Raw genomic sequence first — 54,144 nt, 5'->3', positions numbered from 1 at the left:
ACGGCCAGCAGGGCGACCAGCACGAACAGCTGCACCGCGCCCGCCTGCACCGGGCCGGCCCCGCCGAGCAGCATCCCGACGAACGCCCCGGGCAGCGTCACCAGGCCCACCGTGCGGGTCTGGTCGAGCGGCGGCACGAGCGCGGTGGCGGCAGCCGTCCGGCAGATCTCCAGCCGCGCGTCGCGGTCCTCGAAGCCGAGCGCGAGGGCCGCCTCGACCTCCCCGCGCCGCGTGGTCAGCTCGTCGAGGGCCCGCCGCCCGGCCAGCGAGGTCGCGGTCATCGCCCCGCCGATGAGGATCCCCGCGACGGGGATCAGCACGATCCCCCGGTGCGGCAGCAGCCCGGTGGCGAGTAGCAGCGCGAGCACCGGCAGCACCCCGGCGCCGATGGGCAGCGCCGCCCACGGCCAGCCCGGCCCGGCCGTGGCCCGCCGCCCGGCGGTACGCACCGCGACCCCGAACATGACCAGCACGAAGAGCGCCGACGTCCAGAGCGAGCCGGCCAGCCAGGCGATCACCAGCGCCACCCCGGCGAGCTGCGCCGCGGCCCGCAGCCCGGCCCGCAGCACCGCGCGGCCGTGCCCGAGCCGGCCCCGGCCGGCGACCAGGACCGCCGCGGCGAGCAGGGCCGCCGTGACGGCGCCGAGCATCCAGCCGACCGGCAGCAGCTGGGCGGGGGCCGCCCCCAGCGGCCCGGCGGCGCCGGCCACCGGTCAGATCCAGCTGGTGAACCACATCCGGTCCTGCCAGTCCGACATCGGGATCACCTCCGCCGTGTAGAGCGGGAGGAAGAACGCGAAGCAGCCGACGACGGCGAAGACGATCAGCCCGGCCGTGCCCGCGCCCCAGGCGCGGCGCTTCGCCGTGCAGCCCGGCGGGCCGACGAGCGCCCCGAGCATCTGGGCCAGCGCCAGGCAGAGGAACGGCACGAGCACGACCATGTAGAAGGAGAAGATCGTGCGCTCCTGGTAGCCGAACCACGGCAGGTACACCCCGGCGACCCCGGCCAGCAGCGCCCCGGAGCGCCAGTCGCGGCGGAAGAACCAGCGCCACAGCGCGTACGCGAGCGCGAAGCAGGCCGCCCACCAGAGCAGCGGTGTGCCGAGCGCGAGGATCTGCGAGGCGCAGCCGCCGGAGGCCGTGCAGCCGCCCTGGCCCTGCGGGAGCTGCTGCCAGTACATGGAGACCGGGCGGCCCTGGACGAGCCAGCTCCACGGGTTGGACTGGTAGGTGTGGCCGGAGGTCAGCCCGGTGTTGAAGTCGTACATCTGCGCGTGGAAGTGCCACCAGCTGCGGAGCGCGGAGGGCACCCAGGTCATCGGCACCTGCGGCAGCGGGACGTCGACGACGGGGGTGCGCGGCAGGGAGATGCCGGACCGGTGGTCGGCCCAGTGGCGGCCGTAGCCGCCGTCGGTGGCGAACCAGCCCGCCCAGGAGGCGGTGTACACGAGCACGGCGGCACCGACGGTGGAGAGCAGGCCGGGCAGCAGGTCGCGGCGGAGCAGTGCGCGGGTCGGCCGGAGGGCGCCGGCGCCGCGGCGGCCGGCGCGGTCCCAGAGCAGGGTGAGCGCGGTGAGCACGAGCAGGATCTGCAGGCCGTTCCACTTCACGGCGGCGGCGCAGCCGAGCAGGGCGCCCGCGGCGATCCGCCAGGGGCGCAGGCCGAGCCGCACCTCGTCCGCGGCCCGGCCGCCCTCGGCGCGGGCGGCCGCCAGGAGGCGCCGGGTGCGGTCGCGGTCGACGAGCAGGCAGCCGAAGGCGCCGAGCACGAAGAACATGATGACGCCGTCGAGCAGGCCGACCCGGCTCATCACGAAGTGCAGGCCGTCGACGGACATCAGCAGGGCGGCCGTGCAGCCGAGGAGGGTCGAGGAGAAGAGGCGGCGGCCGATCCGCGCGAGCATCAGCACCGAGAGCGTGCCGAGCAGGGCGACCATGATCCGCCAGCCGAACGGGTGCAGGCCGAACGCCCACTCGCCGAGGGCGATCACCCACTTGCCGAGCGGCGGGTGCGCGATGAACGCCGGCTCGTCGCCGAGCGGGATGCGCTGCGGCGAGGAGAGGATCTGGTTGTTGGAGATCTCCGGCCAGACGCCTTCGTAGCCCTGGTGAAGCAGCGACCAGGCGTCCTTGGGGTAGTACGTCTCGTCGAAGACGAAGGCGTTCGGCCGGTCGAGGTCCCAGAAGCGCAGCAGCCCGGCGAAGAGGGCGACGGCGATCGGGCCGAGCCAGCCCGCGTGGCGGGCGATCAGGGGCAGCGGGCCGCGCGGGGCGGCCGCCCGGTGCGCGGCCGGCCGGCCGCCGTCCGGTGCCGCGGTGCCGGTGGCCGCCGGGTGCACGACCGGGTGCGCCATCCTCCGCCCCTCCTCGCTCCGTCTGCGGCGGGCCGCCGCGGCCGCGGGCCGACGGGCGCCGGCCCGGCTGACGCTTTGTCGCGTTTGTCGGGGAGATCCTAGCCCGGGCTTCCGGCGGGCCGGTCTATCGTGGCGGCGGTTTGACCCTCGACCTGGTCGAGGGCGCAGAGTCCTCGGCGTGGAGAGCGGCGGTATGCACAGCATCGGAGAGACGGCCCGGGCCAGCGGGCTCAGCGTCAGTGCGCTGCGGTTCTACGACGGCGCGGGCGTGTTCGGCCCGGCCCGGGTCGACCCGCAGACGGGCTACCGCTGGTACGCGCCGGAGCAGTTGGCCGACGCCCGGCTGATCGCCCGGTTGCGCCGGGTGGGCCTGCCCCTCGCGGACATCGCGCGGGTGCTGGACGGCGGTCCCGAGCAGGCGCGGACGGCGCTCGACGCCCATCTGCGCCGACTGGAGGACGGCCTGGCGGATGCGCGCCGCGAGCTCTCCACGGTCCGTACGCTGCTGGAGCTGAGGGAGCACCCGATGAGCACGACCCGACTGACCCTGCCCGCCGCCGCGCTGGCGGCCGCCCTGGACGCCGTGCGGTTCGCCGTCTGCCCGGACGACGCGCTGCCCGAGGTGGCGGGCGTCCTGTTCGAGACCCTGGACGGCGGCGCGCTGCGGCTGGTCGCCACCGACCGGTACCGGCTGGCCGTCTCGGAGGCGGCGGGCGCGGTGGAGGGGCCCGCGGTGGGTGCGGTCGCGCCGACCGCGTTCGTGGACGCGGTGCGCGCCCTGCTCGCCGGGGCCGGTGACACGGAGGCGGTGCTCACGGTGGAGGACACCCGGCTGACCGTCGAGGCGGGGGGCCGGAGTGCGGCGGCGGAGCGCGGCGACCGGGACTTCCCCGACTACCGGCCGATGCTGCGCGCCGATCCGGTGCACCGGATCGGGCTGGCGGCCGGGGAGCTGCGGGCCGGGCTCGCGGCGGTGCCGGCGCGGACGGTGCGGCGCGGGCAGGACGGCGCGGACTACCCGGTGTCGGTGCTGTCGGTCGCCGGGGACGGCGCGTTCGCCGTGGTGGACGCCGGGGACGAGGGCCCGGCGGGTGCGCTGCGGGTCCAGGTGAACCGTGACTTCCTGCTGGAGGCGGTCGAGGCGGGGGCGTCGGGGCAGCTGGTGCTGGAGCTCGGCGGGCCGATCGCGCCGCTGGCGATCCGCTTCCCCGGACGGGAGGGCACGTTCTCGCTGCTGATGCCGACCGCGCCCTGACCCCGGGCCGCGCACGGCGGCGCCCGGTGCGCACGGCGCTCCGGGCGCACCGGGCCGGGCGTCAGGCCGCCGGCCGGATGTTGTGGTTGCGGCGGAAGACGTTGCCGGGGTCGTACTCGGCCTTGACGGCGGCGAGCCGGGCGAGGTTCCCGGCCCCGACCCCGGCGAGGTCGCGCTCGGCGCCCTCGTCGCCGATGAAGTTGAGGTAGACCGCGCCGATCGACCAGGGCTTCATGTCCGCGCAGACGGCGTGCGTCCAGGCCCGGCCGCGTGCGTCGTCGGCCGGGTCCTCCCAGACGCCGAAGGGGTGCACGGCCCACGGGGCGTCCCGCCAGGGCACGGGGTAGGCGTGGTCGCCGGCGGCGATCGCGCCGCCGAGCGCGAAGACCACGTGCTGGGTGCCGGAGGGCACGATCATGTCGTCGGCGCGGGCGCAGAAGCGGCCGACGGCCTCGTCCGGGAAACCGGAGAGGTACTCCGCGGACCAGTAGTTCCGGTAGCCGGGCGGGTCGTCGAGCATGCACTGCAGGTCGGCGTACGGGATCTCGGTGATCACCTCGGCGGCGTGGCCGAGCCCGAGGAGGGGTTCGAAGAAGCGCCGGGCGTCCGCCATCGGGCCCGTCCAGGTGACCAGGACGCCGGCGGCGCGCCGCCCGACCAGGGTGGCGGGCACGAACTCCTCCGGCGGGGCGGTGAGGTAGATGAAGGCGCCGCCGGCGGCGTCGGGTGCGTCGCCCATGAGGTCGCGGTAGCGGGTCAGCACCTCGGGGCCCTTGTCGGCGTCCCAGAGCAGCAGGGCCATGGAGAAGTCCGGCAGCGGGTGCAGGCCGAAGGTGAACCGGGTGGCGATGCCGAAGTTGCTGCCGCCGCCGTGCAGGGCCCAGAAGAGCTCGGGGTTCTCCTGGGCGTCGGCGTGCACGCTCCGCCCGTCCGCGGTGACGAGGTCGACGGCGAGCAGGTTGTCGCACATCAGGCCGAAGCGGCGCTCCAGCCAGCCGGAGCCGCCGCCGAGGGTGATGCCGCCGATGCCGGTGGTGGAGACCCTGCCGCCGGTGGTGGCCAGGCCGTGGGCCTGGGTGGCGCGGTCCAGGTCTCCCATGAGGGCGCCGCCGCCGACCCGGGCGACCCGGGCGGCGGCGTCGACCTCGACGGTGTTCATCCGCCGGAGGTCGATCACGAGGCCGCCGTCGACGAGGGACTGTCCGCTGACGGAGTGCCCGCCGCCGCGGACCGCGGTCTCCAGCTCCCGGCTGCGGCCGAAGGCGAGCGCCGCGGCGATGTCGGCGGGCCCGTCGCACTGGGCGACGACGGCCGGCCGGCGGTCGATCATCGCGTTGTGGACGGTGCGCGCCTCGTCGTACCCGGGGTCGTCCGGCAGCACGAGCCGGCCGGCGAATCCGTCGGCGAGTTCCTCGGGCCGGAGCCTGTCGAGCGGGACGGAAGCCATGACGGACCCTCCTTGCAGGCCGGGGTGAGGGATCCCCTTCTTCCGAGGCTAGGCCGTACGGGTGAGGCCCGCACCCGGCGGTCCGGCCGTCAGGCCGCGGTGCCCAGGGCGGGCACCGCGGTGCGGACCGGCTCCGCGGCGCGCGGGGCGTTGTCCTGTGCGGGCGTCAGGTGGCCGCGCAGCCGGACGGCGAGCAGCACGATCAGCAGCGTGCAGGCGGCCATCGCCAGCAGGTAGAGCGGCCAGGTGCCGGCGCCGACGAGCAGCACGCCGACGGCCGGGCCGACCGCGACGGCGACCTGCTTCACCAGGGCGTGCGCGGCGTTGTAGGTGCCGAGCAGCCGGGCCGGGGCGAGGTCGGCGACGATCGGGCCGAGGGTCGGGGCGAGCAGCGACTCGCCGACGCCGAAGAGCGCGTAGACGGCGACGATCGCGACGGTCGCGGCGAGCGCGTCGGAGCGCACCAGGCCCGCCACCAGGGCGGCGGTCCAGGCACCGAGCCAGACCACGCCGGCGGCGGCCATCGCGGTGGTGCGGCGGCGGCGCTCGGTGAGCCGGACGACGACCATCTGCAGCAGCACGATGGTCAGCGCGTTGGCGCCGATCGCGAGGCCGAGCACGGACGGGTCGGTGCCGACCGTGTCGGTGGCGAACGCGGCGACGCCGGACTCGAACTGGCCGTAGCAGGTGAAGAAGATCAGTCCGACGAGCAGGCAGAGCCGCACCATGGCCTTGTCCGCGGCGACCGCGCGCAGGCCGCTCGGTCCGCCCGGGTCGGCCACCAGGGTCGGCGCGGCCTGCGGGATGCGGGCCGTGCCGGTGACGAGGGCCAGGCCGAGCAGGGTGAGCGCCTCGATGGTGAAGAGCCGGGTGAGGCTGGCCGGGTCGGCGGGGTCGACGATCTGGCCGCCGACCAGGGCGCCGATGCCCATGCCCAGGTTGACCAGGGTGAACTGCAGGGCGAAGGCCCGCGAGCGGCCGGCCCGGCCGGTGCTGCGGACGATCATGGTGGCGAGCGCGGGCTGGCAGGTGGTGACGCCCGCGCCGAAGAGGAACGACGCGAGCAGCAGGGTCGGCGTGGTGGCGGCCTGCCCGAAGGCGTACGCGCCGGCGGCGGCCAGTGCGGCCCCGGCGAGGAGCAGCGGCCGCGGGCCGTGGCGGTCGATGGCGCGGCCGCCGAAGGGCAGCACGACGAGCGCGGCGAGCGCGAAGACGGTGAACACCATCCCGGCCGCGAGCGGTCCCAGCCCCCGCACCTGGTCCACGTACACGAACATGTACGGCATCGTGAAACCGCTGCCGAACGCGCTCAGCGCGTTGCCCGCCTGGACGCGGCGCAGCGGCCCGCCCGCCCTGTCCGTCCGCCGCGTCCGCTGCTTCACCGTGCCGGTCACCGTGCACACCCCTCTGCCGCCGAGGAAGGTTGAAGCCCTCCTGCTTTAACTCCGTAAGATTTCAGAGCTAAACTCTATGAGTCCGAAGACTCAGGCGTCAAAGGCTTAACACCTGCAGGCTGCGTGGGAGAATGGCCCGCATGACCACACGCAAGGCCGGGCAGCCGGCCGCCACCGAGCTCGACATCGCCGAGCAGGTGGCCCTCTACCAGCGGGAATTCCCCACCGTGGACCCCCAGGTGGAGACGATCGTGTCCACGCTGTCCCGGCTGGTCCGGCGCATGAACGTGGCCTACAGCCGGCAGCTGGCTGTGCTGGGAATCACCTCCGCCGAGTGGGAGGTGCTCAAGGCGCTGGTCTTCGCGGGCAGCCCCTACCGGCTCGGCCCCGGCGAACTCGCCAAGCGGCTCGGCCTCACCCCGGCGGCGATGACGCACCGCATCGACCGGATGGTCGCCGACGGCCTGGTCACCCGCGACCGCGACGAGGCGAACCGGGTCCGCGTGATCATCGAACTCACCGGGACCGGCCGCAGCAAGTGGCTCGAACTCATGCGGATGGCCGCCGTCTTCGAGGCCGACCTCCTGCAGGACGTGACCGGCACCGACCGCGCCCTGCTCTCCGGCATGCTCGGCCGCATGCTGCGCCGCATCGAGGAGAGCCAGCCCGACGCCCTCGGGCGCACCGAGGACCTGGACTGACCGCACCGCGCGGCACCGCCACGGAACGGGGACTGCCCCGGACGGAGGATCCGTCCGGGGCAGTCCCGTGCAGCAGTGGTGCGGTGGTGCGGTGCGGGTGTCAGCAGGCGCCGTTGTCGGTCCAGACGCCCCACTGGCCGCTGAGCGACGGGTCCTCGTTCTGGGTCCACCACTTGTTGGTGTACTTGTGGCCCTTCCAGGAGACGACGCTGCCGGCGGTCGCGTAGACCGTGGCGGCGTTCCAGCTCGGGGCGGTGCAGGTGCCGCCGGTCGGGCTGGCCGAGGTCGACGGGGAGGAGGACGGGGAGCTCGACGGCGAGGAGGACGGCGACGCCGAGGGGCTCGGCGAGGAGGAGGCGGTCGCGCTCGGCGAGGAGGTCGGGGCCGGGCAGGCCGAGGCCGAGCCGTTGGTGGCCGTCACCATCTTGTCGAAGAGCGAGGTCTGGGTGCCCAGGTCGTAGAGCGAGAAGGCGAAGGAGCCGCCGAGGCCGTTGCAGTGCGCGTAGTCCAGCTTGGCCTGGATCGACTGGGCGTTCTCACCGCTCCAGAAGGTGGTGCCGTCGTAGAAGTACGCGGCCTTCGCGGCGTCGTCCCAGTAGGTGTTGGACGCGTTGGTGACGAAGGAGCTGAGCTCCTTGTACATCTGGATGCCCGCCACGTTGCCGGACATCGCGGCGCCCGGGGCCGGCGCCGTGGCCGACTGGAAGAGGCCGTGGGTGCTGCCGGGGGTCACGCCGGTCCAGCCGCGGTAGTAGAACGGCACACCCATGTTGATCTTCTTCGCGGGGAAGCCGCCCGGGATCCCGTACTGCGGGTCGCCGACCGTCCAGGCCTTGATCGCGTTGTCGATCGAGTACTTGCCGGTGCCGCCCGGGACGGGGGTCATCGGGTCGCTCGGGTTGGTGTAGATCGGGGCCTGGTGGTTGGTCGGGCCCTGGGCGTCCCAGCCGCCGTGCATGTCGTACGTCATGACGTCGAGGAACGTCAGGTACTGGCCGAGCTTGTCGGTCTCCAGGTTCTTGATCTTGTCCTGGCCGGCGCCGACCGCCGCGGAGAGCGCGTAGGACTTGCCGTCGGCCGCACCCTGGGCGTTCAGCTGGGAGCGGAGCTCCGCGAACAGCGCGGTGTTGTTCTGCTTGTCGGCGGCGGAGGAGTGGTTGCCGGTGTGGCCGCCGCCGCCCGGGTACTCCCAGTCGATGTCGAAGCCGTCGAAGACGCCCGCGCCGCTGCCGGTGCCGCCGAAGCCGCCCTGCACGGGCAGGTTGCCCTTGATGAACATGTCGACGCAGGAGGAGACGAACTTCTTGCGGGAGGCGTCGGTGGCCGCCACGTCGGAGAAGTACTTCGAGTAGGTCCAGCCGCCGATCGACAGCAGCACCTTGAGGTTCGGGTTCTTGGCCTTGAGCTTCTTGATCTGGTTGAAGTTGCCGACCAGCGGCTGGTTCCAGGTGTCGGCCACGCCGTCCACGCTGGTCGCCGCGTCGAAGGTCTTCTGGTAGTCGGCGTACGCGTCGCCCGCGCCGTCGCCGGCGCTGCCGTTGTTCTCGTCCTGCGAGGCCGCCTTGGTGGCCTGGAAACAGGTGAGGTTGGTCGGGTCGATGTTGGCGAAGTCGTAGATCAGGTAGTCCAGCTTGGAGGCCACGCCGGTGTCCTGGACGGTCTTCAGGTAGTACGCGTTGCTGTAGATCGACCACTGGTCGAAGTACGCGACCTTGATGCCGCCCGACGTGGCGGGCGCGCCGGTCGAGTTGGTCGCGGCGGCCTGGGCGGAGCCGCCCGAGGTCAGCGCGAGCGCGCCGCCGAGCAGCAGGGAGGCGGCGGTGCCGGCCGCGAGGGCGCTGAGCCCCCGGGAGCGGCGGCGGTGGGGCCGGGGCGATTGCGGGAGGGAACGAAGCATGGCTGCGTGACTCCTGGTCGTGGGGGAGGTCCCGCCGCGCCCCGGGGGCGACCGTGCAGGTGGGACCGCACGGTCAGGGGCATGACAGGGGAATCGAACGTTGGCCTGCACAAAGGTCAGCTGCCGGGGCGCGCCGAACCGGCGCCGACGGCCCGAACCGTCGGCACCGGCCCAGGGGCTCCCTGCACCTGGCCACAAAAATGGACTAGACCAAACTCCCCGTCAAGAGCCGCCCCCTGCACTTGAGGTGCCCTTAAGGTTGCGATCGGCTGCCGCTCAGTAGCGCAACGCCCGTGCGACGGACACCTTCACGTCACCGGAGAGCGTCCGGTTGCTGCGCGCCGTGGCCTGCGCCGACGCCCCCGCCGCCACCTCCGGCACGTTCACCACGACCGTGTCGAGGCGGTTGCCGCTCGCGTCCTCGAAATCGATCTGCAGGGTGTAGCGGTAGCCCTGCGAGGCGTGGTTGGTGACCGTGATCGGCACGTCCGTACGGCCGTCGGACCCGGTCACCGGGTCACCCAGCTCGACGTCCTCGTCGGCGTCCAGACCACCCTTCACGGCGGCCACCGCCGAGGAGGCCGCCGCCTCCGCCGAGGCCACCGCGGACGCCGCGGAGGAGGCCAGACCGCTCGCGGCGGAGGCCAGTTCGGACGCCTTCGACTGCACCGCCGCGGCGGCCGACGACGCCACCGACGACGGGCTGCTGTCCGAGGAGCACCCCGCGAGCACGGCACCCCCCAGCACCACGGCGGTTCCCAGCAGGGCGGTGGAACGGATCCGGCGGTTCATGGCTGCTCCCGGTGGACGACGGCACTCGCGCACCACCCTCCGCACGACTCCCCGCCGCAGCCAGCAGAGCCGGGCGAACGGGTGACCCCGCCGCCCCGGCCCCGCCGGCATCGCCGCAGGTCGCGCCACCGGCAGCCGGTCCGGCACCGCGGCGGGCCCCTGGCACCCCCGGGGAGCCGGGGAGCGCCGGGAACCTCGCGGCGGACGGCCGGCCGGGCCGCCCCCGGCGGCGGCGCGGCAGCCCCCTCGCGAGGCGGAGGAGCCCGTCAGGACAGCCCGGAGCCCTCCTGCATGGCCGCCTGCTCGACCGCCCTGATCTCCCGCCGCCGGACGGTCTCCTGACGCCGCGCCACCACGACGGCCGCACCGGCCGCGCTCGCGCCGAACGCCACCAGGCCCACCCACGGCCGGTCCAGGGTGTGCCCGAGCGCGTGGTCGAGGGAGTAGCGGCCGGCGCCCGCCAGGCCCAGCGCGAGGCCGCAGGTGCCCAGCAGCGCCGGGTACTCGAACCCGCCGCCCTGCGCGAAGAAGCCCGCCGGGGCGTGCACCGCGATCGCGCCGGCCATCGTGCCGGCCACGACCGACCCGGCGGCGGGCGTCGCCAGGCCCAGGGCCAGCAGCGCACCGCCGCCGGCCTCCCCCAGGCCGGACGCGACGGCACTGGCCCGGGCGGGCTCGTACCCCATGTGGTCCATGGCCTGGGCGGTGCCCTCCAGCCCGCCACCACCGAACCATCCGAAGAGCTTCTGGGCGCCGTGCGCGAAGAGCACACCGCCCACGGCGGCGCGCAGGACGAACAGGCCGAGGTCCTTGCGGTGCAGACTGGTCATGATGAGCCCCTGGGTCGGTGGCGACAGGTCCCCTCCATCGCAGCCCACGGGCCGGACCCGCTCGACCCGGGAGCGCCATCCGGGCGAACCGCAGAGGAGCTCCATGGCCCTGCCCGCACCCCCCGTCTTCCACCTCGACGGCACGGAGGTCACCGGCGAGGCGGCCTTCTACGCCGCCCTCGGCGCGGCCCTGCACGCCCCGGACGGCTACTACGGCAGCAACCTGGACGCACTCGCCGACTGCCTGCGGGGCGGGTTCGGTCCGGAGCCGCCGTTCGTCCTCGTCTGGCACGCCTCCGCGCTGGCCTCCGGACGGCTGGACCGCCGGCTGCTCGTCGCCGGGCGGGAGGGCAGCTACTTCGAGGCCGTGCTGGACGTGCTGCGCGAGGGCGGCGTGACGGTACGGCTGCGCTGAACGCCCTTCCGCGGCACCGCCGGTACGGCTCCGGCGCGCCGGGGCCGACGGTCCGTTACCCAGCCGGGACACTCGGCCGGAACCGTCGCACCCGCGCCGCACGTGATCACGCCTGACAGTCCGGACCGGCCGATCAGCAGGAGCCCGCCATGAAGCAGCACCCGACCACCGCAGCCCGGGCTGCGGCGGCCGCCGCAGCCGTCCTCGCCCTCGCCCTGGGCGCCGTCGGCTGCAACGGCGACGGGACCGACGCCGCCGCGGGCACCGCGCCCGCGCAGGCCACCACGGCCGGCACCGCCGCCGCGAGCCCGGCGGGCGCCGGCCGGAGCACCGCCGGGAGCAGCACCCCGCAGGGCACCGCGAAGACGCCGGCCGCGGCCCCCACGCGGTGCCGCACCGCCGACCTGAAGGCCGACGTGCAGGTGCAGGAGGGCGGCGGCCGGGCCATGGTGATGCTGACCAACGCGAGCGGCCGCACCTGCACCGTCAAGGGCTACCTCGGCTACGGCGGGCTGGCCGCCGACAACTCCCGGGTGGACGTGGCCACCAGCCGGGTCGCGAAGCCCGGCCCTCCGGTCACCGTCACCCTCAAGCCCGGCACCACCGCCTTCTCCGGCCTCTCCTGGAGCACCTGCGACAAGGCCGACCCGACGTGCGCCGTGCTGGCGGGCGTCGTGGTCACCCCGCCGGACGAGACCACCCAGCTCACCGCCGTCCTGCTGGGCACGGACGGCAAGCCGGCCGTCCAGCTGCCGGTCTCCGCGGCGGGCTTCACCGTGGGCACGCTCCAGCCGTCCAACCAGGGCGTGCTGCTCGACTGAGCCGGCCGGCCCCGGCGGGCGGGCAGGTGGCCGGGCAGGCGGGCGGGCGGGCTCAGAAGAACGTCCGCACCAGGTCGACCACGCGCGGGTGTTCGGCGTCCGCGTCGTCCAGCACCGGGACGAGGTTCCAGCGGTCGAAGGCCGTGCACGGGTGCGAGACGCCGAGCCGGACGACGTCGCCGACCTGCACGTCGGCGCCGCGCAGGAAGCCGTGCTGGTCGTTGAGCGCCGTGACCTCCGCACCGGCCAGCGGCTTGCCGCCGCGGACCTGCTGCGGGATCGGCAGCCCGAGGTCGGCCGGCAGGTCGCGCTTGCCCGCGTCCAGCAGCGCCAGGCCCGGCTCCGGCGTGGAGAGCACCCGGGACCAGCCGTGCAGCGCCGGGCGCAGCTCCTGCCCGGCCCCCCGGCCGAACGGCGAGATGCCGCGGTAGAAGCCGTCGTCGTGCGCGAGGTAGGCGCCGGCCCGCACGACCACCCGGGTGCGGGCGTCGGCCAGCGGGGCGAGCTCCTCCGCGACCGTGTCGAAGAACGCGCTGCCGCCGGCGGTCACCCACACCTCGTCCGCGTCGTCGAGCAGGCCGTCGCCCGCCAGCTGCCGGTGGAGGTCGGCCAGACGGCGCAGGTAGGCGGTGACGGCCGCGAGCGAGGCCGGTGAGGCGTCGGGGCCGAGCGGCCCCTCGTAGCCGCTGACCCCGGCGAGGCGCAGGCCCGGGGCCGCGTGCACCGCGCGTGCCACCTCCACCGCCTCCGGCAGCGTGCGGCAGCCCGTACGGCCGCCGGGGGCGCCGAGCTCGACGCAGACGTCGACCGGGGCCGGGGCGCCGCGCAGGGCCTCGGACATCAGGGCGACGGTGCGGGGGGAGTCGGCCCAGCAGGCGAAGCGGAACGCCGGGTCGGCGGCGAGCTCGGCGGAGATCCAGCGCAGGCCGGCCGGGTCGAGGAGGGTGTTCGCGAGGTGGATGCGGCGCACGCCGAAGGCCCGGCCGACCCGCAGCTGCGGCAGGTTCGCGAGGGTGACGGCGACCGCTCCGGCGTCCAGGTGGCGCTGCCACAGGGCGGGGGCCATCGAGGTCTTGCCGTGCGGCGCGAGGCCGACCCCGGCCTGGGCGCACCAGGCGGCCATGGTGCGGAGGTTGTGGTCGAGCGCGGTGTCGTCCAGGGTGAGCAGCGGGGTGCCGAGGGAGTCCAGGGCGGGGCGGTCGGCGAGGAACTCGGCGACGGTGCTGCCCCATGCCTCGGCCGGGACGGCCTTGAACCGGAAGTCGAGCCGCTCCCCGGCGAGTTCGGCCACCCTGGCCCGGTCGATCAGCTCCATCGGTCCCTGCCGCCCTTCGTGCGCGTGCCGCGCGCGGCCGCGCGGGCTCCCGGGAAGCCTATGCCTCTCAGGGGGCGACCACGGCCCGCCACGGGACGGGACTGGAGAGGATCATCGAACTGGCGGGCTGCCCGTACGCGGCGAGGCGGTCGATGAGCTGCTCGAAGGCGACCATGCCGGACACCCCGACGAGCAGGGTGCAGCAGGCGCCGCCGGTGATCCGGTGCAGCTGGAAGACCTCCGGCCAGCGGGCCACCCCGGGGTCGCGGAGCACGCAGTGCGGGCCGTAGCACTGCATGGTGACGAGGGCCGTCACGGCGAGGCCGGCCCGGGCCGGGTCGACGTGGGCGTGGTAGCCGGTGATCACCCCGTCCGCCTCCAGCCGGCGGACGCGTTCGGCGACGGCCGGGGCGGAGAGGCGCACCCGGCGCGACAGCTCGTTGTACGACAGCCGGGCGTCGGCCTGGAGCTCGGCGAGCAGCATCCGGTCGACGGCATCCATGGTGACTCCCCGGTTTCGGGTTTGCGATCGTGAAGCGATCCTGGGTGAAGACCTTGCGTTCGCAAGGCCGGGCCACGTGATTGCAGTCCGTCGCCCCTTCAGGATCGTACGGGCGGCGCCGCACAATGGTGGCCCCCCGCGAGGAAGGGGGAGACAACAGGGCAGACCAGGAGGAAACGCCATGGGCGGCGACGCCGCGGATCGGCCGAATCTCGCGTTCGGCGCGCACGACGAGCCGGGGACGGGCACCCCGTACTCGCGCTACGTGCAGCTCGACGTGCTGCACGGCCTGCAGCAGCCGCGCAGCAAGGTGCACGCGGAGTACTCCTTCATCGTCACCACCCAGGTCATGGAACTGCTGTTCGACCTGCTGCACCGCGACTGGCAGCTCGCCCAGGGCGCCCTGCGCGAGAACGACCTGCCGGGCGCGCTCGCCGCCCTGCGCCGCGCCACGCACACCCAGGACGTGCTGATCTCCTCCTGGGACCTGCTCGCCACCATGACCCCCGGCGAGTTCACCGCCTTCCGGGAGGTGCTCGGCGAGGCGTCCGGCTTCCAGTCCGCGGCCTTCCTCAAGCTGGAGTTCCTGCTCGGCAACAAGGCCGCCACGCTGCTGCGCATGTACGAGGACAGCCCCGCCCTGCACGGCGAGCTCACCGCCGCCCTGCACGGCCCCAGCCTGTACGACGACGCGCTCGCCCTGCTCGACCGGCGCGGCGTGGCCGTGCCGCACGCCTCCGGCCCCGAGCGGCACCGGCCCAGCCCGGAGGTCGAGGAGGCCTGGCGGCGCGTCTACACCGACCCGGAGCTCGCCGGGCTCACCCCGCTCGGCGAGGCCCTGCTCGACACCGCCGAGCGCGTCACCCGATGGCGCCAGCGGCACTACTCCTCCGTCAAGCGCACCATGGGCGCCAAGCCCGGCACCGGCGGCTCCAGCGGCCTCGACTGGCTGAGGCGCTCCGCCGACCAGGACGTCTTCCCCGAGCTGTGGACCGTGAGGAACGGCCTGTGACCCCCACCCGCGCCGCGTGCGCCGCCCTCGACGCCGCCGACCCGGTCGCCGCCCTCCGCGACGAGTTCACCCTGCCCGAGGGCGTGCTCTACCTCGACGGCAACTCGCTGGGCGCGCTCCCCCGGCACACCGCCGCCCGGATCGCCGCCGTGGTCGAGCAGGAGTGGGGCCAGGGCCTCATCCGCAGCTGGAACGACGCCGGCTGGTACGCGATGCCCCGCGGCCTCGGCAACCGGATCGCCCCGCTGATCGGCGCCGCCGACGGCCAGGTCGTCGTCTGCGACTCCACCTCGGTCAACCTCTTCAAGGTGCTCGGCGCCGCCCTGCGCCTGCGCCCCGGACGCCGCACCGTGCTCGCCGAGCACGCGTCGTTCCCGACCGACCTGTACATCACCGAGGGCGTCACCGGCCTCTTCGACGGCGCCCGCACCGTGCTCCTGCCCACCGCCGCCGACCTCGACCGGCACCTCGGCGACGACACCGCCGTGGTGGTGCTCTCGCACGCCGACTACCGCACCGGCGAACTCCTCGACATGGCGGCCGTCACCGAGCGGGTGCACGCCGCGGGCGCGCTCGTCGTCTGGGACCTCTGCCACACCGCCGGTGCGCTGCCCGTCGAACTCGACCGGTGCGCGGTGGACTTCGCCGTGGGCTGCGGCTACAAGTACCTCAACGGCGGCCCGGGCGCGCCCGCCTTCCTCTACGTCGCCGAACGCCACCAGGCCGACGCCCGGCAGCCGCTCAGCGGCTGGTTCGGCCACACCCGGCCGTTCGCGTTCGAGCCCGGCTTCGAGCCCGCCGAGGGCATCGGCCGCTTCCTCACCGGCACCCCGCCGCTGCTCGGCCTGGCCGCCCTCGACGCCAGCCTCGACGTCTGGGAGAAGGCCGACCTCACCGCCCTGCGCGCCACGTCGCTGGAGCTCACCGACCTCTTCCTCGCCCTCGTCGAACCGCTCGGCCTGGAGAGCGTCACCCCGCGCGAGCACGCCCGGCGCGGCAGCCACGTCTCGCTGCGGCACCCCGACGGGTACGCGGTGATGCAGGCCCTCATCGCCCGCGGCGTGATCGGCGACTTCCGCGCACCTGACCTCATGCGCTTCGGCTTCACCCCGCTCTACCTCCGCCGCACCGACGTGTTCGACGCGGCCGCGCACCTCGCCGGGGTGCTGGCGAGCGGCGAGTGGCAGGAGGAGCGCTTCGCCCGCAAGGGCGCGGTGACCTGACGGCGCGGCGGACCCGGCCGGGCGGGCCGACGCGGCGGACGGCGCGGCTCAGCCGCCCGGCCGCGGCGGCGCGGTGAAGGCGTTCTCCAGGGAGTCCCAGGAGAGCGGCCGGCCCGGCGGGATCCGCGTCTCGTGCGCCACCTGCACGATCCTGGTCGCCAGCCGGTGCACGGCCATCTCGTACTCCGCCCGGTGCCGCGGGGTGCGCGCCAGCGCGAGCAGCCCCTCCGCCTGGTACTCCGGGCCGAGGCTGCGGTGGTTGAACCGGAGCCGGCGGGCCGCCGCCGGCTGGTCGGCGGCGGGCACCGGCATCCAGATCACCGGCACGACGCCGCTCGCCTGCACCGCCGACCGGTCCGCCGCCCGGGCGGCGCGCCGCCCGAAGCCGTACCACTCGCGGCCGCAGCGCTCGCTGGCGAAGTAGCGGGCCGAGTACAGCGGGACGAAGACCCGGCAGGTGGCGAGCGCCTCGGTGATCTGCCACCGGGACCAGCTGTCGAGCTCCGGACTGCGGTCGAGGAACCCGGGCGGCACGGCGGCCGGCAGGTCGGTCAGCTGCAGCACCTCCTCGCAGAGGTCCTGGTAGAGGCGGTCGACGGCGCGGTCGCCGGGGCCGCCGGGGTGGCTCAGGAAGAAGTAGGGTCTGGGCGGCTCCTGGCCGGACGGCTCCTTGCGGCCCGCACCGGAGTGCGAGGGCGCTGCGGACTCCACCGCGCCGCCCTGCCGCTGGGCGTTGCGGGCGAGCACCATCGGACGGCCGTCCCGGGGCGGCCAGATCCGGGTGTGCGGCGGCGTGGGCGGGGCGCCGTCCAGGGCGAGGTCGAGCAGCTGGTGCACCGTCAGCTGCGGGCTGCCCTCGGGATCGCCCGCCCGGATCGCGGCCGCCAGCCGTCCGGCCACCGAACGGTCCACCGGGTGGCGGAGGTTGACCACCTGGAAGCTCTCCGGGTCGACCGCCACCGGCCCGCCGTCGACCTGCTCCGGCGGGCCCGCGGGGTGCGCGCCGTCGAGGATCAGCAGCCGGCGCGCGGCCCGGCCCGCCGCGACGGTCTCGACCACCGCCCGCCAGTCCAGGCCCGGCCGGTGCACCCCGCCCCAGCGGCCCGCCCCGACCGCCACCCCGAGCGCGTCGCCCGACCCGAGCGGGCCGCCCACGTGCACCACCAGGGTGTCCTCCGCCTCCAGCACCGCCCGCTGCAGCGCCCGCCGGAAACCGTCCGGATCGTCCTCGCCCAGCCAGATGTGACGGCGGTCCAGGCCCACCAGGGCCGGGTCGACGAGCGCCTCGGCGAGCGCGGCCAGGTCGCGCAGCGCGGTGTACTCCTGCTCCTCCAGCACCTCGCCGGGCGCCCCGCGCGAGGTGGTGAGCAGCAGCACCGCGCGGGAGCGCTCCGGGTCGGGCAGGGCCGCGGGACGAGCCGCGGACACCGGCCCGGGGCCGCCGGGGTGCGCGGCGGGGTGCACGGTGCCGGCCCCGTCGGGGCGCGCGGCGTCCGGCCCGGGCTCCGCCTCGTCGGGGACGTCCGGGCCGGCCGGGCCGTCGGGGGCGGCGGCGGGACCGGCGGGGGTGAGCACCGGGATGCCGGTGACCCCCAGCAGCCGGGCGGCCTCCGGGCTGACCAGCGCGAACGGATGCGGCTCCAGCATCGTCACCGAGCCGTCCCCGGCGGTCTCCACCCACGCCGGGAAGGTTCCGGCCCCGGCCCGCGCCGGGTCGCCGAGCCGGCCCCCGACCCGGACGAGCACCTCCAGCGCGTGGTGCGCCGTCGACCGCGGCAGGGTCTGCAGCAGCAGCTCCCGCACGCCGGGCCGGAACGCGAAGTAGCCCGACCGGCCCGGCTGTTCGCGCAGGAGTCCGCTCACCACGACCTCCGCCAGGTACTGCGGCTGCGGGCGGGCCAGCCCGACCTGCTGCAGCAGCCGCATCACCGGCAGGGCGGGCGTCGTCAGCGCCGTCATCCCGGCCAGGGTGAACGCCTCCCGGGAGGCCGTGGCACGGAACCGCACGACCAGTTCCTCCGCGGTCAGCTCCTCCGGCACCGGCCCGGCACCGGCCGTCCCTCCGGCACCGGCCGGCGGACCGCCCAGCAGCAGCGCCGCACCCACCACCTGCCCCCGGGTCGGGGTCGCCACCAGGCGTGCCCAGTTGGCCAGCCAGTCGGCGCCCGGTTCGAGCACGGGCACGGCGGGCCCACCCCGGCCGTCCGGGACGTCGGTGAACGGCGTGAAGCCGTACGCGGCGTCCGGGGCGCCCGCCTCGGTGGCGGTGAACACGCCCGGCACGGCCGGCACCGCGGCCAGCGGCCACAGCCGTTCGGGCAGCGGCTGCACGATCGCCACCGGCAGCCGGCGGGCCAGCCGGTGGAGGGTCCGGTGCCAGCGGTCGCCGGCCGGGCCCGGCCGCCACTGCGGCCCCATGCAGTCGCTGAGCACCAGCACCGCCGAGCGGCCCTCGGTGCCGCGGCGGTGGGTGAGCCGGCCGTCGGCGAGCAGCCGGGCCGAGGTGATCTGGCGGAACGCCCCGGTCTGCTGGAAGAGCGTGCGCGCCTCACGGGCGAGCGGCCGCCACAGGCCCATCGTGGGGCCGCAGTCGAGCACCAGGTGCAGGTCGAGCCAGCGCTCGGTGCTCGGGCGCAGCACGGGCAGCCAGCGCACCGCGCCGGGGTGCCGGAGGGCCTCGGCGAGCCGGTCGGCGGTGGCCTGTTCGTCGAGCAGGCGGCGGCGGTCGTCGGGCACCTGCCGTTTCAGCGGCCGCAGGGCGCGCTGCAGCGGCAGCGGGCGGGCGAGCATCGGCGCGGCCGGGGTCGCGGCGGCGGCGGCGCGCACGGGGCGGCCGCGGTCGGCCGCGGGCAGGTGGAGGGCGGTGCGCTGCCCGCCGGTGCCGGGGCCTGGGCCGCGGTCGGGGCGGTGGCGCGGCCGCTGCCCGCCGGGCGGGCCGGCGGCCGGTCCGGCGGTGAGGGGGGTGGTGCGGGCGGCGCCGTCCGTCCCTGCTCCGCCCTCGGTCCCGCGGGCGGCCAGCCAGAGGAGTTCGGCGAGTTCGACGGGGGCGCGCCCGGCGAGGCCGAGGTCGGCGAGCAGGTCGGTGAGGCGGTCGAGGGCCGCCGGGTCAGAAGACATCGTCCTCCTGGCCGCGGCTCAGGTAGGGCATCACCTGCGCGGCGAGTGCGGCGCGGTCCGCGGCGTCGCCGAGCTCGGGGCGGGAGGTGAGGTAGATGGCGTTCAGCAGCTGGTCGGTGGCGAGTTCGCCCTCCGCGCGGCGGGCGAGGAAGACGTCGAGGATCTCGGTGACGAGCTGCCGGTCGGACTCGGGCAGGTGGGAGTGGACGATCGACTCCAGCTCGGCGCCCTCGGGCCGGCGCAGCTCCAGCACCACGCAGCGGCGCAGGAAGGCCGCGGGGAACTCGCGTTCGGCGTTGGAGGTGAGCACGGTGAACGGGAACGCCCGGCAGCGCACCCGTCCGCCGCGCACGGCGGCGCGGGTGGTGCCGTCGGCGGTGAGCACGTTCGCCTCCGGCTGCCGGGGTGCGGCCCGGACGAGTTCGTCGATCTCGTACTGCCCCTCCTCCAGGACGTGCAGCAGGTCGTTGGGCAGGTCGAGGTCGCCCTTGTCGATCTCGTCGATGAGGAGCACCCGGGGGCTGCCGTACGGCAGCAGGGCGGTGCCGAGCGGGCCGAGCCGCAGGTGCTCGTCGAGCGCGGCGTCCGGGGCGTGCGGGCCGGACCGGTCGGCGGCGTACAGGCGGGAGAGCGGGTCGTACTGGTAGAGGCCGTCGCGCAGGGTGGTGCGGCTGGTGATGTTCCAGCGCAGCACCGGGCCGAGGCCGAGTTCGCGGGCGACCGCGTAGGGGAGGCTGGACTTGCCGCCGCCGGGCGGCCCGGTGACCAGGAGGGGCCGTCTGAGGTAGAGCGCGGCGTTGACCAGCTCGACGGTCTCCGGGGTGGGCCGGAACGTCGCGGCGCGGTGCCGCGCCGGGTCGGGCACCGGGTCGGCGGGGCCGTCCGGCGGGGCCAGCAGCGGGCCGCCGTCGAAGTCGCGCCAGGGCGGCGGGGCGGGCAGCTCGGCGATGCCGTCGTGCGGCTCGGTGACGCCCCGGTAGATGCGCTTCAGCGGCATTGCTCTCCCTGCTCCTGCTCACTCGTCGGGGCCGGCGGATGTCCGGGGCCCGTCGGGGCCCGCGGCACCGGGCGGTGGTGCGGTCGGGACGCCTCGGTACGGTCGGTGGGGCCCGGGGAGGACCGCCGGGTCCTCCCAGAGCAGCACCAGGCCGGCTGCCCAGTGCCCTGCGGGGTCGGCCGCCTCTTCCGCCTCGTGCCGCAACTCCTTGATCCGGCGCGGGAGATCGGCGGGTGCGACAACGGCCAGCTCCTCCGCCAGTCTGGCAAGGAATCGCTCGTTGCGGCAGGTCCGGCCGTGCTGATGGTCGGCGGTGCAGGGCTGTTGCCGCCAGAGCACGGCGGGCGCGCCCGCGGGGAGGGCCGCGGCCAGCAGCGGTTCGTAGGGGGCGCCCCGGGGCGGGCCGGGGAAGGCGGGCACCTCGGTCCGTTCGGCGGGCCGCAGGCGGTGGTAGAGCCTTTTGGGGTCGGGCAGTTCGGTGCAGCGCAGCAGGTGCAGGCGGGTGCCGTCGAGGTTGCGCAGGGCGTCCCACTTGTGTTCGAGCTGGCGCCGGGCGGCCGGGTCGGCGCGGCGCTGGGCGTCGACGACGACGACGGCGTGGTCGGCGCCCAGCGGGCCGAAGTCGGTGCGCCGCCGGGCCCAGGTGTGCACCGGCTCGGTGAGCCAGCGGCGGGGCAGCGAGAAGACGACGAGTTCGGCGCCGTCCGGTTCCAGCAGGCCGAGTTCGTGGTCGATGCGGTCGCGGACGACCCGCTGGAGCCGGATCCGGGGCACGGTGCGGTTGTCGGCCGGGCCGATCCGGCCGTCGCGGACGGCGGAGACGGAGACGTGGAACATCGCCGGTCCGGCGCCGCTCGGCGCGATCTCGACCAGGATCGGCCGCCATCGCTCGCGCCTGCGGCGGGCGGGCACGGCGGCGGACCCGGTGTCGGCCCGGTGCTCGTCGAGCCACGCGTGGAGACCGCGGCGCAGCGCGGGGTCGGAGCTGGCGTCGGCGACGTGGTGCGCGAAGTGCACGACGGGGTGCGGGCCCTGGGGCGGTCCGCCGACCTCGGCGAGCAGGTACCAGCCGGCGTCCCAGAGGGTGACCGGGCGGCTCGGCGGGTCGGGGCAGCCGAGCGGGCCGACGGCCGTCCGGTAGAGGTCGAGCGGGTCGGCGGGCGGCGGCGCGGCGGCGAGCAGGAGGCGCAGCGCCCGGACGGCGGGAGCGGGCAGGGCGGCGCCGGTGAGCCGGTCGGAGAGCTGCGGCACGTACCGGGCGGCGGCCTCGGCGGGCAGCATCTGGCCGAGCCGGACGGCCGGGCGGGTGCGGTCGTCGGTGCCGCGCGGCATGCCGACGGTGTCGAGGGCGGCCGTCACCAGGCCGGCCACCTCGCCGGTCTCGGCGATCACGACCGGGCCGCCGCTGAATCCCGGGGAGAGCGGCATGCCGGAGCCCTCGTGCTCCAGTTGCACGAGTTCGCCGGCGATCCGGAACCCGCCGCGGGTCAGGCGGATCTCGCTGCTGAGCCCGGTGTCGTGCCCGGCCGGGAAGCCGTACGCGACGAGGGCGGGTGCGGGCGGTCCGGCCCAGCGGTGCAGCGGCGCGAACGGGGCGGGTGCGGCGACCTGCGCGGGCACCGGGTCGTGGAGCTCGAGGACGGCGACGTCGCCCGCCCCGCCGGGGAGCCGGGGCCACGGCCCGCGGAGCGTGACGGCGGCGGCGATCGGCGGCAGGTCGGGGTGGGCGACGAGCCTGACCTCGGCGCGGTCGGCGCCGTGCACGACGTGGGCGCAGGTGAGCACCTCGCGGTCGGAGATGAGGATGCCGGCGCCGGTCAGCGGCCCGGCGGGCCCGGCGGTGTCGATCCGGGCGAGCCAGCGGACGTCCTGCATCGGCACGTCCGGTCAGTGCCCCGCCTGCTCCACGGGCCGGCCGGGTGACCAGGAGAGTTTCACGGTGAGATGGGCGTCGGCCGTGGTGCGGGCGATGAGCGCGCCCGCCTCGGCGGAGAGTTTGACGCCGAACTCGATCTCCACGGCGTCGGGCCGGAGGCTGCCGTCGCGGAGGACGGCGAGCGCCGCCTCGGCGGCGCTGCGGACCCCGGCCAGCGCGTGCTCGAACGTCCCGGACGCGCGGACGACGGCGTCGCCGCCCCGCCCGACCGGTTGCATGCCGTACGCCGCCGGTGCCTGGGCCGTGCTCTCGACCCGGACCACCGCGCCGTCGGCCGTCAGGAACTCCACGTACTCCGACATGGGCACTCCCCACCGTGTCAAGCCGTACTGTCAGCCGAATTCCCTGGCGATCGTCGCACAGCGCGGGCTCCTGCGCAGCGGTTCCGACGGGGTTGGCACCGGGAATCCTGAAGGAACATGACAATATGTCAGGCGGTGCGGCCTCCCGGCCCCGGCCGGAATCCGACGGTCCGCCCGGCCCGCGTCACGGGTGCCCCGCGCGTGGCGGCCGCCCGGCGCGCACGGGCCGCGCAGCCGGCCGGAACCGGCGCCCCGGGCCCCGGGCAGGCCGCCCGCGTAAGGGGTGTTAGCGTCGGCGGGGCCGCGCGGGAGCACCGCGCGCCGCCCCCTCCCCCGCCGCGAAGGACGACCTCCCCATGGCCAAGTTCCTGCTGAGCCTGCACGTGCTGGCCTCGGTGCTGTGCATCGGCCCGGTCGCGGTCGCCGTCAGCATGTTCCCGCGGCGCGCGGCGGCCGCCCTCGCGGGCGGCGACGACCTGCCCGCGGCGGGCGCCTCGGTGCGGATGCTGCACCGCATCACCCAGGTCTACGCGCTGGCCGGGATCGCCGTGCCGCTGCTGGGCGTCGGCGTCGCGCAGGCGATGGGCGTGCTCGGGCAGTCCTGGCTGATCGCCTCGATCGTGCTGACCGCCCTGTCGGCCGCGGCCCTGCTGCTCTTCGTGGTGCCCGCGCAGCAGTCCGTGATCGACACCCTGGACGCCGAGGCGGGCACGCCCGCCCCGCACTCCCGCGGCGACGACCGCGAGCGCGCCACGCGCGGCCTGAGGCTGCTGCCGATGACGGCGGGCGTCTTCAACCTGCTGTGGGCGGTGGTCGTGGTGCTGATGGTCATCCGGCCGGGGTCGACGACGGGGGCCTGACCTCCACCCGCCCCGTCCCGCGGATCTCCAGGCCCTCCAGCAGCTCCCGGGTCGCCGCGGCCACCGCGGCCACCGCCCGGTCGAACGCCTCCTGGTTGTGGGCCGCGGGCGCACGGAAGCCCGACACCTTGCGGACGTACTGCAGGGCCGCGGCGTGGACGTCGTCGGTGGTGACCTCCGGCATCTCCGGCGGCCTGAGGGTCTTGATCGATCGGCACATGCCTCCAGTCTGCCCCGCCGCGGGCGCCGTACGGCGTCCTCCGCGGATTCGGGCCGGGTCAGCCGGACGGGCCCATCAGGCGCCGCGTGAGCGGTGTCCGGGCGAGCGCCACCGCCCCGGCCGCCACCAGCGCGACGCCCAGCAGGGCGGGCACCAGCCACACCCCGCCGCGCAGCCGCTCCTCGTAGAGCAGCACCCCGAGCGCCAGGCTGACCGCGGCGTCCCCCAGGGTCAGGGCGGGCTGCGAGGCCACCAGCGGGCCGGACTGCAGCGCGTTCTCCAGCAGGTAGAGCGAGCCCACCCCGGCCGCCGCGAAGGCGTACGTCTGCCAGGCGGTGAGGAAGGCGCCCACGCCGTGCCCGTCGAGCAGGTGGGTCGACGACTTGATCAGGGCCGCCGTCAGCGCGTTGCCGATCGCCGCGGCCGCGGCGAGGCAGCAGGCGCGCACCCCGCCCGGCGGACGGCGCAGGGCCACGGCGCAGAGCACGGCGATCGCCGCACCGCAGCCCGCCAGGGCGGGGATCCACCGCTCCATCGGCACGTGCATCGTGCCGGCCGACGGCGAGGACGCGCCGAGGGCCAGGCCCAGCCCGGCGACCAGGCAGCCCACCGCCGCCCAGCTGCGGGCCGGCAGGTTGCGGCGCGCCGCCGCGGAGGCGATGAGCAGCGCGAACGGCAGCTCCAGCACGAACACGGGCTGCACCACCGAGAGCGCGCCCCGCGCGAGGGCCACCGCCTGCAGCAGTGCCGCCGCCGTCACCGCGACGATGCCCGCGACCCAGACCGGCCGCCGCGCCAGATCGAGCAGCAGCCGGAGGCGGAAGCCGTCGGAGCCGGGCACCGTCGCGGCGGCACGGTGCTGCAGCACGGTGGCCAGCGCGTTGCTGAGCGCACCGCACAGGGCCAGCAGGACGGGAAGCACGGAGGTCGACCATCCCTTCGCCGGGGGCGGCCAGTCTCGCCCGCCCGCGGTGCCGGGCCGCCGCACCGCGCCGCGGTCAGGCCGCCGGCAGCCCGAACAGCCGCGCGGCGTTGCCCCGGCAGACCGCCCGCAGCCACGCGGGGCCGAGCCCGAGCCCGGCGAGGGCGTGCAGGGCGGTGGCGTACGGGTACGGGATGTTGGGGTAGTCGGTGCCGAGGAGGATGCGGTCCTGCAGGTCGAGCAGCCGGGGCCGCAGCCCGGGCGGGAAGGGTGCGCGTTCCTCGGTGAAGGCGGTGAACGCCATCGTGGTGTCCAGGTGGACGGACGGGTGGCGCCCGGCGAGGTCGAGGAACTCGCCGTACTCCGGCAGGCCCATGTGGGCCACCACCAGGTGCAGTCGGGGATGGCGGGCGAGCACCCCGCCGATCGGGCCGGGGCCGGTGTGCTTGCCGGGCACCGGGCCGGAGCCGCAGTGCGTCACGACGGGCGTGCCGCTCTCCGCGAGCAGCCCCCAGACGTCGTCCAGCAGGGGGTCGCCCGGGTCGTACGCGCCGACCTGCAGGTGCGCCTTGAAGACCCGGGCACCGCGGCCGAGCGCCTCGCCGACGTACGCGGCGGCGCCGGGCTCGGGGAAGAAGGTCGCGGTGTGCAGGCAGCCGGGGGTGCGGGCGGCGAAGCCGGCGGCCCAGGCGTTGAGCCAGGCGGCCATGCCGGGCTTGTGCGGGTAGAGCATGGCGGTGAACGCCTCGACGCCGAACTCCCGCAGTGTGGCGACGCGTTGCTCCTCGGCATGCCGGTAGGTGATCGGCCAGGGCCGTCCGGTGAGCGGGCCGGCCGCGTCGAAGTAGGCCCACACCTTGGCGAGTACGCGCTCCGGCATGAAGTGGGTGTGCACGTCGATCAGCCCCGGCAGCCCCAGCTCCTGCCAGAAGGAGCGGACTTCGGCGGCCTCGGCGGGGCTCACCGCCGCACGGCCCGGTCGAGCACCGCCGCCGTGTCGACCCCGGCGGGCAGGGTGCCGAACGCCCCGCCGTGGTCACCGCCGAGCCGGGAGGCGCAGAACGCGTCGGCCACCGCCGGGTCGCCGTACCGCACGAGCAGCGAGCCCTGCAGGGCCAGGGCCATCTGCTCGACCAGCCGGCGGGTGCGGTACTCCAGGTCGGTGAGGTCGCCGAGCTGCTTGCGCAGGGCGGCGGTCGCGGCGTCGAGACGGCGGTCGGCACCGGCCGCGGCGTCGAGTTCGGCGAGGAGCGCGGCGACCGTCGCCGGGTGACGGGCCATGGCGCGCAGCGCGTCCAGGGCGGCGACGTTGCCCGAGCCCTCCCAGATGGAGACCAGCGGCGCCTCCCGGTAGAGCCGGGGCATGCCGGACTCCTCGACGTAGCCGTTGCCGCCGAGGCACTCCATGGCCTCGGCGGCGTGCGCCGGACCCCGCTTGCACACCCAGTACTTGGAGACGGCGAGGGCCAGGCGGCGCAGCAGCGCCTCCTGTTCGTCGCCGGCCAGGGCCCGGTCGGTCGCCTCGGCGAGGCGCATCGCGACGGTGGTGGCGGCCTCCGACTCGACGACGAGGTCGGCGAGCACGTTGCGCATCAGCGGCTGGTCGACCAGCGCCGCGCCGAACGCCCGGCGGTGGGTGGCGTGGTGGAGCGCCCGGACCGTGCCGTACCGCATGGCGGAGGCCGCGCCGAGGGTGCAGTCGAGGCGGGTCATGTTGACCATCTCGATGATGGTCGGCACGCCGCGGCCCTCCTCGCCGACCAGCAGGCCGACGGCGCCGTCGTACTCGATCTCGGCGGAGGCGTTGGACTTGTTGCCGAGCTTGTCCTTGAGCCGCTGGAGCAGGAGGCGGTTGCGGGTGCCGTCCGGCAGCACCCGGGGCAGCAGGAAGCAGCTGAGGCCGCCGGGGGCCTGCGCGAGGGTGAGGAAGACGTCCGACATCGGGGCGGAGGTGAACCACTTGTGGCCGGTGAGGCGGTAGGTGCCGTCCGGCTGCGGCACGGCGGCGGTGGTGTTGGCGCGGACGTCCGAGCCGCCCTGCTTCTCCGTCATCGACATGCCGGCGATCAGGCCGCGCTTGGTGCCCGGGGCGCGCAGCCCGAAGTCGTACTCCCGTGCGGCGAGCAGGGGTTCGTACTCCGCGGCGAGGGCGGGCGTGGCCCGCAGGGCGGGTACGGAGGCGTACGTCATGGAGACCGGGCAGGTGTGGCCGGCCTCGACCTGGCCCCAGACGTAGAACTTCGCGGCGCGGGCGGTGTGCGCGCCGGGCTGGCCGTCCTGCCAGGGGGCGGCGTGCAGGCCGTGGCGGACGGCGGTGCCCATCAGCTCGTGCCAGGCCGGGTGGAACTCGACCTCGTCGATGCGGTGGCCGTACCGGTCGTGGGTGCGCAGCACCGGCGGGTGCTCGTTGGCGAGCCGGCCCCAGGTGTCGGCCTGCTCCGAGCCGGCCAGGCGGCCGAGTTCGTGCAGCTCGTCCTCGGCCCAGCCGGCCCCGGCCCGGTGCAGGGCGGCGAGCAGGCCCGGGTCGGCGGCGACGTCGTGGCCGTACGGGTCGGGGACCTGGTTGGTGACCTCATGCGTCGACGGCATGCCGGGCTCCTCGGGCGGTGGGTGAGGGGTGGGTGGGCGCACCGACGGCGCGCAGGGCGAAGGCGGTGAGGGCCGGGATGAGGTCGTCCGGCTGCTCGCCCGCGGCGAGCGGTCCGACGAGGGCCTCGCCGATCGCGCCGACGAGCGCGGCGGCGGCCAGCTGGGGGTCCTGCGGCGGGAGGCTGCCGCCGGCGACGGCGTCGGCGATCTGCGCGGCGATGACGTCGCGGAACGCCCGCCGGAAGACGAGGCGTTCGGCGTCGACGTCGGGGTCGGCGGGCTCGGCGAGCAGCGCGTAGGCGAGGCGCGGCGCCTTGAGGGCGCGGGCGGCGAAGGTCTCGACGACGGCGGCGATCCGCCGGGTGGGTCCGGTCTCCCGGGCGACGGCCTCGGTGACGGCGGCGACCTCGCGGCCGACGACGGACCGGAACAGCTGCACGGAGAGGTCGGCCTTGCCGGAGAAGTGGCGGTACATGGAGCCGGTGGCGATCCCGGCGCGTTCCGCGACCGCGGCCATCGAGCAGCCCGCGTAGCCGCGTTCGGCGAGCAGCGTCACCGCCGCCTGGAGCACGGCGGCACGCTGGGCGTCGAGCCGGGCCTGGACGGCGGGGGTGCGTCGGTATGCCATACGAAGAATTGAACCACCGGTTCACTTCTTGGGGAAGGGTGCGGCCCGCGGCCCCGGCCGGGCGGCCGGGCTCAGTCGCGCCAGTGGGCGCGGCCGACGGCGATGAGGCGCAGCTGGGTGCGCGCCATGGCGGCGATGCGGGGTTCGCCGTCGGGCGAGGCCTCCAGGAGCGCCGCCGCGGTGGCCACCAGGTGTTCGACGTAGAGGCGGGAGAGCATCCGGAGGTCGTCCGGCGACCAGCCGTCGGAGGCGGGCTGCGCGGCGAGGCCGGCGGCCACCTCGGCGGTGAAGCGGTCGAGTTCGGCGGCGATCGCCTCCCGCACCGCCCGCACCCCGCCGTGGCGTTCGCGGGAGAGGAAGCGGACGTGCGCGCGGTGGGCGCGGACGTGGTCGGCGATCACGTCGACCGTGCGGTCGATGCGCGCCTCGGCGCCGCCCTGCTGGGCGAGGACGGAGCGGACGAGGCCGTGCAGGCTGGCGAGCGACTCCTCGACGAGGACGACGGCGAGTTCGGAGAGGTCGGCGAAGTGCCGGTAGAAGCCGGCCGGGGAGAGCCCGGCCTCACGGGTCACCTCCCGGACGCCCAGGCCGCTGAGGTTCTGGTGCTCCAGCAGCCCGAGGGCGGCGTCGAGGAGGGCGCGGCGGCTCTGCTGCTTCTGGGCCTGGCGGATCCCGGGCGTGTGACTCACATCATTCAGTAAACAACTGTTTGCCGACTTTTGCGAGCGCCCGGCGGCGCTACGATGGGGAAGTCGGCGAACAGTTGTACACCGAAATCGGCGGCCGCTCGGCTCCGGTCGGCCGCCGGAAGGGAAGACCGCCATGAGCCTCCTGATCATCGTCGTCGCGATGGGCCTGCTCGCCGGGGCCGCCATCCACGCGACGCTCCCCGTGTTCCTCGCCGCGGCCACCGCCATCGGCCTGTGGCTGCTGGCCTTCGGCGCCCGCGAACGGCTCGCCCGCGCCCGGCACCGCTGACCGCCTGCTCGCGGACCCGGCACCACGCCCCCGACACCGGCACCACGACCTCCCACGGAGTGCGCCATGCAGCAGTACGCCGAACCCCGCGCCACCACCACCACCGCCACCACCGCCGCCACCACCGACGGCGACCAGATGGCCGTCGGCTCCTTCCTCCTCGGCCTGCCGGGGCTGCTGATCTTCAACCTGGTGCTCGGCCCCGTCGCGATCGTCCTGGGCACGCTCGCCCTGGTGCGCGGCACGGCCCGCCGGGGCCGCGCGCTGCTCGGCATCGCACTCGGCGTCGCCGACCTCGCCGTGCTCGCGGCCGTGACGGTGGCCGGGCACGGCACGGTCTGGCAGCTCGGCGCCTGACCCGCGATCCCGCGGGCCGGGCGCCGGGCCGCCGCCGGGACCGGCCGGCCGTCAGCCGGTCGGCGCCGTCCACTTCTGGTTGGCGGCCCCGGTGCACGTCCAGATCTGCGCCCGGGCCCCGTTGGCCGAGCTGTTGCCGGTCACGTCCAGGCACTTGCCCGCCTGCGGGTTGACGACGTCGTGCGTCGACGCGTCGTACGTCCACTGCTGGGCGCCGGTGCCGTTGCAGTCGTAGAGCTGCGCCTTGGCGCCGTCCGCGGTCGAACCCGCTGCCACGTCCAGGCACTTGCCGAGTGCGCGGACCGTACCGTCGGTTCCGGGGGTCCACGTCTGGGCGGCGCTGCCGTTGCAGTCGTACAGCTGCACGGCGGTGCCGTTTGCGCTGCTGCCCGAAGCCACGTCGAGGCACTTGCCGGCGAGGCCGGTGATCCGCCCGCTCGCGCCGCCGCCGCTCTGCGTGCTGCTCCAGGTGAAGGTGGCGGAGGTCTTCGCGGGCAGGCTGTAGGTGAAGTTCTGCCCGCCCCGCACCACGCGGACGCTCTGGGTGCTGCCGCTGTCGTTGTACGCGACGAGCGCCTCGGAGCCGTCCGGGTTCTGCCAGGCGACGTTCGGCACCGTCGAGTTGGCGGTGGAGGCGATGCGGTACGCGCCGGGCTTCACGAACTTCGTGAGGTGGCCCATCGTGTAGTACTCGACGGTGTAGTCGACCTGCCCGCTGCGGGAGTCGCCGTTGTGCACCGTGACCAGGCCGGTGCAGGTGCCGCAACCGCCGTAGTGCGGGCCCATGTCCTGGTCCACCGCGAGGCTCCACTTGGTGACCGACTTCCCCCAGTTGCGGGTGTAGTCGATGATGTTGCGCATGTCCTCGCGCTGCTGGTCGGCGATCCAGGTGCCGCCGGAGTGCTCGGTGTCGAAGGCGTCCAGCGCCGGGTACTGGTTGTGCACCGCGGTCTGCTGGGCGACGTCGCCGCCGTAGCCGTGCCAGGCCAGGCCCCCGAAGTTGGGGTGGTTGCGCACCGCGGCGTCGTCGACCGTCGGGGCCGCGTAGCCCGCGTACTGGTCCCAGTTCCAGTCCAGCGCCAGCACCTTGGTGGAGAGGCCCGCCCCGGCGAGGGCGGGCAGCAGGTTGTTCTTGGTGAAGTAGGCCAGCCCGGAGCCGTTCCAGCTCATCGACGGGTAACCGGCGCAGCACGTCGGCTCGTTCTGCACGGTCACGTAGTTCACCGGCACGCCCTGCGCCTGGTACGCCTGGAGGTACTTCACGAAGTACTGGGCGTACGCGCCGTAGTACTCGGCTTTCAGCCAGCCGCCGTTCAGGCTGCCGCTGTCCTTCATCCAGGCGGGCGCCGTCCAGGGCGAGGCCATGGTGGTGAGGGCCGGGTTGAGCTGCCGGGCCTGCTTGGTGAGCGGCAGGACGTCCGCCAGGTCGTGGGCGATACCGAAGCCGCCGAGGGCCGGGTCGGTGGCGCCCGTGGGCTGGTCGTCGTAGGTGTAGCCGTACCGGGCGAGGTCGGAGGCGCCCATCGGGTTGCGCAGGAACGACAGGCCGATGCCGTCGGTGGGCGAGAAGAGCTTGCGCAGCGTCGCGTCGCGGGTGGCCGCACCGAGCGCCCCGCTGCTGTTGAGCAGCCAGGCGGCGGTGTCGGTGAAGGAGGCGCCGCCGCCGGTGAACTGCTGGTAGCGGGTCGACCCGTCCACCGTGATCAGCTGGCCGCCGGAGCCCTGGCCCGCGCCGAAGGCGACGGCGGCCTGCTGGGCGAGGCCGCGGGTGACGTGCCGGCCGCCGGCGTCGTCGGTGGTGGTGAGCCAGACGTCGACCCGTTCGCCGGCGGCGTGCGCCCCGGGGGCGGCGGTGAGCAGGCCGGTCACGGCGAGGGCTCCGGAGAGCAGGCCGGCGGCCGTGCGGCGCATGCGGGCGGTACGGGCAGGTGGGGGCCAGGCCATGGGGGATCCGCCTTCGGTGGGGGGATGTGCGGAGTGTGCAGCGGCCGGCCCGCAGCGCTGAGATTCAACTCCTGAACATGACAGGGCGTCAAGACTCTGGTCTCTACCATTCGAAGGCGGATCACAGCTCGGGAGAGCGCTTGCTCGCCGATCTGCCTTCAAGAGTTGATCACCGATCGGTTAGGAAGGTTTCCATTCCTCTTGACGTGAGCACCTCCGGACTAGTTGACTCCCCACTCCCGTCGCCCCACCGACCGGAGGACCCCCATGCACCGTCGCCCGCGCCGCCGGCTGCGCACGGCCGCCGTCCTGCTCGCCCTCGCCGCCGCCCTCGCCGCCGCCGTCCCCGCCACCGCGGGCGTCCAGGCGCCCGCCCAGGCCGCACCGGCCGCCTTCACCCACCCCGGCGTGCTCGACAGCCGCGCCCAACTCGACTTCGTCCGCGGCAGGGTGCAGGCCGGGGCGCAGCCCTGGAAGGCCGCCTACGACCAGATGCACGCCAGCCGGTACGCCTCACTGACCCGCACCCCCAAAGCCCGCGCGGTCGTCGAGTGCGGCTCCTACTCCAACCCCAACTACGGCTGCACGGACGAACGCGAGGACGCCATCGCCGCGTACACCCTCGCCCTGGAGTGGTCCGTCACCCGTGACAGCCGCTACGCCGCGAAGGCGATCGAGATCATGGACGCCTGGTCGGCCACCCTCACCGACCACACCAACAGCAACGCCCCGCTGCAGAGCGCCTGGTCGGCCTCCACCTGGCCGCGGGCCGCCGAGATCATCCGGTACACGTACGGCGGCTGGCCCGCCGACCGGATCGACCGCTTCGGCCGGATGCTGCGCACCGTCTACCTGCCCGAGGTCGTCAACGGCTCGCAGAGCAACGGCAACTGGGAACTCTCGATGACCGAGGCCACGATCGGCATCGGCGTCTTCCTCGACGACCGGACCGTCTACGACAAGGCCGTGGCGACGTTCCGCGGCCGGGTGCCCGCCTACATCTACCTCACCACCGACGGCCCGCTGCCGAGGACCGCCCCCGGCAGCGGCCTCGACACCCGCGACGAGATCGTGGCGTACTGGCAGGGCCAGACCACCTTCGTCGACGGCCTCACCCAGGAGACCTGCCGCGACCTCACCCACACCGGCTACGGCCTCGCCGCCATCGCCCACGTCGCCGAGACCAGCCGTATCCAGGGCCAGGACCTCTACCCGGAGATCGCCGACCGGCTGCGCCACGCCCTGGGCCTGCACGCCAAGTACGAACTCGGCACGGCCGTGCCGTCCTCCCTGTGCAAGGGCAGCCTGGCCCAGCACCTCGGCCCGGTGACCGAGACCGGCTTCAACGCCCTGCACAACCGGCTCGGTCACGGCATGGACAACACCCAGAAGCTGACCGAGCAGCGCCGGCCGGCCGGCACCGACAACCTCTTCACCGCCTGGGAGACCCTCACCCACGCGTCCAACCCGGCCTGACCGCAGGGCGGGTGACGGCGCACGGCGGAAGTCCGGAACGGAGGCCGCCCGGAACGGCGACCGCCCGGGGGTGCGAACCCTCCGGGCAGCCGCCGTTCGCCGACGCGGTCCTGCCGTGCGGTCCTGCCGTGCGGTCCTGCCGTGCGGTCCTGCCGAGGTCAGACCACGAGGGTGCGGATCGAGGTCGGCGCGTGGCCGGGCTCGGTGGCGAGGTCCTCGAACTCGACGACCTTGTCGATGTCCGCGCCGGCCATGGCGATGTTGGTGACCCGCTCCAGGATCGCCTCGACGACGACCGGCACGCGGTGTTCGGCGGCGAGCTTCTTCGCCTCCTCGAAGGCGGGCAGCAGTTGGTCCGGTTCGGTGACCCTGATGGCCCGGCAGCCCAGCCCCTCGGCGACCTTGACGTGGTCGACGCCGTAGACGCCGAGCTCCGGCGAGTGCTGGTTCTCGAACTCCAGCGTGACCTGGAAGTCGATGTCGAAGGTGCGCTGCGCCTGCCGGATCAGGCCCAGGTAGGCGTTGTTGACCAGCACGTGGACGTACGGGATGCGGTGCTGGGCGCCGACCGCGAGCTCCTCGATCATGAACTGGAAGTCGTAGTCGCCGGAGAGCGCGACGACCGGGGTCTCCGGGTCGGCGGTGGCGGCGCCGAGCGCGGCCGGGATCGTCCAGCCGAGCGGCCCGGCCTGGCCGCAGTTGATCCAGTGCCGCGGCTTGTAGACGTGCAGCATCTGCGCACCGGCGATCTGCGAGAGGCCGATGGTGGTGACGTAGCGGGTCTCGGGGCCGAAGGCCTTGTTCATCTCCTCGTAGACGCGCTGCGGCTTCATCGGCACGTCGTCGAAGTGGGTGCGGCGCAGCAGGGTGGCCTTGCGCTCCTGTGCGGAGCCGGCCCAGGCGGTGCGGTCGCGCAGCGTGCCGGCGGCCTTCAACTCCCTTGCGGCGTCGACGAAGAGCTGCAGGGCGGCCCTGGCGTCGGAGGCGATGCCGTAGTCAGGGGCGAAGATCCGGCCGATCTGGGTGGGCTCGATGTCGACGTGCACGAAGGTGCGGCCGGCGGTGTAGACGTCGAGGCTGCCGGTGTGCCGGTTGGCCCACCGGTTGCCGATGCCGAGCACGAAGTCGGACTCCAGGAACGTCGCGTTGCCGTAGCGGTGCGAGGTCTGCAGGCCCACCATGCCGGCGTTGAGCGGGTGGTCGTCGGGGATGACGCCCCAGCCCATCAGCGTGGGGATCACCGGCACGCCGGTGAGTTCGGCGAACTCGACGAGCAGGTCGGCGGCGTCGGCGTTGAGGATGCCGCCGCCCGCGACGATCAGCGGCCGCCCGGAGCCCTGCAGCAGGGCGATCGCCTTGTCGATCTGCGCCCTCGTGGCCGACGGCCTGTAGACCGGCAGCGGCTCGTACGTCTCCGGGTCGAAGTCGATCTCGGTGAGCTGGACGTCGATCGGCAGGTCGACCAGCACCGGGCCCGGCCGGCCGGAGCGCATCAGGTGGAAGGCCTGCTGCAGGACGCCGGGCACCTGGCCGGCCTCCAGCACGGTGGTCGCCGCCTTGGTGACGGGCCGGGCGATCGACGCGATGTCGACGGCCTGGAAGTCCTCCTTGTGGAGGCGGGCGACGGGCGCCTGGCCGGTGATGCAGAGGATCGGGACCGAGTCGGCGATCGCCGAGTACAGGCCGGTGATCATGTCGGTGCCGGCCGGACCGGACGTCCCGATGCAGACCCCGATGTTGCTGGGCCTGGCCCGGGTGTAGCCCTCGGCCATGTGGGACGCGCCCTCGACGTGGCGGGCGAGCGTGTGGTGCACGCCGCCGGCGGCCTTGAGAGCGGCGTAGAACGGGTTGATCGCCGCACCGGGCACACCGAACGCATTGGTCACGCCCTCGCGCTTGAGGATCTCCACGGCCGCGCGGGCGGCTGTCATACGAGGCATCGGCTTACTCCTGCCCGGGCGGAAAATTCCACCATACGGAAAAATACTTCTGGAATGCGAAATCAACGTAAGCCGGGGCCTGCGAGGCCGTCAAGGGGCGTTTCAACAGAACGTTGCAGGACCGGGCGCAGCGGCGGCCCCGGCCGCGACAATGGGAGGAGGAGAGGGGAGACCGCATGCCGCACATCACCGTCAGCGCACTCAGCCACGAGGGCCTGGTCCGCGGGCACAACGAGGACAGCCTGGCCATCGGCCCGTGGACGATCTGCGCCACCGTCACCGAGAGCCCGCAGTCGCTGCTCTTCCCGCTCGGCTCCCCCTGCGTCGTCGCGGTCGCCGACGGGCTCGGCGGCCACCCCGCCGGCGAGGTCGCGTCGTCGCTCACCGTGCGCCGGCTCGCCGCCGCGGGCCCGGGCCTCGGCTCCGCCCAGGCCGTCCGGGACGAACTCGCCGCCTGCAACCGCGCCCTGTACGACGCCGCGGCGGCCGACGCCTCCCTCACCGGCATGGGCACCACGATCGCCGGACTGGTGATCGGCGCCGAGGAGATCCTGGTCTTCAACATCGGCGACAGTCAGGTCTTCGAGATCCTCCCCGCCGACGGCCCGGGCGGCACCGGCACGGCGGACGGCACCGAGGAGGCCGAGGACACCGAGGACACCGATGACACCGGCGGCATCCCGCGGCTCCACCAGCTCAGCACCGACGACAGCCCGCCCCCGCCGCCCGGCCGCCGCACCACCAACATCGTCACCAGCACACTCGGCGGCACCGTCGCCCCGCGGGAGGTCGTCCCGCACCTGCGGTCGCTCCCGGTCGTCGTCGGCGCCCGCTACCTGGTCTGCAGCGACGGCCTCACCGACCCCGTCCCCCCGGAGGAGCTGGCGGCCGTCCTCGCCGGGCACGACGACGACGTCCGCGCCGCGTTCGAGCTCTGGCGGACCGCCATCGACGCCGGCGGGCCGGACAACATCACCCTCGCCCTGGTGCGGATCGGCGACTGAGCCCCGCCCCGCAGGCGGGACCCATCGGATTTCCGATGTCCGACATGCCATGACCTATTGGCCGGGGCACACCCGGCCGCCCTACCGTCGGACGTGACGAGACCGCCCACCGAGGGAGAAGACCCGATGGCGAAGATCCTGTTCGTGATGACCGGCACCGACCACTGGACCCTGGCCGACGGCACCAGCCACCCCACCGGCTACTGGGCGGAGGAGTTCCTCGCCCCGTACCGCGCCTTCACCGGGGCCGGGCACGAGGTCACCGTCGCCACCCCGGGCGGGGTGCGGCCCACCGTGGACGCCGCCAGCCTCTCCCCGCAGGCCAACGGCGGCGAGGAGGGCGCGGCCGAGGTGGCCGCCGCCCTCGACGGGGCCGCACCGCTGCACCGGCCGCTCGTGCTCGCCGAGGTCGACCCGGCCGCCTACGCGGCCGTGTTCTACCCGGGCGGCCACGGGCCGATGGAGGACCTCGCCGTCGACGCCGACTCCGGCCGGCTGCTCACCTCCGCGCTCGACGCGGGCCTGCCGCTCGGCGTGGTCTGCCACGCCTCCGCGGCCCTCCTGGCCGCCGAACGCGCCGACGGCACGCCGACGTTCGCCGGCTACCGGGTCACCGGCTTCAGCAACGAGGAGGAGCGCATCGCCGGCCTCGCCGACCGTGCGCGCTGGCTGCTGGAGGACCGGCTCACCGCGCTCGGCACGCACTACAGCGCCGGCGAGCCCTGGGCTCCGTACGTCGTCTCCGACCGCTCGCTGCACACCGGCCAGAACCCGGCGTCCTCCGGCCCGCTGGCCGAGGAACTGCTGAAGGCGATCGGCTGACCGTCCCGGCACATTGCTTGGGATGCTCAAGCGAACGGGCGGGCGCCGCCACCGGCGCCCGCCCGCGGTGCAGTCCGCGGTGCACCCGTGATGCACTCACGGTGCGCCCTCGGTCCGCCCGTGGTGCCGCTCAGCCGAGCGGCACCTCCAGCACCGCCTTGCGGTGGCTGAAGGCCTCGATCGAGTACCGCCCGTGGTAGCTGCCCGTGCCGCTCTCCCCCACCCCGCCGAACGGCAGGTCGGAGACGGTCAGGTGGGCCAGCGGCAGGCCCAGGCCGAGCCCGCCGGACGAGGTCTCCGCGGCCACCCGGTCACGGGTCTCCGCGGAGCCGCTGAAGACGTACAGCGCGAGCGGCTTGTCACGGTCGTTGACGAAGTCGATCGCCGCGTCGAGGTCCGGCACCTCGACGATCGGCAGGATCGGCCCGAAGATCTCCTCCTGCATCACCGGGGAGTCCGGTGCCACGCCGGCCAGCACGGTCGGCGCGATGTAGCGGCCCGCCCGGTCGTGGGCGCCGCCGACGACCGTCCGGCCGGAACCGAGCAGCGCGGTGAGCCGGTCGAAGTGCCGCTCGTCGACGATCCGGCTGTACGCGGGCGACGCCGCCGGGTCGGTGCCGTACCGCGCCTTGACCGCGGCGGCCAGCAGCGGCTCCAGCGCCCGCGCCGTACCGGGGTCGGTGAGCACGTAGTCGGGGGCGACGCAGGTCTGCCCGGCGTTCAGGAACTTGCCCGCGACCAGGCGCTCCGCGACGACCGCCAGATCGGCGTCCGCGTCGACGAACGCGGGTGACTTGCCGCCGAGTTCGAGGGTCACCGGGGTCAGGTGCTCGGCGGCCGCACGCATCACCACCCGGCCCACCGTGCCGTTGCCGGTGTAGAAGACGTGGTCGAAGCGCTCGGCGAGCAGTGCGGTGGTCTCCGGCACGCCGCCCTCGACCACGGCCACCACGTCCGGGGCGAAGTAGGCCGGGATCAGCCGGGCCAGCACGGCGGACGTCGCCGGGGCGAGCTCGCTCGGCTTGGCCACCACCGTGTTGCCCGCCGCGAGCGCCCCCGCGACCGGGGCGAGGAGCAGCTGCACGGGGTAGTTCCACGGCGCGATCACGAGCACCACGCCCAGCGGGTCGTACTGCGTGCGCGCCTGCGCCCCCGCGAGGCGGGCCGGGACGGGCGCCGGCTCGGGGCGCAGCCACGCGTCGAGGTGCGCGAGCGTGTGGTCGATCTCCCGGACGACGAAGTCGATCTCGGTGCGCATCGACTCCTGCACGCTCTTGCCGAGGTCGGCGGAGAGCGCGTCCGTGAGGGCGCCGGCGTTCTCGGTCAGCAGCGCGCGCAGGCGGCCCAGTTGCTCGGTGCGCCGGGCGAGCGGGCGGGTGCCGCCCGAGCGGACGGTGGCGCGGAGGCGCGCGACGAGGTCGGCAGGCCGGGCGGTCGGGCGGTCGTTCATGGGATGTCCTCGCACGGAATGGTTGATATGCTCAACTATCTACCAGGCCAGGAAACGCCCGACACTTGAGGATGTCAAATGAACCCGGAGGCATCGGACCTCGTCGAACCCCTCGCCCGGGCCGTCCGCGGCTACTACGACAGCCTCGCCGCCGCAGCGGCCGCCCACGGCCTCAGCACCACCCAGGCCCGCGCCCTGATCGCCCTCGACACCCCGCTCTCCATGAGCGCCCTCGCCGAACACCTCGTCTGCGACGCCTCCAACGCCACCGGCCTGGTCGCCCGCATGGAGACCCGGCGCCTCGTCGTCCGCACCCCCTCCGCGCAGGACCGCCGCAGCCGCACGGTCACCGCCACCGAGGAGGGCCGGCAGCTCGCCCACCGGCTGCGCGCCGAGATGCACCGCGTCCACGCCGCCCTCGCCGCGCTCACCCCGACCGAGCGCGGCGCCCTGCTCCCCCTGCTCGACCGCCTGGGCGACCTGCTCGCCGACCCCCGGAACTGACCAGCGGAGCCGACCCGCGGCCCTGTGGAGCCGACCCCCCAGAGCCGACCCGCGGCCCTGCGGGGTGGGCCCGGCCCTGCGGGCCGGATCCCGCCGCGCGGCTCACCGGCCGGACGGGCCGCCCACGGTGCCGGTCTCCTCGCGCTGCGCGAAGAACGCCTCCACCGCCGCATCCGTCCGCGGCAGCCCGGCCAGCGGCTCACCGACGATCCGGCCGGCCAGCTCGACCGCGGCGGCGGTCACATCACCGCGCAGCTCCGCCTCGGCGATCACCCGGTCGGCCGCGAGCTGCACCCGGGCCTCGGCCGCCATCGTGTCGCGTCGGCGCTGCCCCTCGGCGCGCGCCGAGGCCAGCAGCGCGGCCCCCTCCTCGACCGCGGCCTGCCGGACGGCGGCCGCCTCGTGCCGGGCCGCGTCCAGCCCCGCCCGACGCTCGGCGGCGATCCGCGCCGCCTCTCCCCTGGCCTCCTCCGCCCGCTCCAGCCGCCCTTCGGTGGCCTCGAACCGGGCGGCGAGGGTGCGTTCGATCCTCGGCAGCACCAGCCGGCCGAGTATCCCGAACACGGTGAAGAAGCAGAGGAGTCCGAGGACGAGTTCGGTGACGTTCGGCTTGAGCGGTCCCAGATCCATGCCGTGACCCTTACCAGACGGCGCCGTTCCCAAACGAACGATCAGACGGTGCGTCACATCCGCCGGACGGGCGTCCGGTTGGGGCTCACCGGGAGACGGGCCTGTTCCGGGTCGCCGCCCAGGTCCGTGCACCCACCACGCCGTCGACGGCGCCGACCGGGTACCCCGCGGCGTTGCACTCCGCCTGGAACGCCCGGCACACCGCCTCGGACGCATCGCCGTACCGGCCGTCCACGGTGATCCGCCAGCCGCGCCACGCCATGTACGCCTGCCACATCCGCGCCCGGTCCGACTGCGTGAAGTTCCGCAGCGGGTGGCCGTCGTAGTCCGCCCACGGCGGCGCCGCCCGCCCCGCCGGCACGTCGGCCGGGGCCGGCCCGTCCGGACGGGGTGCCCCCGCGCGCACCCACCGGTGGAGGGCGTCGCCCGGGCACTCGGTGCTGTAGCCGTCGCGGTGGCCGAGGAGTTCGGCGCCCGCGCCGTTGGCCCGCAGGTGGTCGACGGCGTCGCGCAGCCCGGTCAGCAGGCCGGGGCCCGCCGTCTCGCCGGTGCCGACGATCGCACACACCGCGTAGTGCGCCCGGTTGAGCTCCTGGTTGCCGTTGGCCCCGGACTGCTTGCGCAGACCACGCCCCTCGAACACGTAACCGTGCCCGCAGGCCAGGAAGTTGTAGGCGATGTCCACCCAGTCGTTGACCTTGTCGGCGAGGTGCTCGGCCCGGATCGACCGGACCTTCGCCGCGCACTGCCCGTGGTCCGGCGTGCTGTACGGACCGCCGATCCAGTGCACCTTCACCCCCCGCGCGGCCGGAAGGTCGACGGCCGGGGTCGCCGCGGGTGCGCCCCACTGGGTACGCGTGACGAGCTGCATCGGTGCTCCTTGCTGGTGGTGCCGGGGTGTCGGAACCCCTCTGCGCGAACGACACCCCGGCACGGCACCCGCCGGGCCCGAGGCATCGCGAGGACCCGCCCGGCCCCGGAGCGCTCCCCGGTGCCGGCCGGTGGAGAAGACGGCCGGAAGTCGTACGGTCGCGGCGCCGCCCGCCCCCGCCGGCCTCCCACGGCCGCAGCCCGGCACCTCCTGGTTGGTACCCACACCGACCGGAATCCAACACTCCACGTGAGCATCCGATCACCTGGGGTGCCCGCAACGGGCCGCACGGCAGCCCCGCCGGCCCTGCGACAGGCCCCGGTCCCCGTTGATGTCGGACGTGGATGTCAAAAAGCCCCGGGCGGGGAACTTCGGTTCCCTGCCCGGGGCTTCCGTGCTGCTCACAGCTGGTGGGCGCAGACGGTTTCGAACCGCCGACATCCGCCTTGTAAGGGCGGCGCTCTACCGCTGAGCTATGCGCCCGTGCCACCGCGCGCGGGGGTGCCCCGGGTGCGCGACGAAGGCCTAGCGTACCTGGTCCGGGGGTCGGCCCGCCGCCATCGGCGGGGGTGGGCCGGGTGAGGGGTGCCGGACGAGCGGGACGATCGGGAAGAATGGGCGTGGATCAGGCGTACGAGCTGAGCGGGGAGTGCGTGGTGAGGGTGGCCGGCGGTGGCGGCGGGCGGGGCGGCTGGTGGCGTCGGGGCGAGGGTGCGCGCGCGGAGGCGGTGACGGCACGGGACGCGGCGCAGCAGGCGTTCTACGAGCTCGACTCGGCGCAGCGGGACGCGCAGTTGGCGCTGGAGACGGTGCGGGCGGCGGAGAGCGGGGCCGCGGTGGAGCGGGCGGGCTCGGAGTTCGGTGCACTGTCGGCGCGGATCGACCAGGTGACGGTGGGCTACCTGTCTGCGCTGGACGCGTACGACCTGGAGGATCCGGAGCTGGAGGCGTCGGACGCGGGCCGGGCCCGGGGCCGGCTGGACGGCGCGAAGCGTGATCTGGAGGCGCAGCGGGGCGAGCTGGACGCGTTCGTGCAGCGCCTGCAGCCGCTGGTGCAGCGGGCGGAGTCGCAGCTGGTGCGGGTGGTGCCGGCGGTGGAGCGGGCGAAGCGGGCGCTGCTGGAGGCGACGACGGCGCTGGAGGAGGTGCGGGCCGCGGGGCTGAAGGCGGACGATCTGGCGGCCCGGCTGGCGGAGCTGGCCCCGGAACTGACCCGCCTGAACGAGGGAGTGGCGCGGCACGGGGTGCCGGCGACGCTGCACCGGGCGGACGACGTGGCGCGGCGGGCGGAGGAACTGCGCGACCAGGCCGTGCACCTGCCGCAGCGGGCGAAGGACATCGACCGGCGGCTGGCGAGCCTGCGGACGCGCGTGCAGGCGCTGGAGACCCGGGCGGGCACGGTGGAGCCGGCGCTGAGCGAGCTGCGGCGGCGGTTCACGCTGTCGTGCTGGCAGGATCTCCAGCCGGTGCCGGTGCAGACCGCGGAGGCGGTGGCGCAGGCGGGCGCGAAGCTGGCGGAGGCGGCGCGGGCGCGGGACGGGCAGCGCTGGGCGGACGCGACCGGCGCGATCGGCACGGTGCGCGCCCTGCTGGAGACGGCGGAGGGCGCGGTGACCGCGGTCAACGACCGGCTGCGGCAGCTGAACGAGGTGTCGTACGACCCGCAGAAGGAGATCGAGCGGACGCGTTTCGCACTGCGGGACGCGCAGCGGCTGGCGATGACGGGCCGCCGGACGCCGGAGCCCCGGCACGCGGCTCCGCTGGACGCCGCCGTGGCCCGGCTGGACCGCGCGGTGGCGCAGCTGGAGGAGGCGGGCCGGCATCCGGACTACTGGCACTTCCTGACGGAGCTGGCGGGGGTGCGGGAGACCGCGGCGCAGGTGGTGGCGATGATCCGGGGGACGCACTGAGGGGCGCGTCCGGATGTGACCCAGACCTCATTACCCATCGGTAACTTGCTGCTAGAGTCACGCCATGGCACGTAAGCGCGCACTCTCCGCCAGGACCTTCCGGCGCGGGATCAACCTCTGGCCACCCTTCCTCTTCGCCGGCATCAAGGTGCTGGCCGTCGACGACGGCTTCCGCACCGCCAGGGTGCGGCTTCGCCTGGGACGGCTGAACCGCAACTGGGTGGGCACGCACTTCGGCGGCTCGATCTTCGCCATGACCGATCCGTTCTGGATGCTCCTGGTCATGCAGAACCTCGGACCCGACTACTACGTCTGGGACAGCGCCGCCGAGATCGACTTCGTCTCCCCCGGGCGCGGCGACATCGTCGCCGAGTTCGTGCTCACCGACGACCGGCTCGCCGAGATCCGCGCGCTCACGGCCGACGGCGGCAAGGCCCTCGTCTGGTTCGACACCGAGGTGCTCGCCGAGGACGGCTCGGTGGTCGCCCGGGTCCGCAAGCAGGTGTACGTGCGCCCGAAGCCGCGGGACGCAGCCGGCGCACGGGCCCCGCAGCCGGCCGGAACGGCCGAGGCTGCCGGTACTGCCGTCTGAGCGACCGCCTCGGTACCCTGCCGGTATGCCTCGTTACGACTTCCGCTGCCGCTCCTGCGGAGCCACCTTCGAACTCCGCCGCGCCATGGCCCAGGCCAACGACCCCGCGGTCTGCCCGGACGGTCACACCGACACCGTGAAGCTGCTCTCCGCGGTCGCCGTCACCGGCGGTTCCGGCGCCGCAGCCGCCGCGCCCGCACCGGGCGGTGGGGGCGGAGGCTGCTGCGGCGGCGGCTGCTGCGGCTGACCCGCGGCACCCGGGCGAGCAAGCACCCGGGCCGGCGAGCACCTGAGCAAGCGAGCACCCGGGCGGCCGGCCGGGCGCGGGCTCAGGCCCGGACGGCCGCCCCGGCCCGTACGCGCTCCAGCATCCGGCGGACGATCTCCTCGCCCGCCGCGACACCGATCTGGGTGAGCGCGGTGACGCCGGGGGCGGCCCAGCCGCTGTCGGCGAGTTCGCCGTGGCCGGGGCGCCAGCCGTGGTCGGCGGCGAGCAGCAGCTCGGCGTCGAGCAGGGAGTCGCCGGCGGTGAGCACGGTGGCGGCGCCGACGCGCCGTTCCACCTCCGCCAGGGCCTCGCTCTTGGTGAGCGGGGCCGGCACGGCGTAGACCTTGCGGCCCTGCAGGGAGATCGTCCAGCCGCGCTCGGCGCACCAGGCGGTCAGCTCGTCGAGCCAGCCCTCGGGCAGGTCGGCGCGCTCGACGACGAGGTAGGCGAAGAGGTCCTCGGCGACGCGCCGCTTGTGCGTCCACTCCGGGTCGGCGCAGATCGCCAGGTGTTCGACGACCTCGGCGAGCGGTGCGCTCGCGGCGTCCAGGCGGCGGCGCACCTCGGCGTGCCAGTCCTCGTCGACGACGCCGTCGACGAGGATGTGGCCGCCGTTGGCGCAGATCGCGTACGCCGGGATCCACCCGGGCGTCGGGCCGGGCAGGTTGACCCGCTCGTACTGGGCGCGGGTGCGGGTGGTGGCGGGCACGAACACGGCCAGCCGGGTCAGTTCGACGAGCAGGTCGGCGGCTTCCTCCGTCATGAAGGAGAGCGCCCGGCCGTCGTTGACCTCCACCGAGAGCAGCCGTGGGGCGAGCCGGTCCGGCACGTCCAGGGCCAGGGCCCGGTTGGAGTAGATGAGGGTGCGGTCGAGGTCGCTCGCGACCAGGAACCTCGGCGACTGACTGGACATCAACTTTCCTTCGTGAGTGCTTCGCCGCTCCCGGCGGTCTGGACCGCCGTGCCGTCGGCGCCGGTCGCCCCGCGGGTGTAGCGGGGGTGGATGAGTCCGACGCAGGAGTACGGCAGCTCGTCCACCTCCTCCACCGGGACACCGCGCTGCTCGGCGAGCAGCCGGACGTGGTCGAGATCGGCGCCGGCACCGCGGCGGGCCAGCACCCGCCAGGGCACCCGGCGGAGCATGACCCGGGTGGTCTCGCCCACCCCGGGCTTCACCAGGTTGACGTTGTCGATGCCGTACTCGGTGCTGATCCGCTCGACGGCGGCCCAGCCCTCCCAGGTGGGGGTGCGGTCCTCGTCCGCGCCGAGGGCGGCGGACGCGGCGACCGCCGCGGCCCGGACGGCCGGGAAGTGCGCGGCGACCGCGGTGAGGAAGTCGTTGGAGACGTCCACGCCGCCGAGCTCGCGGTAGAACTTGGCGCCGTGGAAGTCGTCCGGGCCGATCAGGTCGGCGCGCAGCACGGTGCGCGAGATCAGGCCGGAGACCGTCGAGTTGAGGCACGCGGACGGGATGAGGAAGTCGTCGCGGGTGCCGTAGGTGCGCACGCAGCGGCCGGGGTCGGCGAGCACGGCGAGGCCGGGGTCGAAGCCGGTGCCGGCGAGCGCCTCGGTGAGCTCGCGGGCGATGGCGCCCTTGCCCGTCCAGCCGTCCACGAAGACGACCGAGCCGGCGTCGTGGTGGGCCGCGAGGTGCCGCAGCGCCACGGTGTCGATGCCGCGGCCGCGCACGATGGAGACGGTGTAGTGCGGGGTGTCCAGGCCGTGCGCGAAGGCGAGCCAGCGGCGGATCAGCACACCGACCGGGGTGCCGGCGCGGGCCAGCGAGGCGAGCACGAGACCGCGGCCGCGCTCGCGCAGCAGCGTCTCGGCGACCGTGCCGACGGCCAGCGCCATCCGCTCCGCGGACTCGGCGAGCGCCTGCCGGAACAGCGCCTGGTACTCGGGGCTGGGCTGGTACTCGACGGGCAGCGACTCGGCGTAGTGCGCGCCGCCGGACTGCACGGCCTCCTCGCGCTCCTCGGTCGGCGCCTCCAGCGCCACCCCGGAGAGGTCCTTGAGCAGCCAGATCACGTCCTCGGCCGGGTACGAGGAGAACGCGGGCCCGTACAGCGGGGCGGGCAGGGTGGTGGTCATGGTCGCCTTACGTGGGGGTGCGCAGTTGATGGTGGGGGGTGGAGGCGTCAGCGCGGTGGCCGCGGCCGGTACGCCGGGAGAACGGCGAGCACCACCTGGTCGGTGACGGCCCGCAGCTGCTGCAGCAGGGCGGTCGGGCCCTCGGCGAGCGCGGGGGTGTCGCCGGGGGTGTCGACGACGAGGACGACGGCGTCGAAGCGGCGGTCCGGGTCGGCGCCGGGGGCGACGTTGTAGGCGTAGCGCTCCGTGGAGCGGTCGGCGGGGTCGTCGTGCGCGGGGAAGGCCAGCCGGGTGCGGATGGCGTAGCCGGGGTCGTCCACCGCGAGGACCGGGGAGCGGGTGGTGGTGGAGAAGCGCACGCGGTCCTCGCCCAGGCGGTCGGCGAGGGCGCCGGCGAGCCGCAGCGGGGCGTACATGAGCTCCTCGAAGCCGAGGACGAGGATGCGGCGCCGGTCGGCGAGCAGGTCGGCGAGCGGGGCGACGAGACCGGGTAGGGCGGTGTCGAGCTGCCGGCGGTGCGCGGGGGTGAAGCCGTGCCGGCCGCCGTCGGGCAGGCCCGCGGGCCAGTCGAGCGCGGCGCGGTGCACCGGGGCGAGCGGCCCCCGGGGGGCGGCCGGCTCGGGCTGGGCCCCGATGAGCGCCTGGGCGCGCGGCAGCACGTCCGCGGGCAGGTCGACGCCGCCGGAGGCGGTGGCGACGAGGTCGACCCGGGCGCCGAGCTCGGCGGCGGCCCCGGCGAGGCGTTCGCGGTCGGCGGGGGTGCGCAGGTCGACGAGGGAGACGACGACGTAGTGGTCGCGGGGGTGCGCGGCGTGCAGGGCGCGCACGGTGTTCAGCACGGTGTTGCCGGTGGAGAACTCGTCGTCGACGAGCACGAGCGGCCCGTCGCCGGCGAGCAGCCCCGGGTCCTCCGGCAGCAGCAGGTGCGAGGTGGCGTGCGAGTGCTCCTCCTCGAAGCCGCCGACCGGCTCCAGGCCGTCGACCGGACGCCGGGTGGAGTGCAGGTACGGCGCGTCGAGGCCGTCCGCGACGCTGTGGCCGAGCGCGGTGGCGGTCTCCGCGTAGCCGAGCACGACCGCGCGGCGGGCGGCGTCGGGGCCGAGCAGGTCACGCACCCGGCGGCCGAGGTCGAGGCCGGCGCCGTGCACCACCCCGGGGTGCTGCGGCACGTGCTTGCCGAGCACGTGGGAGACCAGCAGGTGGGCGCGGCGCGGGTTGCGGCGCAGGGCGAGGCCGATGAGCCCGGGCAGCTCGGGCGAGCCGGTGAGTCCGATGCCGAGCCGGTCGGTGACCCACTGGCCGGACCACGGCGCCGGGGCGGCGTGCTGTGCTGTCAAGGCTCCCGCTTTCGGTGGTGCAGACGTTCGGTGACGCAGACGTTCGGTGACGCAGGCGTTCGGTGGTGCAGACGTTCGGTGACGGAGACATTCGGTGGTGCAGGCGTTCGGTGCCGCGGACGACGGTGTCCGGTTCTCCGTACGAGAGTACTGAGGGCCCCGCCGGGCGGGGCGACCCGCACCGCAGGTGGCGTGCGGTGCGGGGCCGCCGGGGCGCGGTGCGGTCAGCCGCCGAGGCAGGCCCCGAGCAGCTCGGCGAAGCTGACGTCCTCGCGGGCCACGCCGAAGACCTCGGCGCGCAGCAGCACGCGCTCGGCCCAGGCCCGGTGCGGCTTGGCCTCGTTCATCTTGTTGGTGTACGCCGAGCGCAGCACGCCGCCGCCGTCGCGGCTGAGGATGTCCTGCGCGTCGGAGTACTCCTCGTGCGTGACCACGGACAGTGCGTGCACGGCGGGGACGTGGCTGGGGTGGATGCAGGTCTTGCCCAGCAGCCCGTTGGCGCGGTCGAGTTCGATCTCGCGGATCAGGCCGTCGAGGTCGTGCTCGATGATGCGCTGCCGGACGCCGTCGGCCGGCGGGTGCGCCTCCGCGAACGGGGTGCGGCGCAGCTGCGGCTTGAACATCCGCTCCTGCACCGGGAAGTACTCCCAGACCGGGCCGGTGACGGTGTGCCCGGTGCCGTCGGCACGGCCCAGCACGTTGACCACGTCGCCGATGACCCCGGCGACCAGCGCCACGTCGTAGGCCGTCAGGTCGGGCGAGCGGCGCAGTCCGTACGCGGAGCACAGGTCGGTGACGCCGAGCCGGACGGCGAGGATGCGCTCGCGGTACTTGTCGAGCAGGCGGGAGATCGCGAAGAGCTGCTCGCGGCGGGTCTCCAGGTGGGCGAGCTCGGGGGATTCGAGCACCGGCATGGCGAACAGCCGCTGCCCGGACGACTCCTCGGCGGCGGTGAGCGCCTCCAGGAAGGCGCCGCCGCTCTCGTCGGTGAACTTCGGGACGACGTAGCCGGCGAGCAGCCGGACGGCCGGGCCGAGGCGGCGGGTGAGGTCGGTGATCTGCTCGGCGGCGCGGACGCGGACGAACAGCAGCGGCAGGCCCTCCCCGCCGTCCGCGTGGAGGGCGCCGAGCTGGGCGACGAGGTTGGCCTCGGCGGCCGGCACCTCGTGGTCGGCTATCGCGTCCTCCAGGCACAGCACCATGGAGACCACGCCGCGGGCCGTCTGCTTGCGGATGTCCGCGGCGAGGGTCTCCCGGGTGGCGGGGCTGTAGAGGGTGGCGCCGAGCGCGGTCGACAGGACGGCCGGATCGCTCAGCAGGTCGAAGGCGACGGGCTGCCTCAGGAAGAGCCGGTCGCGGACGTCGTCGGCGAGGTGCCCGAAGTGGCGCAAACTGGTCTCCCTGGAATTCGTCGGTTCGGCCCGCTCTCACGCTGGGGCCGGCTGAGGTCCCGGAAGGAGGGACGTACGGCGGGGCCCGGTGGTTTCGCGGGTGGGGCGGCGCGGTGGCCCTCGCGCCCGCGAAGGGCGGTGTGCCGAGGTGAGTGGTGTACCGGGAGCCGTTTCCCGCCAATCGTACGTTCCGGCGGCGCTTTGCACAGACCTGAAACATCGAATTCTCGGAAGGTTACCCGTGCCGACACACAACCCCCGCGGACGCGGTGCGACCCGCATTGTCCGTTCGGGGCGGTGGCGGGCAGGATGTGCGGTATGACGCACGTGATGGCGAAGGGCGCCAACATCCCGCTGACGGCCACCGCCGTCCGTGCCGTGCTGCGCTGGTCGGCCACGCCCGGCGCACCCGACGTGGACGTGTCCGCCCTGCTGGTCGGCGCGGACGGCAGGGTCCGTTCGGATGCCGACTTCGTCTTCTACAACCAGCCCCGGCACCCTTCCGGCACCGTCCGGCACCTGCCCAAGCAGCAGGCCGCGGGCGGCGAGGTGTCCGACGCGGTCGAGATCGACCTCGTCCGGCTCCCGCCGGACGTCCACCGGGTGGTGCTGGCCGGTTCGTCGGAGGGTGGCGCGTTCCCGTCGGTGCCGCGGCTGCGGGTGCTGGTCCTCGACGCGGCGGCGGGCGAAGGGGCCGATCCGGTCGCCGAGTTCCCGGTGACCGACAGCGACGACGTGACCGCGCTGGTCGCCGGGGAGTTCTACCGGCGCGGCGGGGCCTGGAAGTTCCGGGCGATCGGCCAGGGCTACGCGAGCGGCCTCAGCGGGCTCGCCACCGACTTCGGGATCGCCGTCGAGGACGGCGACGGGATCACGGACGCCCTGCCGCCGCAGCCCGCCGACACCCCCGCGGACGCCCCGCCGGCGGCGGCCGAGGAGGAGCCCGACACGTACACGCTCGCACCGGCCACGCCTGCCGCACCGGTCACGCCGCCCCCGCCGCCCAGCACGCCGCCGACCGCGGGGGTGCCGGCACCGCCGCACGCCCCGGCCGGGTACGGGTACCCGCAGCAGCCGGCCGCGGCCCGGGCCGGAGGGTACGGCTACCCCCAGCCGCCCGCCACCGGGTACGGCCACCCCCAGCAGCCCGCCGCGGGCTACGGCTACCCGCCGCCGGCCACCGGGTACGGCTACCCGCAGCAGCAGCCCCAGCCGGTGCACGCCTCGCAGCAGCAGGCCCAGCAGCAGCCGCCGCACCAGCCCGTCGGTGCGCCGGACTTCGCGCTGCCGCCGCAGGGGCCGCAGTTCCAGCCCCGCTGACCCGCGCCTCCGCGGCGGAACCTGCCGGGGACGCCGCGGAGCCCGGGGACGCCGCGGAGCCCGGGAAGACCCGGAAGACCGGGGAGTCCGCGGAGCCCGGGCCGTGGGGCCGGGCTCAGACGACGGGGCCGGACGGCCGCTTGTAGCCGCGCTGCCACTGCATGCCGAAGCCGTAGAGGCGGTCCAGGTCGGCCTGGAAGCCGTGCACGTAGCGCACCTCGCGGCGCACGGTGAGTTTGCCGTCCCCGGAGTTCTCGATGAGCACCACCGCGCAGGAGCGCGCGGCGGGCGCCCGCTCGTCCAGCTTGATCTCGATGCGCGGGCCGCTCTGCGGCACGATCGTGACGGTGGCGTGGGCGTGGCCGAACGCCGGGGTGTCGTCGTAGATGTAGACGAAGATGAGCAGCCGCCGGAACTGGTCCTTCTTCTCCAGGTTGATGTACATCGTCTCGCCGGAGGGGGCGCCGTAGACGTCGTCGCCGCTCAGTTTCACGTACGGCGGCCGGTTGAGGTCGCCGAAGTAGCCGCCGAGGGGCTGGACGACGCCCCGGGAGCCGTCGGCGAGCTCGTAGAGGCAGGCCAGGTCGAGGTCGACGCTGAGCGGCGCCAGGTCCTGCGACTCGGGGGCCATCGGGCGGAGGTTGCGCAGGTCGAAGAGGTTGCGCAGGCCTCCCCCGCCGGACGGCCGGCCGGCCGCGCGGGTCGTCCAGTGCAGGTTGACGTACAGGTATCCGGTGGTGGCCGCCGCCCCGGTGATCGCGTGCTGCGGCTGCGACTTGGTCAGGGTGACCTTGAACTGCCCCCCCGAGTCGACACTGCTGCGTTCGCCCTTCAGGAACTCCCAGACCGAGACCATGCCGTCCGTCCTCCCCCTCGCCCGGCCGCCGGCCGGTGATCGCCCGCGGCGCTCGTCGTCCCCGTATCGTCGCATCAGAGCCATACCCCGACGGCGGCGATGAGCCACCGTCAGGCCCGGCGTCACGGGTCAGGGTCGGCTCCCGTACGATGCCGCTCCGCGGGACGCGATATCGTCGGTGCCGCACAGGGGTTCCCCGTCGTCTCGTGCGGTGGCGTCCACGACGCCGTGCCAGCCCCCCGCCCCGCCCGGGCCGCCTCCTGTGACCCGACCGCGCTTCATCCCCTGCCCTGCGGAATTCGAGGCCCAACCCACGATGAACCTCTCCTCCATACAGCTGGTATGGGCCGTCATCGGCGGCGCCGCCCTGTTGTTCACGGCCATCCTCGTGGCCGTGCTCCGGGTGAAGAACCACAAGACCGACGACGGTGCCGACTCCTGGGAGCGCACCGAGGAGCGCCGTCGCCGCAAGGAGACCGTCTACGCCGGTGCGTCGTACGTCCTGCTGTTCTGCTGCGCCGGTGTCGCCGCGGCCCTGTCCTTCCACGGCCTGGTGGGCTTCGGCCAGCAGAACCTGAACCTGTCGGGCGGCTGGGAGTACCTCGTCCCGTTCGGCCTCGACGGTGCGGCGATGTTCTGCTCCGTCCTCGCGGTGCGCGAGGCCAGCCACGGTGACGCGGCGCTCGGTTCGCGCCTGCTGGTCTGGCTGTTCGCCGTCGCCTCGGCCTGGTTCAACTGGGTCCACGCGCCGCGCGGCGGCGTGCACGACGGCGCCCCCCAGTTCTTCGCCGGCATGTCGATCTCGGCGGCCGTGCTCTTCGACCGTGCCCTCAAGCAGACCCGCCGGGCGGCGCTGCGCGAGCAGGGCCTGATCCCGCGTCCGCTGCCGCAGATCCGCATCGTCCGCTGGCTGCGTGCGCCGCGCGAGACGTACGCGGCGTGGTCGCTGATGCTGCTGGAGAACGTGCGCAGCCTGGACGAGGCGGTCGACGAGGTCCGCGAGGAGCGTCAGGCCAAGATCGACGCGAAGGCGCGGGCCCGTACGGCCGACCGGCGCGAGCGGGCCGAGCTGAAGGCCATCGCCCGTTCGCAGGGCGGTGTGCTCTCCCGGTCCCGCCACGGCCGTCAGGTGCCCGCGCTGACGGCAGCGGGCTCGTCCGACGCCTCCGCTTCGGAGCCTGCGCTAGCCGATGAGGACCCGATGGCGAACGTCGGCCCGTCCGCCCTGGAGCCCGCGGCGCTGACCGCCGGCCGGCGCCCCCGCGCCGCCGTCGGCAGCTCCTCGTCGTCGAGCATCGACCTCTCGGTGGACGACGACACCCTGGCGATGCCGAAGCTGGACTCGCTGGAGCGCAAGCTCCGGGCGATCGAGAAGCAGCTCGGCTGACACCCCGCAGCACGGCGAAGGGCCCCGCACCTCCCTGGTGCGGGGCCCTTCGCCGTGCTGCGGGTGCGGGTCAGGCGGAGGAGGTCTCCAGCGCCTGCTCGCGCTTGTTGCGGACCATCGAGGAGGCCAGCGCGGCGCCGATGAAGCCGACGCCGATGAGGCCGGTGACGATCTCCGGGATGTGGTACTCGATCGACACCAGCAGGATCAGTGCGAGCGCGCCGATGGCGTAGTGCGCACCGTGCTCCAGGTAGACGTAGTCGTCCAGGGTGCCCTTGCGGACCAGGTAGACGGTCAGGGAGCGGATGTACATCGCGCCGATGCCGAGACCCAGGGTGATCATGAAGATGTCCTGGGAGATGGCGAACGCGCCGACGACGCCGTCGAAGGAGAACGACGCGTCGAGGACCTCCAGGTAGAGGAACAGGAAGAACGCGGCCTTGCCGCCCACCTGCACGAGCGACTTGCCGCTCTTCTCGGCGGCCTCCTCGGCCTCCTCCTGGTCCTCCAGGCCCGACTCGAAGACGCTGGAGAGGCCGTTGACGGCCAGGTACGTCGCGAGGCCCATCAGGCCGGCGAGCAGCACGGTCTCGGCGTTCTCGGCGGCGAAGAAGCGGGAGGCGAGGGCGAGGGTGACCAGCGCGATGACGGAGGAGAGGGCGTCCAGCTTGCCGATCTTCTCCAGCGGCTTCTCCAGCCAGCGCAGCCAGTTGAAGTCCTTCTCCTCGAAGATGAAGTCGAGGAAGATCATCAGGAGGAAGATGCCACCGAACGCGGCGATCGCCGGGTTGGCCGCCTCCAGGTACTGGGCGTAGGTGTGGCCCTCGTACGTCTTGCTGGAGTCGAGCGCCAGCTCGATCACGGTGCCCGGGCTGAGGTGGGCGGTCAGGCCGACGACCAGCAGCGGGAAGATGAGCCGCATGCCGAAGACGGCGATGAGGACGCCGACCGTCAGGAAGAGCTTCTGCCAGAAGGCGTTCATCCGCTTCAGGACGGTGGCGTTGACGACCGCGTTGTCGAACGACAGGGAGATCTCGAGGATGGAGAGGATCAGCACGACGCCGAAGCCCTCGGCCCCCCAGATCAGGCCGGCGGCGATCAGGCCGGCGATCGTGATGGCGAAGGACCATCCGAATGTGCGGAGGAACACGGGGTCAGTTACCTTTCGAATTCATGTTCAGGAGCGGGCTTTACTGTACGTTTACTCCGAAATCCAGGGCAATGCCCCGCAGGCCGGACGCGTAACCCTGGCCCACCGCACGGAACTTCCACTCGCCCTGGTAGCGGTACAGCTCGCCGAAGATCATCGCAGTCTCGGTGGAGGCGTCCTCGGTGAGGTCGTAACGGGCGATCTCCTGCCCGTCGGTCAGGTTGACGACGCGGATGTAGGCGTTCGAGACCTGGCCGAAGTTCTGCGAGCGGGCGTCGGCGTCGTAGATCGACACCGCGAAGACGACCTTGTCGACCTGCACGGGCACGAGGTCGAGGTTGACCTGCACGACCTCGTCGTCGCCGTCACCGTCGCCGGTCAGGTTGTCGCCCTGGTGCTCGACCGAACCCTCCGGGCTGCGCAGGTTGTTGTAGAACACGAAGTACTCGTCGCCGAGCACCCGCCCACTGCCGCACAGCAGGGCGCTGGCGTCCAGGTCGAAGGGCGCGCCGGTGGTCGAACGGGCGTCCCAGCCCAGTCCGATCTGCACCTGCGTCAGGTTGGGCGCCGCCTTGGTCAGCGAGACGTTGCCGCCCTTGGCCAGCGTGACACTCATGAACATTCCTCCCAGTCCCCCGTCCCCGGGGCTCCCTCGGCGCCGCGCCGGCACGGCCGTGCGGCCGGCACGACGGGGCGTACCCCAGATCTACGCCCCCGCACCGCCGCGTGATCCTGTGCGCCGGCCTGAACTTCCTGAACTCCCCCGCCCGCCCCGGCCACGATCGTGCAACCGCTCCCGCGGGTCAGACGTTGACGCCGAAGTCCTGCGCGATGCCGCGCAGGCCGGAGGCGTAGCCCTGGCCGATGGCGCGGAACTTCCACTCCGCGCCGTTGCGGTAGAGCTCGCCGAACACCATGGCGGTCTCCGTGGAGGCGTCCTCGGAGAGGTCGTAGCGCGCGATCTCGGCGCCGCCGGCCTGGTTCACGACGCGGATGAACGCGTTGCGGACCTGGCCGAAGTTCTGCTGGCGGTTCTCGGCGTCGTAGATCGACACCGGGAAGACGATCTTGGCCACCTCGGCCGGAACGCCCGCCAGGTTGACCTTGACCTGCTCGTCGTCGCCCTCGCCCTCACCGGTGAGGTTGTCGCCGGTGTGCTCGACGGAGCCGTCCTGGCTGGTGAGGTTGTTGAAGAAGACGAAGTCGGCGTCGGAGCGCACCTTGCCCTGCTCGGTGCAGAGCAGTGCGCTGGCGTCCAGGTCGAAATCGGTCCCGGTGGTGCTGCGGACGTCCCAGCCGAGGCCGACGATGACGGCCGTCAGGCCCGGGGCCTCCTTGGTCAGGGAGACGTTGCCGCCCTTGCTCAGGCTGACACCCACTAGTCCTCCAAAGGTGCGGGAGGCACATGCCGGTGCCCCCGGTGGTGCGGGCCGGACCCCGTCGGGGAGCCCGTCCTGCCAACGGCCCGATCGTAGTGCCGGGTTCCCGCCCACGGGTCGAACACCCGGCTCACAGCGCGCCGAGCGCCGCCAGGTACTCCTGCTCGTCCCGGGCGTCCGGCAGTCCGTTCACGACGGACCAGCGCACCGCGCCGGCCTTGTCGATCACGAAGGTGCCGCGCACGGCGCAGCCCTTCTCCTCGGCGAAGACGCCGTACGCGCGGGAGACCTCGCCGTGCGGCCAGAAGTCCGAGAGCAGCGGGTAGTCCAGCCCCTCCTGGTCCGCGAAGACGCGCAGGGTGAAGGGCGAGTCGTTGGAGACCGCGAGCACCTGGACGTCGTCGTTCTGGAGGCGCGGCAGTTCCTTCTGGATCGCGCAGACCTCGCCGGTGCAGACGCCGGTGAACGCGAACGGGTAGAACACCAGGACGACGTTCTTCTCGCCGCGGAAGTCGGAGAGCTTCACGAGCTCGCCGTGCTGGTTCTTGAGCTCGAAGTCCGGGGCCTGGTTGCCGACCTCGATCGCCATGGTGGGACCTTCCTCGTCGTGGGACCGCGCCGCGGGGAGCGGCCACGGGCAAGGGGCATCCTCGCATCCGTCCGAGCGGATTCCGCCGTTCGGGTGAGCGGCGGGGAGACCCCGGCCCATGGTTGCGCCCTCGGTGAACATCCGCACCGGCCGGGACCACGAGCGGCGGCCGCAGGCGCAAGGGCCCTGCTGGAGGAAGCTCCAGCAGGGCCCTTGCACGGGTCGTCGCAGCGGCTCAGCGCTTCCCGGAGCGCGCGGCCTTCGGGGTGGCCAGACGGGTACCGGCCCAGTCCTTGGCGATGGCGACCGAGCTGGTCTGCGAGAGGCCGGCGGTCTTGGCGGCATCGGCGATCTCGTGCGCCTCGA

50 protein-coding genes, 1 tRNA gene and 1 pseudogene (2 of these 52 running past the window's edge) are annotated in these 54,144 nt (G+C 74.5%); 18 read left to right on the top strand and 34 right to left on the bottom strand.

Going from position 1 to position 54,144, the window contains the following annotated elements; genetic code table 11:
* Positions 1 to 650, bottom strand: partial view of an ABC transporter permease gene (locus SNE206_RS06820; protein WP_407912480.1) — the 5' portion only. It extends 73 nt beyond the left edge of the window; only the first 650 of its 723 coding nucleotides appear in the window; its start codon is at positions 648 to 650; its stop codon lies off the left edge, out of view.
* A 63-nt stretch (positions 651 to 713) separates the two neighbouring features.
* A complete protein-coding gene (locus SNE206_RS06815; protein ID WP_407912438.1) occupies positions 714 to 2,354 on the bottom strand; it encodes a dolichyl-phosphate-mannose--protein mannosyltransferase in 1,641 nt (546 codons plus the stop codon).
* 193 nt (positions 2,355 to 2,547) lie between these two features.
* Here SNE206_RS06815 and SNE206_RS06810 point away from each other — a divergent pair, with 193 nt between their 5' ends.
* Entirely contained in the window at positions 2,548 to 3,609 is a 1,062-nt protein-coding gene (locus tag SNE206_RS06810) for a MerR family transcriptional regulator (protein ID WP_407912437.1), read from the top strand.
* Between the two features lie 61 nt (positions 3,610 to 3,670).
* Here SNE206_RS06810 and SNE206_RS06805 read toward each other — a convergent pair whose 3' ends face one another.
* Positions 3,671 to 5,056 carry an FAD-binding oxidoreductase gene (locus tag SNE206_RS06805; RefSeq protein ID WP_407912436.1) on the bottom strand — a complete coding sequence of 462 codons (1,386 nt, stop codon included), beginning with the start codon at positions 5,054 to 5,056 and terminating at the stop codon, positions 3,671 to 3,673.
* Positions 5,057 to 5,145: 89 nt separating this feature from the next.
* A complete protein-coding gene (locus SNE206_RS06800) occupies positions 5,146 to 6,450 on the bottom strand; it encodes an MFS transporter (protein ID WP_407912435.1) in 1,305 nt (434 codons plus the stop codon).
* A gap of 140 nt (positions 6,451 to 6,590) precedes the next feature.
* Between SNE206_RS06800 and SNE206_RS06795 the strand changes: the two genes are divergently transcribed.
* On the top strand, positions 6,591 to 7,151 hold the full coding sequence (locus SNE206_RS06795) for a MarR family winged helix-turn-helix transcriptional regulator (protein ID WP_407912434.1): 561 nt from the start codon (positions 6,591 to 6,593) through the stop codon (positions 7,149 to 7,151).
* Positions 7,152 to 7,251: 100 nt separating this feature from the next.
* Here the strand turns inward: SNE206_RS06795 and SNE206_RS06790 are convergent, their stop codons facing one another.
* The 3 genes from SNE206_RS06790 to SNE206_RS06780 form a co-directional block, all read right to left on the bottom strand.
* Positions 7,252 to 9,048, bottom strand: coding sequence for a glycosyl hydrolase family 18 protein (locus tag SNE206_RS06790; RefSeq protein ID WP_407912433.1), 1,797 nt, complete (start codon positions 9,046 to 9,048; stop codon positions 7,252 to 7,254).
* A 276-nt stretch (positions 9,049 to 9,324) separates the two neighbouring features.
* Positions 9,325 to 9,840, bottom strand: coding sequence for a hypothetical protein (locus SNE206_RS06785; protein WP_407912432.1), 516 nt, complete (start codon positions 9,838 to 9,840; stop codon positions 9,325 to 9,327).
* A 266-nt stretch (positions 9,841 to 10,106) separates the two neighbouring features.
* A complete protein-coding gene (locus SNE206_RS06780; protein ID WP_407912431.1) occupies positions 10,107 to 10,670 on the bottom strand; it encodes a DoxX family protein in 564 nt (187 codons plus the stop codon).
* A gap of 103 nt (positions 10,671 to 10,773) precedes the next feature.
* Here SNE206_RS06780 and SNE206_RS06775 point away from each other — a divergent pair, with 103 nt between their 5' ends.
* Positions 10,774 to 11,085, top strand: a complete 312-nt coding sequence (locus SNE206_RS06775) for a barstar family protein (protein WP_407912430.1) — start codon at positions 10,774 to 10,776, stop codon at positions 11,083 to 11,085.
* 149 nt (positions 11,086 to 11,234) lie between these two features.
* Positions 11,235 to 11,906, top strand: a complete 672-nt coding sequence (locus tag SNE206_RS06770; protein ID WP_407912429.1) for a DUF4232 domain-containing protein — start codon at positions 11,235 to 11,237, stop codon at positions 11,904 to 11,906.
* A gap of 52 nt (positions 11,907 to 11,958) precedes the next feature.
* Here SNE206_RS06770 and SNE206_RS06765 read toward each other — a convergent pair whose 3' ends face one another.
* Together SNE206_RS06765 and SNE206_RS06760 are read right to left on the bottom strand one after the other, a co-directional pair.
* A complete protein-coding gene (locus SNE206_RS06765; RefSeq protein ID WP_407912428.1) occupies positions 11,959 to 13,221 on the bottom strand; it encodes an alanine racemase in 1,263 nt (420 codons plus the stop codon).
* A 67-nt stretch (positions 13,222 to 13,288) separates the two neighbouring features.
* Entirely contained in the window at positions 13,289 to 13,723 is a 435-nt protein-coding gene (locus tag SNE206_RS06760; RefSeq protein ID WP_407912427.1) for an Lrp/AsnC family transcriptional regulator, read from the bottom strand.
* A gap of 181 nt (positions 13,724 to 13,904) precedes the next feature.
* Between SNE206_RS06760 and SNE206_RS06755 the strand changes: the two genes are divergently transcribed.
* Both SNE206_RS06755 and kynU read left to right on the top strand, forming a co-directional pair.
* Positions 13,905 to 14,735 carry a tryptophan 2,3-dioxygenase gene (locus SNE206_RS06755; RefSeq protein ID WP_407912426.1) on the top strand — a complete coding sequence of 277 codons (831 nt, stop codon included), beginning with the start codon at positions 13,905 to 13,907 and terminating at the stop codon, positions 14,733 to 14,735.
* A complete protein-coding gene (gene kynU / locus SNE206_RS06750) occupies positions 14,732 to 15,958 on the top strand; it encodes a kynureninase (RefSeq protein WP_407912425.1) in 1,227 nt (408 codons plus the stop codon). The genes SNE206_RS06755 and kynU overlap by 4 nt, the downstream gene beginning before the upstream one ends.
* A gap of 48 nt (positions 15,959 to 16,006) precedes the next feature.
* Here kynU and SNE206_RS06745 read toward each other — a convergent pair whose 3' ends face one another.
* Genes SNE206_RS06745 through SNE206_RS06730 form a run of 4 tightly spaced genes read right to left on the bottom strand, consistent with a single transcriptional unit; the run spans position 16,007 to position 22,310 of the window.
* Entirely contained in the window at positions 16,007 to 19,075 is a 3,069-nt protein-coding gene (locus tag SNE206_RS06745) for a TIR-like protein FxsC (protein ID WP_407912424.1), read from the bottom strand.
* On the bottom strand, positions 19,065 to 20,072 hold the full coding sequence (locus SNE206_RS06740) for an AAA family ATPase (RefSeq protein WP_407912423.1): 1,008 nt from the start codon (positions 20,070 to 20,072) through the stop codon (positions 19,065 to 19,067). Before SNE206_RS06740 ends, SNE206_RS06745 begins: the two co-directional genes overlap by 11 nt.
* An 18-nt stretch (positions 20,073 to 20,090) precedes the next feature.
* Positions 20,091 to 21,947, bottom strand: a complete 1,857-nt coding sequence (locus SNE206_RS06735; RefSeq protein WP_407912479.1) for a trypsin-like peptidase domain-containing protein — start codon at positions 21,945 to 21,947, stop codon at positions 20,091 to 20,093.
* A 12-nt stretch (positions 21,948 to 21,959) separates the two neighbouring features.
* Complete coding sequence (locus SNE206_RS06730; protein ID WP_407912422.1) at positions 21,960 to 22,310, bottom strand: CU044_2847 family protein; 351 nt, start codon at positions 22,308 to 22,310, stop codon at positions 21,960 to 21,962.
* Positions 22,311 to 22,666: 356 nt separating this feature from the next.
* Here SNE206_RS06730 and SNE206_RS06725 point away from each other — a divergent pair, with 356 nt between their 5' ends.
* Positions 22,667 to 23,170 (top strand): DUF2269 family protein, encoded by a 504-nt coding sequence (locus tag SNE206_RS06725; protein ID WP_407912421.1) that lies wholly within the window; start codon positions 22,667 to 22,669, stop codon positions 23,168 to 23,170.
* On the opposite strand, the gene SNE206_RS06720 is transcribed toward SNE206_RS06725, so the two are convergent.
* The 6 genes from SNE206_RS06720 to SNE206_RS06695 all read right to left on the bottom strand — a co-directional run bounded on the left by SNE206_RS06720 (position 23,139) and on the right by SNE206_RS06695 (position 28,218).
* Positions 23,139 to 23,390: a DUF2277 domain-containing protein gene (locus SNE206_RS06720; protein ID WP_407912420.1), complete on the bottom strand. Its 252-nt coding sequence runs from the start codon at positions 23,388 to 23,390 to the stop codon at positions 23,139 to 23,141. The genes SNE206_RS06725 and SNE206_RS06720 overlap by 32 nt on opposite strands.
* 58 nt (positions 23,391 to 23,448) lie before the next feature.
* Positions 23,449 to 24,312: a DMT family transporter gene (locus SNE206_RS06715; RefSeq protein ID WP_407912419.1), complete on the bottom strand. Its 864-nt coding sequence runs from the start codon at positions 24,310 to 24,312 to the stop codon at positions 23,449 to 23,451.
* 76 nt (positions 24,313 to 24,388) lie between these two features.
* Positions 24,389 to 25,276 carry an amidohydrolase family protein gene (locus tag SNE206_RS06710; protein WP_407912418.1) on the bottom strand — a complete coding sequence of 296 codons (888 nt, stop codon included), beginning with the start codon at positions 25,274 to 25,276 and terminating at the stop codon, positions 24,389 to 24,391.
* Positions 25,273 to 26,901, bottom strand: coding sequence for an acyl-CoA dehydrogenase family protein (locus tag SNE206_RS06705; protein WP_407912417.1), 1,629 nt, complete (start codon positions 26,899 to 26,901; stop codon positions 25,273 to 25,275). The genes SNE206_RS06710 and SNE206_RS06705 overlap by 4 nt, the downstream gene beginning before the upstream one ends.
* Positions 26,885 to 27,529, bottom strand: a complete 645-nt coding sequence (locus SNE206_RS06700) for a TetR/AcrR family transcriptional regulator (protein WP_407912416.1) — start codon at positions 27,527 to 27,529, stop codon at positions 26,885 to 26,887. Before SNE206_RS06700 ends, SNE206_RS06705 begins: the two co-directional genes overlap by 17 nt.
* Positions 27,530 to 27,600: 71 nt before the next feature.
* Positions 27,601 to 28,218, bottom strand: a complete 618-nt coding sequence (locus SNE206_RS06695) for a TetR family transcriptional regulator (protein WP_407912415.1) — start codon at positions 28,216 to 28,218, stop codon at positions 27,601 to 27,603.
* A gap of 133 nt (positions 28,219 to 28,351) precedes the next feature.
* On the opposite strand from SNE206_RS06695, the gene SNE206_RS06690 reads away from it, so the two are divergent.
* A complete protein-coding gene (locus SNE206_RS06690) occupies positions 28,352 to 28,507 on the top strand; it encodes a hypothetical protein (RefSeq protein WP_407912414.1) in 156 nt (51 codons plus the stop codon).
* Between the two features lie 66 nt (positions 28,508 to 28,573).
* Positions 28,574 to 28,864 carry a hypothetical protein gene (locus SNE206_RS06685; protein WP_407912413.1) on the top strand — a complete coding sequence of 97 codons (291 nt, stop codon included), beginning with the start codon at positions 28,574 to 28,576 and terminating at the stop codon, positions 28,862 to 28,864.
* 51 nt (positions 28,865 to 28,915) lie between these two features.
* Here the strand turns inward: SNE206_RS06685 and SNE206_RS06680 are convergent, their stop codons facing one another.
* The gene (locus tag SNE206_RS06680; RefSeq protein WP_407912412.1) at positions 28,916 to 30,808 is read right to left on the bottom strand and encodes a ricin-type beta-trefoil lectin domain protein; all 1,893 of its coding nucleotides are present in this window, start codon (positions 30,806 to 30,808) and stop codon (positions 28,916 to 28,918) included.
* A gap of 267 nt (positions 30,809 to 31,075) precedes the next feature.
* Between SNE206_RS06680 and SNE206_RS06675 the strand changes: the two genes are divergently transcribed.
* Positions 31,076 to 32,284, top strand: a complete 1,209-nt coding sequence (locus tag SNE206_RS06675; protein WP_407912411.1) for an alginate lyase family protein — start codon at positions 31,076 to 31,078, stop codon at positions 32,282 to 32,284.
* 158 nt (positions 32,285 to 32,442) lie between these two features.
* Here the strand turns inward: SNE206_RS06675 and gcl are convergent, their stop codons facing one another.
* The gene (gene gcl / locus SNE206_RS06670; RefSeq protein ID WP_407912410.1) at positions 32,443 to 34,224 is read right to left on the bottom strand and encodes a glyoxylate carboligase; all 1,782 of its coding nucleotides are present in this window, start codon (positions 34,222 to 34,224) and stop codon (positions 32,443 to 32,445) included.
* A 176-nt stretch (positions 34,225 to 34,400) separates the two neighbouring features.
* On the opposite strand from gcl, the gene SNE206_RS06665 reads away from it, so the two are divergent.
* Both SNE206_RS06665 and SNE206_RS06660 read left to right on the top strand, forming a co-directional pair.
* The gene (locus SNE206_RS06665; protein WP_407912409.1) at positions 34,401 to 35,228 is read left to right on the top strand and encodes a PP2C family protein-serine/threonine phosphatase; all 828 of its coding nucleotides are present in this window, start codon (positions 34,401 to 34,403) and stop codon (positions 35,226 to 35,228) included.
* A gap of 126 nt (positions 35,229 to 35,354) precedes the next feature.
* Entirely contained in the window at positions 35,355 to 36,050 is a 696-nt protein-coding gene (locus SNE206_RS06660) for a type 1 glutamine amidotransferase domain-containing protein (RefSeq protein ID WP_407912408.1), read from the top strand.
* 130 nt (positions 36,051 to 36,180) lie between these two features.
* On the opposite strand, the gene SNE206_RS06655 is transcribed toward SNE206_RS06660, so the two are convergent.
* Positions 36,181 to 37,500: an aldehyde dehydrogenase family protein gene (locus SNE206_RS06655; RefSeq protein ID WP_407912407.1), complete on the bottom strand. Its 1,320-nt coding sequence runs from the start codon at positions 37,498 to 37,500 to the stop codon at positions 36,181 to 36,183.
* A 78-nt stretch (positions 37,501 to 37,578) separates the two neighbouring features.
* On the opposite strand from SNE206_RS06655, the gene SNE206_RS06650 reads away from it, so the two are divergent.
* On the top strand, positions 37,579 to 38,004 hold the full coding sequence (locus SNE206_RS06650; RefSeq protein WP_407912406.1) for a MarR family winged helix-turn-helix transcriptional regulator: 426 nt from the start codon (positions 37,579 to 37,581) through the stop codon (positions 38,002 to 38,004).
* A 102-nt stretch (positions 38,005 to 38,106) separates the two neighbouring features.
* Here the strand turns inward: SNE206_RS06650 and SNE206_RS06645 are convergent, their stop codons facing one another.
* From SNE206_RS06645 to SNE206_RS06635, 3 genes are all read right to left on the bottom strand, one after another.
* A complete protein-coding gene (locus tag SNE206_RS06645) occupies positions 38,107 to 38,634 on the bottom strand; it encodes a hypothetical protein (protein ID WP_407912405.1) in 528 nt (175 codons plus the stop codon).
* A gap of 85 nt (positions 38,635 to 38,719) precedes the next feature.
* The gene (locus SNE206_RS06640; protein WP_407912404.1) at positions 38,720 to 39,505 is read right to left on the bottom strand and encodes an N-acetylmuramoyl-L-alanine amidase; all 786 of its coding nucleotides are present in this window, start codon (positions 39,503 to 39,505) and stop codon (positions 38,720 to 38,722) included.
* A gap of 408 nt (positions 39,506 to 39,913) precedes the next feature.
* Positions 39,914 to 39,988, bottom strand: a tRNA-Val gene (locus SNE206_RS06635).
* A 131-nt stretch (positions 39,989 to 40,119) separates the two neighbouring features.
* Between SNE206_RS06635 and SNE206_RS06630 the strand changes: the two genes are divergently transcribed.
* The 3 genes from SNE206_RS06630 (at position 40,120) to SNE206_RS06620 (ending at position 42,254) form a co-directional block, all read left to right on the top strand.
* On the top strand, positions 40,120 to 41,415 hold the full coding sequence (locus SNE206_RS06630) for a hypothetical protein (protein WP_407912403.1): 1,296 nt from the start codon (positions 40,120 to 40,122) through the stop codon (positions 41,413 to 41,415).
* A 64-nt stretch (positions 41,416 to 41,479) separates the two neighbouring features.
* On the top strand, positions 41,480 to 42,007 hold the full coding sequence (locus SNE206_RS06625) for a DUF4442 domain-containing protein (protein ID WP_407912402.1): 528 nt from the start codon (positions 41,480 to 41,482) through the stop codon (positions 42,005 to 42,007).
* A gap of 25 nt (positions 42,008 to 42,032) precedes the next feature.
* Positions 42,033 to 42,254, top strand: a complete 222-nt coding sequence (locus SNE206_RS06620; RefSeq protein ID WP_405013468.1) for a zinc ribbon domain-containing protein — start codon at positions 42,033 to 42,035, stop codon at positions 42,252 to 42,254.
* A gap of 82 nt (positions 42,255 to 42,336) precedes the next feature.
* Here the strand turns inward: SNE206_RS06620 and SNE206_RS06615 are convergent, their stop codons facing one another.
* The 3 genes and pseudogenes from SNE206_RS06615 to SNE206_RS06605 all read right to left on the bottom strand — a co-directional run bounded on the left by SNE206_RS06615 (position 42,337) and on the right by SNE206_RS06605 (position 47,097).
* Entirely contained in the window at positions 42,337 to 43,188 is an 852-nt protein-coding gene (locus SNE206_RS06615; protein WP_407912401.1) for an HAD family hydrolase, read from the bottom strand.
* Positions 43,188 to 45,706, bottom strand: a pseudogene (locus SNE206_RS06610) (phosphoribosyltransferase). The gene SNE206_RS06615 and the pseudogene SNE206_RS06610 overlap by 1 nt, the downstream one beginning before the upstream one ends.
* 224 nt (positions 45,707 to 45,930) lie before the next feature.
* Positions 45,931 to 47,097: an HpcH/HpaI aldolase/citrate lyase family protein gene (locus tag SNE206_RS06605; protein WP_407912400.1), complete on the bottom strand. Its 1,167-nt coding sequence runs from the start codon at positions 47,095 to 47,097 to the stop codon at positions 45,931 to 45,933.
* A gap of 318 nt (positions 47,098 to 47,415) precedes the next feature.
* Here SNE206_RS06605 and SNE206_RS06600 point away from each other — a divergent pair, with 318 nt between their 5' ends.
* On the top strand, positions 47,416 to 48,417 hold the full coding sequence (locus SNE206_RS06600; RefSeq protein ID WP_407912399.1) for a TerD family protein: 1,002 nt from the start codon (positions 47,416 to 47,418) through the stop codon (positions 48,415 to 48,417).
* Positions 48,418 to 48,532: 115 nt separating this feature from the next.
* Here SNE206_RS06600 and SNE206_RS06595 read toward each other — a convergent pair whose 3' ends face one another.
* Positions 48,533 to 49,273 carry a Tellurium resistance gene (locus SNE206_RS06595; RefSeq protein ID WP_407912398.1) on the bottom strand — a complete coding sequence of 247 codons (741 nt, stop codon included), beginning with the start codon at positions 49,271 to 49,273 and terminating at the stop codon, positions 48,533 to 48,535.
* Positions 49,274 to 49,589: 316 nt separating this feature from the next.
* Here SNE206_RS06595 and SNE206_RS06590 point away from each other — a divergent pair, with 316 nt between their 5' ends.
* Entirely contained in the window at positions 49,590 to 50,660 is a 1,071-nt protein-coding gene (locus tag SNE206_RS06590; protein WP_407912397.1) for a DUF2637 domain-containing protein, read from the top strand.
* Positions 50,661 to 50,730: 70 nt separating this feature from the next.
* Here SNE206_RS06590 and SNE206_RS06585 read toward each other — a convergent pair whose 3' ends face one another.
* From SNE206_RS06585 to SNE206_RS06565, 5 genes are all read right to left on the bottom strand, one after another.
* Positions 50,731 to 51,810: a DUF475 domain-containing protein gene (locus SNE206_RS06585; RefSeq protein WP_407912396.1), complete on the bottom strand. Its 1,080-nt coding sequence runs from the start codon at positions 51,808 to 51,810 to the stop codon at positions 50,731 to 50,733.
* Positions 51,811 to 51,850: 40 nt separating this feature from the next.
* Positions 51,851 to 52,426, bottom strand: a complete 576-nt coding sequence (locus SNE206_RS06580; protein WP_405013461.1) for a TerD family protein — start codon at positions 52,424 to 52,426, stop codon at positions 51,851 to 51,853.
* Positions 52,427 to 52,613: 187 nt separating this feature from the next.
* A complete protein-coding gene (locus SNE206_RS06575) occupies positions 52,614 to 53,189 on the bottom strand; it encodes a TerD family protein (RefSeq protein WP_405013460.1) in 576 nt (191 codons plus the stop codon).
* Positions 53,190 to 53,319: 130 nt separating this feature from the next.
* Entirely contained in the window at positions 53,320 to 53,778 is a 459-nt protein-coding gene (locus tag SNE206_RS06570; RefSeq protein WP_407912395.1) for a peroxiredoxin, read from the bottom strand.
* Between the two features lie 235 nt (positions 53,779 to 54,013).
* Positions 54,014 to 54,144, bottom strand: the final stretch of a protein-coding gene (locus SNE206_RS06565; protein WP_407912394.1) for a DUF3052 domain-containing protein. 307 nt of this gene lie beyond the right edge of the window; 131 of the gene's 438 nt are visible here — the last part of the coding sequence; its start codon lies beyond the right edge, outside the window; its stop codon occupies positions 54,014 to 54,016.

It is taken from the genome of Kitasatospora sp. NE20-6, from assembly GCF_045862635.1.
This window is presented reverse-complemented; position numbering and strand designations above follow the sequence as displayed.

What these genes read in the sequence shown, in the direction of transcription:
- SNE206_RS06815 (WP_407912438.1), bottom strand. Translation starts at nt 2,354, where the DNA reads ATGGCGCACCCGGTCGTGCACCCGGCGGCCACCGGCACCGCGGCACCG.
- SNE206_RS06810 (WP_407912437.1), top strand. Translation starts at nt 2,548, where the DNA reads ATGCACAGCATCGGAGAGACGGCCCGGGCCAGCGGGCTCAGCGTCAGT.
- SNE206_RS06805 (WP_407912436.1), bottom strand. Translation starts at nt 5,056, where the DNA reads ATGGCTTCCGTCCCGCTCGACAGGCTCCGGCCCGAGGAACTCGCCGAC.
- SNE206_RS06795 (WP_407912434.1), top strand. Translation starts at nt 6,591, where the DNA reads ATGACCACACGCAAGGCCGGGCAGCCGGCCGCCACCGAGCTCGACATC.
- SNE206_RS06790 (WP_407912433.1), bottom strand. Translation starts at nt 9,048, where the DNA reads ATGCTTCGTTCCCTCCCGCAATCGCCCCGGCCCCACCGCCGCCGCTCC.
- SNE206_RS06785 (WP_407912432.1), bottom strand. Translation starts at nt 9,840, where the DNA reads ATGAACCGCCGGATCCGTTCCACCGCCCTGCTGGGAACCGCCGTGGTG.
- SNE206_RS06780 (WP_407912431.1), bottom strand. Translation starts at nt 10,670, where the DNA reads ATGACCAGTCTGCACCGCAAGGACCTCGGCCTGTTCGTCCTGCGCGCC.
- SNE206_RS06775 (WP_407912430.1), top strand. Translation starts at nt 10,774, where the DNA reads ATGGCCCTGCCCGCACCCCCCGTCTTCCACCTCGACGGCACGGAGGTC.
- SNE206_RS06770 (WP_407912429.1), top strand. Translation starts at nt 11,235, where the DNA reads ATGAAGCAGCACCCGACCACCGCAGCCCGGGCTGCGGCGGCCGCCGCA.
- SNE206_RS06765 (WP_407912428.1), bottom strand. Translation starts at nt 13,221, where the DNA reads ATGGAGCTGATCGACCGGGCCAGGGTGGCCGAACTCGCCGGGGAGCGG.
- SNE206_RS06760 (WP_407912427.1), bottom strand. Translation starts at nt 13,723, where the DNA reads ATGGATGCCGTCGACCGGATGCTGCTCGCCGAGCTCCAGGCCGACGCC.
- SNE206_RS06755 (WP_407912426.1), top strand. Translation starts at nt 13,905, where the DNA reads ATGGGCGGCGACGCCGCGGATCGGCCGAATCTCGCGTTCGGCGCGCAC.
- SNE206_RS06745 (WP_407912424.1), bottom strand. Translation starts at nt 19,075, where the DNA reads ATGTCTTCTGACCCGGCGGCCCTCGACCGCCTCACCGACCTGCTCGCC.
- SNE206_RS06740 (WP_407912423.1), bottom strand. Translation starts at nt 20,072, where the DNA reads ATGCCGCTGAAGCGCATCTACCGGGGCGTCACCGAGCCGCACGACGGC.
- SNE206_RS06735 (WP_407912479.1), bottom strand. Translation starts at nt 21,947, where the DNA reads ATGCAGGACGTCCGCTGGCTCGCCCGGATCGACACCGCCGGGCCCGCC.
- SNE206_RS06730 (WP_407912422.1), bottom strand. Translation starts at nt 22,310, where the DNA reads ATGTCGGAGTACGTGGAGTTCCTGACGGCCGACGGCGCGGTGGTCCGG.
- SNE206_RS06725 (WP_407912421.1), top strand. Translation starts at nt 22,667, where the DNA reads ATGGCCAAGTTCCTGCTGAGCCTGCACGTGCTGGCCTCGGTGCTGTGC.
- SNE206_RS06720 (WP_407912420.1), bottom strand. Translation starts at nt 23,390, where the DNA reads ATGTGCCGATCGATCAAGACCCTCAGGCCGCCGGAGATGCCGGAGGTC.
- SNE206_RS06705 (WP_407912417.1), bottom strand. Translation starts at nt 26,901, where the DNA reads ATGCCGTCGACGCATGAGGTCACCAACCAGGTCCCCGACCCGTACGGC.
- SNE206_RS06700 (WP_407912416.1), bottom strand. Translation starts at nt 27,529, where the DNA reads ATGGCATACCGACGCACCCCCGCCGTCCAGGCCCGGCTCGACGCCCAG.
- SNE206_RS06690 (WP_407912414.1), top strand. Translation starts at nt 28,352, where the DNA reads ATGAGCCTCCTGATCATCGTCGTCGCGATGGGCCTGCTCGCCGGGGCC.
- SNE206_RS06685 (WP_407912413.1), top strand. Translation starts at nt 28,574, where the DNA reads ATGCAGCAGTACGCCGAACCCCGCGCCACCACCACCACCGCCACCACC.
- SNE206_RS06680 (WP_407912412.1), bottom strand. Translation starts at nt 30,808, where the DNA reads ATGGCCTGGCCCCCACCTGCCCGTACCGCCCGCATGCGCCGCACGGCC.
- SNE206_RS06675 (WP_407912411.1), top strand. Translation starts at nt 31,076, where the DNA reads ATGCACCGTCGCCCGCGCCGCCGGCTGCGCACGGCCGCCGTCCTGCTC.
- gcl (WP_407912410.1), bottom strand. Translation starts at nt 34,224, where the DNA reads ATGCCTCGTATGACAGCCGCCCGCGCGGCCGTGGAGATCCTCAAGCGC.
- SNE206_RS06665 (WP_407912409.1), top strand. Translation starts at nt 34,401, where the DNA reads ATGCCGCACATCACCGTCAGCGCACTCAGCCACGAGGGCCTGGTCCGC.
- SNE206_RS06660 (WP_407912408.1), top strand. Translation starts at nt 35,355, where the DNA reads ATGGCGAAGATCCTGTTCGTGATGACCGGCACCGACCACTGGACCCTG.
- SNE206_RS06655 (WP_407912407.1), bottom strand. Translation starts at nt 37,500, where the DNA reads ATGAACGACCGCCCGACCGCCCGGCCTGCCGACCTCGTCGCGCGCCTC.
- SNE206_RS06650 (WP_407912406.1), top strand. Translation starts at nt 37,579, where the DNA reads ATGAACCCGGAGGCATCGGACCTCGTCGAACCCCTCGCCCGGGCCGTC.
- SNE206_RS06645 (WP_407912405.1), bottom strand. Translation starts at nt 38,634, where the DNA reads ATGGATCTGGGACCGCTCAAGCCGAACGTCACCGAACTCGTCCTCGGA.
- SNE206_RS06640 (WP_407912404.1), bottom strand. Translation starts at nt 39,505, where the DNA reads ATGCAGCTCGTCACGCGTACCCAGTGGGGCGCACCCGCGGCGACCCCG.
- SNE206_RS06630 (WP_407912403.1), top strand. Translation starts at nt 40,120, where the DNA reads ATGGGCGTGGATCAGGCGTACGAGCTGAGCGGGGAGTGCGTGGTGAGG.
- SNE206_RS06625 (WP_407912402.1), top strand. Translation starts at nt 41,480, where the DNA reads ATGGCACGTAAGCGCGCACTCTCCGCCAGGACCTTCCGGCGCGGGATC.
- SNE206_RS06620 (WP_405013468.1), top strand. Translation starts at nt 42,033, where the DNA reads ATGCCTCGTTACGACTTCCGCTGCCGCTCCTGCGGAGCCACCTTCGAA.
- SNE206_RS06615 (WP_407912401.1), bottom strand. Translation starts at nt 43,188, where the DNA reads ATGTCCAGTCAGTCGCCGAGGTTCCTGGTCGCGAGCGACCTCGACCGC.
- SNE206_RS06600 (WP_407912399.1), top strand. Translation starts at nt 47,416, where the DNA reads ATGACGCACGTGATGGCGAAGGGCGCCAACATCCCGCTGACGGCCACC.
- SNE206_RS06595 (WP_407912398.1), bottom strand. Translation starts at nt 49,273, where the DNA reads ATGGTCTCGGTCTGGGAGTTCCTGAAGGGCGAACGCAGCAGTGTCGAC.
- SNE206_RS06590 (WP_407912397.1), top strand. Translation starts at nt 49,590, where the DNA reads ATGAACCTCTCCTCCATACAGCTGGTATGGGCCGTCATCGGCGGCGCC.
- SNE206_RS06580 (WP_405013461.1), bottom strand. Translation starts at nt 52,426, where the DNA reads ATGAGTGTCACGCTGGCCAAGGGCGGCAACGTCTCGCTGACCAAGGCG.
- SNE206_RS06570 (WP_407912395.1), bottom strand. Translation starts at nt 53,778, where the DNA reads ATGGCGATCGAGGTCGGCAACCAGGCCCCGGACTTCGAGCTCAAGAAC.